37 protein-coding genes and 1 tRNA gene are annotated in these 46,252 nt (G+C 46.2%); 21 read left to right on the top strand and 17 right to left on the bottom strand.

The genetic code is table 11. The annotated features are described in order from the left end of the window. Positions 1-403: 403 nt before the first annotated feature. Together QUA44_RS24400 and QUA44_RS24395 are read right to left on the bottom strand one after the other, a co-directional pair. The gene (locus tag QUA44_RS24400; protein WP_333253364.1) at positions 404-1,534 is read right to left on the bottom strand and encodes a cupin-like domain-containing protein; all 1,131 of its coding nucleotides are present in this window, start codon (positions 1,532-1,534) and stop codon (positions 404-406) included. 229 nt (positions 1,535-1,763) lie between these two features. Beyond that, the gene (locus tag QUA44_RS24395; RefSeq protein ID WP_333253366.1) at positions 1,764-2,621 is read right to left on the bottom strand and encodes a sugar kinase; all 858 of its coding nucleotides are present in this window, start codon (positions 2,619-2,621) and stop codon (positions 1,764-1,766) included. Positions 2,622-2,669: 48 nt separating this feature from the next. Here QUA44_RS24395 and rsmI point away from each other — a divergent pair, with 48 nt between their 5' ends. Together rsmI and QUA44_RS24385 are read left to right on the top strand one after the other, a co-directional pair. Continuing rightward, complete coding sequence (gene rsmI / locus QUA44_RS24390) at positions 2,670-3,551, top strand: 16S rRNA (cytidine(1402)-2'-O)-methyltransferase (RefSeq protein ID WP_333253368.1); 882 nt, start codon at positions 2,670-2,672, stop codon at positions 3,549-3,551. A gap of 84 nt (positions 3,552-3,635) precedes the next feature. Continuing rightward, a complete protein-coding gene (locus tag QUA44_RS24385; RefSeq protein ID WP_333253370.1) occupies positions 3,636-4,853 on the top strand; it encodes a glycosyltransferase in 1,218 nt (405 codons plus the stop codon). 161 nt (positions 4,854-5,014) lie between these two features. Here QUA44_RS24385 and QUA44_RS24380 read toward each other — a convergent pair whose 3' ends face one another. Further along, positions 5,015-6,121 carry a DNA cytosine methyltransferase gene (locus QUA44_RS24380; protein ID WP_333253372.1) on the bottom strand — a complete coding sequence of 369 codons (1,107 nt, stop codon included), beginning with the start codon at positions 6,119-6,121 and terminating at the stop codon, positions 5,015-5,017. A gap of 19 nt (positions 6,122-6,140) precedes the next feature. Further along, on the bottom strand, positions 6,141-6,956 hold the full coding sequence (locus QUA44_RS24375) for an NgoPII family restriction endonuclease (protein ID WP_333253374.1): 816 nt from the start codon (positions 6,954-6,956) through the stop codon (positions 6,141-6,143). Positions 6,957-7,014: 58 nt separating this feature from the next. Between QUA44_RS24375 and QUA44_RS24370 the strand changes: the two genes are divergently transcribed. Next, the gene (locus tag QUA44_RS24370; RefSeq protein WP_333253376.1) at positions 7,015-8,280 is read left to right on the top strand and encodes a folylpolyglutamate synthase/dihydrofolate synthase family protein; all 1,266 of its coding nucleotides are present in this window, start codon (positions 7,015-7,017) and stop codon (positions 8,278-8,280) included. 5 nt (positions 8,281-8,285) lie between these two features. Here QUA44_RS24370 and QUA44_RS24365 read toward each other — a convergent pair whose 3' ends face one another. Both QUA44_RS24365 and QUA44_RS24360 read right to left on the bottom strand, forming a co-directional pair. Continuing rightward, positions 8,286-8,861, bottom strand: a complete 576-nt coding sequence (locus QUA44_RS24365; RefSeq protein WP_333253378.1) for a Uma2 family endonuclease — start codon at positions 8,859-8,861, stop codon at positions 8,286-8,288. A gap of 394 nt (positions 8,862-9,255) precedes the next feature. Further along, a complete protein-coding gene (locus tag QUA44_RS24360) occupies positions 9,256-10,539 on the bottom strand; it encodes a sugar ABC transporter substrate-binding protein (RefSeq protein WP_333253433.1) in 1,284 nt (427 codons plus the stop codon). A gap of 440 nt (positions 10,540-10,979) precedes the next feature. Between QUA44_RS24360 and pilM the strand changes: the two genes are divergently transcribed. The 8 genes from pilM to QUA44_RS24320 all read left to right on the top strand — a co-directional run bounded on the left by pilM (position 10,980) and on the right by QUA44_RS24320 (position 21,806). After that, positions 10,980-12,074, top strand: a complete 1,095-nt coding sequence (gene pilM / locus QUA44_RS24355; RefSeq protein WP_333253435.1) for a type IV pilus assembly protein PilM — start codon at positions 10,980-10,982, stop codon at positions 12,072-12,074. Positions 12,075-12,501: 427 nt separating this feature from the next. Then, the gene (locus tag QUA44_RS24350; protein ID WP_333253380.1) at positions 12,502-13,407 is read left to right on the top strand and encodes a PilN domain-containing protein; all 906 of its coding nucleotides are present in this window, start codon (positions 12,502-12,504) and stop codon (positions 13,405-13,407) included. Continuing rightward, positions 13,404-14,204, top strand: coding sequence for a pilus assembly protein PilO (locus QUA44_RS24345; RefSeq protein WP_333253382.1), 801 nt, complete (start codon positions 13,404-13,406; stop codon positions 14,202-14,204). Before QUA44_RS24350 ends, QUA44_RS24345 begins: the two co-directional genes overlap by 4 nt. 374 nt (positions 14,205-14,578) lie before the next feature. Continuing rightward, positions 14,579-16,966, top strand: a complete 2,388-nt coding sequence (locus QUA44_RS24340; RefSeq protein WP_333253384.1) for an AMIN domain-containing protein — start codon at positions 14,579-14,581, stop codon at positions 16,964-16,966. Between the two features lie 738 nt (positions 16,967-17,704). Continuing rightward, on the top strand, positions 17,705-18,013 hold the full coding sequence (locus QUA44_RS24335) for an HU family DNA-binding protein (protein ID WP_333253437.1): 309 nt from the start codon (positions 17,705-17,707) through the stop codon (positions 18,011-18,013). Positions 18,014-18,028: 15 nt separating this feature from the next. After that, positions 18,029-19,312, top strand: a complete 1,284-nt coding sequence (locus tag QUA44_RS24330) for an aminotransferase class I/II-fold pyridoxal phosphate-dependent enzyme (protein ID WP_333253386.1) — start codon at positions 18,029-18,031, stop codon at positions 19,310-19,312. 408 nt (positions 19,313-19,720) lie between these two features. After that, the gene (locus tag QUA44_RS24325; protein WP_333253388.1) at positions 19,721-21,199 is read left to right on the top strand and encodes an NAD(P)/FAD-dependent oxidoreductase; all 1,479 of its coding nucleotides are present in this window, start codon (positions 19,721-19,723) and stop codon (positions 21,197-21,199) included. A gap of 184 nt (positions 21,200-21,383) precedes the next feature. Beyond that, entirely contained in the window at positions 21,384-21,806 is a 423-nt protein-coding gene (locus QUA44_RS24320) for a hypothetical protein (RefSeq protein WP_333253390.1), read from the top strand. Here QUA44_RS24320 and QUA44_RS24315 read toward each other — a convergent pair. The 5 genes from QUA44_RS24315 to QUA44_RS24295 form a co-directional block, all read right to left on the bottom strand. Continuing rightward, positions 21,779-23,080 carry an FAD/NAD(P)-binding protein gene (locus QUA44_RS24315; protein ID WP_445243736.1) on the bottom strand — a complete coding sequence of 434 codons (1,302 nt, stop codon included), beginning with the start codon at positions 23,078-23,080 and terminating at the stop codon, positions 21,779-21,781. The genes QUA44_RS24320 and QUA44_RS24315 overlap by 28 nt on opposite strands. Positions 23,081-23,237: 157 nt before the next feature. Next, a tRNA-Ser gene (locus QUA44_RS24310) sits at positions 23,238-23,322 on the bottom strand. A gap of 61 nt (positions 23,323-23,383) precedes the next feature. Then, positions 23,384-25,990: a ComEC/Rec2 family competence protein gene (locus QUA44_RS24305; protein WP_333253394.1), complete on the bottom strand. Its 2,607-nt coding sequence runs from the start codon at positions 25,988-25,990 to the stop codon at positions 23,384-23,386. 3 nt (positions 25,991-25,993) lie between these two features. Next, positions 25,994-26,119 carry a hypothetical protein gene (locus tag QUA44_RS24300; protein ID WP_333253396.1) on the bottom strand — a complete coding sequence of 42 codons (126 nt, stop codon included), beginning with the start codon at positions 26,117-26,119 and terminating at the stop codon, positions 25,994-25,996. 231 nt (positions 26,120-26,350) lie between these two features. Next, positions 26,351-26,833 (bottom strand): DUF4079 domain-containing protein, encoded by a 483-nt coding sequence (locus QUA44_RS24295; RefSeq protein WP_333253398.1) that lies wholly within the window; start codon positions 26,831-26,833, stop codon positions 26,351-26,353. 252 nt (positions 26,834-27,085) lie between these two features. Between QUA44_RS24295 and QUA44_RS24290 the strand changes: the two genes are divergently transcribed. Then, the gene (locus QUA44_RS24290) at positions 27,086-28,132 is read left to right on the top strand and encodes an endonuclease/exonuclease/phosphatase family protein (RefSeq protein ID WP_333253400.1); all 1,047 of its coding nucleotides are present in this window, start codon (positions 27,086-27,088) and stop codon (positions 28,130-28,132) included. A gap of 830 nt (positions 28,133-28,962) precedes the next feature. On the opposite strand, the gene QUA44_RS24285 is transcribed toward QUA44_RS24290, so the two are convergent. Continuing rightward, on the bottom strand, positions 28,963-29,301 hold the full coding sequence (locus QUA44_RS24285) for a DUF1815 family protein (protein WP_015176985.1): 339 nt from the start codon (positions 29,299-29,301) through the stop codon (positions 28,963-28,965). A gap of 317 nt (positions 29,302-29,618) precedes the next feature. Beyond that, on the bottom strand, positions 29,619-30,350 hold the full coding sequence (gene radC, locus QUA44_RS24280; RefSeq protein ID WP_333253405.1) for a RadC family protein: 732 nt from the start codon (positions 30,348-30,350) through the stop codon (positions 29,619-29,621). A gap of 239 nt (positions 30,351-30,589) precedes the next feature. Between radC and QUA44_RS24275 the strand changes: the two genes are divergently transcribed. The 7 genes from QUA44_RS24275 to QUA44_RS24245 all read left to right on the top strand — a co-directional run bounded on the left by QUA44_RS24275 (position 30,590) and on the right by QUA44_RS24245 (position 40,028). Beyond that, a complete protein-coding gene (locus QUA44_RS24275; protein WP_333253407.1) occupies positions 30,590-33,523 on the top strand; it encodes a TonB-dependent siderophore receptor in 2,934 nt (977 codons plus the stop codon). A 14-nt stretch (positions 33,524-33,537) separates the two neighbouring features. Beyond that, complete coding sequence (locus QUA44_RS24270; RefSeq protein ID WP_333253409.1) at positions 33,538-34,506, top strand: iron-siderophore ABC transporter substrate-binding protein; 969 nt, start codon at positions 33,538-33,540, stop codon at positions 34,504-34,506. A gap of 4 nt (positions 34,507-34,510) precedes the next feature. After that, complete coding sequence (locus tag QUA44_RS24265; protein ID WP_333253411.1) at positions 34,511-34,912, top strand: DUF1636 family protein; 402 nt, start codon at positions 34,511-34,513, stop codon at positions 34,910-34,912. Positions 34,913-34,939: 27 nt separating this feature from the next. Further along, positions 34,940-36,721, top strand: coding sequence for an ABC transporter ATP-binding protein (locus tag QUA44_RS24260; RefSeq protein WP_333253413.1), 1,782 nt, complete (start codon positions 34,940-34,942; stop codon positions 36,719-36,721). Between the two features lie 228 nt (positions 36,722-36,949). After that, entirely contained in the window at positions 36,950-37,981 is a 1,032-nt protein-coding gene (locus QUA44_RS24255; RefSeq protein ID WP_333253414.1) for an iron ABC transporter permease, read from the top strand. Further along, positions 37,978-39,018, top strand: a complete 1,041-nt coding sequence (locus tag QUA44_RS24250; RefSeq protein WP_333253416.1) for an iron ABC transporter permease — start codon at positions 37,978-37,980, stop codon at positions 39,016-39,018. Before QUA44_RS24255 ends, QUA44_RS24250 begins: the two co-directional genes overlap by 4 nt. A 179-nt stretch (positions 39,019-39,197) precedes the next feature. After that, positions 39,198-40,028, top strand: coding sequence for an ABC transporter ATP-binding protein (locus QUA44_RS24245; protein WP_333309977.1), 831 nt, complete (start codon positions 39,198-39,200; stop codon positions 40,026-40,028). A 265-nt stretch (positions 40,029-40,293) separates the two neighbouring features. Here the strand turns inward: QUA44_RS24245 and QUA44_RS24240 are convergent, their stop codons facing one another. Continuing rightward, positions 40,294-40,536: a hypothetical protein gene (locus QUA44_RS24240; protein ID WP_333253419.1), complete on the bottom strand. Its 243-nt coding sequence runs from the start codon at positions 40,534-40,536 to the stop codon at positions 40,294-40,296. Between the two features lie 241 nt (positions 40,537-40,777). On the opposite strand from QUA44_RS24240, the gene QUA44_RS24235 reads away from it, so the two are divergent. Next, a complete protein-coding gene (locus QUA44_RS24235) occupies positions 40,778-41,794 on the top strand; it encodes a succinate dehydrogenase/fumarate reductase iron-sulfur subunit (RefSeq protein WP_333253421.1) in 1,017 nt (338 codons plus the stop codon). A 94-nt stretch (positions 41,795-41,888) separates the two neighbouring features. Next, positions 41,889-42,077 (top strand): chlorophyll a/b-binding protein, encoded by a 189-nt coding sequence (locus QUA44_RS24230; RefSeq protein WP_333253423.1) that lies wholly within the window; start codon positions 41,889-41,891, stop codon positions 42,075-42,077. A gap of 456 nt (positions 42,078-42,533) precedes the next feature. Here the strand turns inward: QUA44_RS24230 and QUA44_RS24225 are convergent, their stop codons facing one another. From QUA44_RS24225 to QUA44_RS24215, 3 genes are all read right to left on the bottom strand, one after another. Further along, positions 42,534-43,151, bottom strand: a complete 618-nt coding sequence (locus tag QUA44_RS24225; RefSeq protein WP_333253425.1) for a pre-peptidase C-terminal domain-containing protein — start codon at positions 43,149-43,151, stop codon at positions 42,534-42,536. A 230-nt stretch (positions 43,152-43,381) separates the two neighbouring features. Next, positions 43,382-44,830 carry a trypsin-like peptidase domain-containing protein gene (locus tag QUA44_RS24220; protein WP_333253427.1) on the bottom strand — a complete coding sequence of 483 codons (1,449 nt, stop codon included), beginning with the start codon at positions 44,828-44,830 and terminating at the stop codon, positions 43,382-43,384. 108 nt (positions 44,831-44,938) lie between these two features. Further along, a complete protein-coding gene (locus QUA44_RS24215; RefSeq protein WP_333253429.1) occupies positions 44,939-46,063 on the bottom strand; it encodes a redoxin domain-containing protein in 1,125 nt (374 codons plus the stop codon). Positions 46,064-46,252: the final 189 nt, after the last annotated feature.

Raw genomic sequence — 46,252 nt, 5'->3', positions numbered from 1 at the left:
TGTTAGCTGAAGTTGGTCAGATTGAAGATTACAAAAATGCTCGTCAACTGGCAGAGAGATGCAGGTTTGACTCCCTGTGAGCGTAGTTCAGGAACTTCTGTGCGTGGCAAAACTCGGAGAGTCTTGTACAGGAAATGTCCGACTGCCAAAGGCATTGTATATGCCTGCCGTGGTGGCGATGCGTCATAACCCCTTACTCAAAGCTATGAGTGAACGATTATTGAGTCGTGGCTGGCGTCAAAATGCAGCTAATTGGTGCGCTTATGAGAAAACTGGTGCATTTGGCTTTTGGGATTTTAAAGTCCCAAAAGCCTTTCGATCCAACTTATTTGCTCGCTACCCCTTGACATATCAAGACAGTATCTACAGATTTTGGGATATTTTTGGTGAACAGAACCCAATCCTACGACCAATTAATATGAGGATATTTCCATTCATAATAATTGGGAAACACAAAATTTGTAAACGAAACCGAAATACTAACCTCTAATGATTTTACATGATGCCACCAACCGACAGGAATAAAGATAGCTTCTCCCGGTTCCAAAATCAATTCAATAATTTTCGCATCTCTGTAAAGCGGGTACTTGTCATAATCTGGATTTTCGCCGTCAACCTTGCTGAAAACTCCGACGTGATTATAAAGCAGAGGTGTTTGTTGCGGAGAAATCAATTTAATTAGTTTGCGGCCCGACACTTGCGCTAAAATTAAATTAACTGGATCATGGTGCAGCGGTGTAATCGTGCCTTTCGGGCCGAACCAAAAGAAAACTCTGCCTTTTGTATCCGTGGGATTGAGGTATTCTGGAAATATTTCAATGTCGTTAAATAGCGGTTTAAATTCCTCTCTTTCCAAAGTCTGGTTGTTAGCAACCATGTAGTAGTCATTGCTAGGCCCGCCCTTGACCACCATCTCTACATATTTGCGGAACAAAACAATTTTTTTGTGATTTTCTATCTTAATTTCGTAATTCGGGTCGGAATTCCGGTTGGCTTGAATTTGTACCTCTGCATCGCCGTATTTTTGCTGTAAATACTCCGGCGTCCACAACTGCAACGCTTTCCAGTTGTGCATGATATTGGTAATAATTACTGGAGTATTTTTGGCGTAGTAATTTTCGAGAAAATACTCTCTGGAAAGGCTGCTTTTGCGTTCGATTGTGCCAAACTTGGAAGACAATGCAGCTAATTGATTGTTAATCCTGAGATGCGATTCTAATTTCTGCAATAACTGGACGTACTGACTGCCTGCTTGGAAGTAGGGATGAGATGATATTTCCATAACTTCTGCGGTGGCTGTTTCCGCATCTATGCCCGTACTTATTAGGGCTTGAATGATTTCGGCGTCGGGTTGATTTAATAATTTGTTAGCCGCCACCCACTGTTTCATATTGTCGGGGACTTCTGGTTTGCTTGGCGCTGCGAGTAGATTGGGCAAGTTTTGTGTCAGCCATTCTAGATTAACGTGTTGTTGCTCGCTTAGAGTAATCCGCAAAGGGGGAAGGGTGATAGTTAGGGGTTGGGTGTCAGACATGATTCGGGTATGTTGTTTTGGGACTGTTTGGTTTGGTTTGAGGTGGTTTGACTAATATAGCAATTTTGTTAACGAACCGCGAAGGCGCTAAGGGCGCGAAGGAAGAGAAGAGGGAAGTTCACAAATTTTGTCGAGGTTGCTGTCAGGATTTTAACTTAACAAGTGTTGCCAGTTCAAGTTTTATAGCTTTGAGCGGTTTTAACCGGATACTTTGGTTAATTTTCTCAAATCAACTCTTATTCATCCAGGCGCGGGTTCCGAAATTTTGGCAGGAATGGGACGCGATTTTAGCTGCTGCGGTAAGAGTATCGGTAAAGTTATTTTCCAAAATGTAGTGACAGAAAGCCCCGTGAAAGATGTCGCCAGCGCCTAAAGTGTCTGTGACTTGAATTTGAGGTAGTTCTATAGTACCGTAACTGCCATTGCTGAGGTATAAAATGGATTTTTCGCCGCGAGTGATGGCAATATGGGAAATTCCGGCTGCTGACAGGTATGCAAAGACTTGTTCTGAATTGTAGCAGTTGGGCGGATGAAAGTTATCCGAACATACAGCCCATTCAATAAAAGGTAATATTTCCTCTAATCCGGGTTTCCAACTGCCACCGTCTAGGACAAGGGGAATGTTTTTTGACTTGGCAAGTTGAGCAATTTCTTTGCTGGCTGCGATTTGATGTCCGTCAAGCAGTACAATACTAACTGATGTTAAAATATCCTCGTTAATTGTTTGACTGTCAACTTGTGATTTAGTAGCATTGATGGAAATTACCGATCGATCGCCCGTTGCTTCAGTTACAATAATCGAAGAGACTGGCGGAGAGTGCGATCGCCCTGGTTGCAAATCGATTATCCTAATATCATACTCCGCTAAGTCTGCACGAATCAATTGGGCGATCGCGTGAGTGCCCAAAACGCCACCAAATACCGCCGCATTCCCCAAATAGCTAAAAGTGACCGCAGCATTTGCCGCCGGCCCGCCCGCAGCAATGGTAGAATCATAAGCAACAACTTTTTGATTTTCACCCGGAGGCTTCCGGGCCAAATAAACCAAATCTAAAGTTGCCAATCCCAAAAATAATCCCGTTTTCATATCTGCGTTAATCCGCGTTCATCTGCGGTTAAAAATCCCAATCTAAAAATGCAAGCAAATCCCACCACAGGAACACTTTACATCGTAGGAACCCCGATAGGCAACCTCGAAGACATGACCTTTCGCGCCATCCGCATCTTGCAAACAGTAGACTTCATCGCCGCCGAAGACACCCGCCATACAGGCAAACTTTTGCACCATTTTCAAATCAAAACCCCCCAAATCAGCTATCACGAACACAACCAACACCAGCGACTTCCCGAACTCATCGACAAACTGCATTTAGGCAAAGATATCGCCCTCGTCACCGATGCCGGAATGCCGGGAATTTCCGACCCCGGTTCCGAGTTAGTCAAAGCTTGTGCCGATGCTAATATTAACATTATTCCGATTCCCGGCCCGACCGCCTGCATTGTTGGCATAACTGCATCAGGATTACCCACAGAGAGATTTGTATTTGAAGGTTTCTTACCTGTGAAAGGTCAAGAACGCCAACAGAGTTTAGAAGCTTTGCAAATAGAATCCCGCACTATAATATTATACGAATCTCCCCACCGATTGCGACAAACTTTACAAGATTTAGCAAATAGTTTGGGAAGCGACAGACAGATTGTGCTGGCGAGAGAATTAACTAAAATGCACGAAGAGTTTTGGCGTGGTAGTATCGAAAGTGCGATAGAACTTTACACCAATCGCGAACCCCAGGGAGAATTTACCCTCGTAATAGCCGGTATCCAAACAGCCGCACCAATATTTTCCGAAGACGCCATCAAAGCAGAATTGCAAACATTAATTGCAGAAGGCATAACTCGTTCCCAAGCCAGCCGCCAGCTAGCGCAACAAACATCCCTCCCCCGCCGCCAAATCTACCAACTCGCCCTCACAATTGGCGACAATGAATCACTAGAACAACCCTTAGATGAATTGTGAATATCTCTCTTCTCTTCTCCTCTGCGCCCTCTGCGGCCTCTGCGGTTAAATAAAAAAAGTTAAATAATCACACTAATAAATTCTATGGTACGCGGAAACTACGATCGACAAAAACCATATTTACGCAACCCCAACATCAACAAACCAATCGCCGAAATTTATGCAGACTTAGACGCCTTTAGCTGGGAGATATTTGAAGACCAACCCCACCGCTTCGATACCGTCAGTTTCTACGTCTTGCTTCCCCCACTGTTTTACGAAGGGCGTTTCATCAAAGGAATTTACTTCAGCGAAGCAGTCGAACTCATCAACAAACTATTTCCCCAACTTTCCTCAGTATTTTTCTCCTTCACCTATTCCCCCGGAACGTCCTATTCCTGGGCACCCATAGCTGACGCCTACTCGAGTTTATACAAAAACCCGCAGCGAGATAAGTGGTTTCGCGAAACTTATGTCGATCGCGCTCACAAACCAATCATACCACTGCAAGACACCGACTTCATCAACGAATACTTAATTTCCCCGCGCAACGTCCCCGCAAAAGACATCGACTTGCTAGCCGTCGCCCGAATTTCCGAAGAAAAAAATTTGCCCATTATAGCCAAAGCCTTAAAAGTTTACCGCCAAAAATATCCGCAAAAACCGATAAAATTAACAGTAGTCACCGGCCACGAATTTGATGCTAGCAACCTGAAAACTCTCGACGAGTACGCATTAAAAGAATGGCGACAAGTGGAGGCAATTTTAGGCAATCCCTCCGACTACATTAACTTAGTGCCAAGAGTAGACTACTACAGCGAAATCCCCACATATTATTCGCGAGCCCAAGCATTCGTCCTCGGTTCCCTTCTCGAAGGAAAAAACCGAGGAATTACCGAAGCCATGAGTTGCAACGTACCAGTAATTTGTTTTGAAGAATTCAACCAATACGCCAGAGGAAACTCGCCAGTTTTCCCCGAAGGTGCGGGTCTTTACGCCAAATTTGACCCAGAATCTCTCGCAGATACTATATATACAGTATTGGAAAATCAAACACAATTCAAACCGCGATATCAGTATTTAAAGCATTGCGGGCGCAAGAACTTTTTCAATACTTGTATAGACAGTTTTCCTTACTATCAGCACAACATTCCCGACTACAAGCCCGGAGATGCGATTAACAATTTGTGGTTGGATTTAGCAGTTCAGCAAAATTATCAAGTTAGTTTGAATAGCTTTTTGTACGGAGGTTCTCCCTTGTCTCACATTCGCGGGACAAATGCGATTCAGCAGAACCTCGGCGAGTTAACAAAATTCAAATAACATATCAAAATAGCCTGAGTCAACGCACCCTAATATTTTGCTTTTTCCACCAATTTAGTTTTTACGTCAGACGTGAATTTCCCTTCAGATCCTAGTAAATTTAACTGGAGTGGACATTCAGTTTCATTGGAATGCTTGCCCAAACTATAATTCTGATATTTTTAATTATTTATTGGGGCAAAGTCTTTTTTATTTGTCTTAGGCGTGATTTCCAATTCAGAACCGAATAAACTTAACTGAGTCGAAGAATCAGCTTGATTTTTTATTCTCCTAAAACCCGGTTTTTCATCTTCTTTAAGATTTTGATGTATCTTGCTTGCTAGTACCCGAGCTAACTTAACAGGTACTGCATTGCCGACCATTTTGTATCCGTCAGCAATATACTTGTACTTAAAAATAAACTCATCCGGGAAAGTCTGAACTCTCGCGCACTCTCGCACAGAAAGCCGACGGTAAGGCAGAGGCGAAGTGGGGTCAAAAATGCGTTTGTCTTTGCCAACCAAAATCATTTTACTAGCTTGAGGATGGAGAGGTGCGTGTCTGCCGCTTGCCTGAATAGTAAAAGAAGGTTCTGACCAACTTCTAACTCGATTGCGTGACATATAAATGCTCGAAAATCCCAAATCCGCACATTCGTGATTCGCGACAGAATCGTGATAATTATCTAATTTAGCCTTAACTGGCATGGGGGCGATCGCCTGCAAATTAGAAATCGCATCTTCCAGCGTCAAAACATCGGTTCCAGGTTCGGGAAACTCAAAACCCACACCCAGATTCTGCCGATAGCCAACAACAATCACCCTTTGCCTATCTTGCGGCACACCAAAATTTTTGGCATTCAGCAACTTGAACGAAACCCGATACCCAATTTCCTCAAACTGCGATAATATATAAGTGAAAGCATCCTTGTTTCTGGGGGCTAAGATGCCTCTAACATTCTCAGCCAAGAAAAACAAAGGCTGCTTGTCCCGCACAATTCTGATATACTCCCAGAATAGTTGACCCCGACTGTCGTCAATTCCCCGTTTCGCGCCCGCCGCACTCCAACTTTGACAAGGAGGCCCGCCAATAATTCCAATACAGTCGGGAATTTCATCAGAATTGATTTTTCTGATATCTCTTTTATCTAAAATAGTGTCAGGATGGTTGAACTCGTAGGTATCCCAAATAGTGCGATCGCACTCATTCGCCCAAACAATATTAAATCCCGCTTGTCGAAAACCCAAATCCAACCCACCACATCCTGCAAACAGAGATATGATATTCATAATGCCTTTGCCTTTAGTGTTAGATTTTGTAAGTAATAATTTTAGCAGGTATGAGGTTGCCAGGATTATCGGGACATTTAATCGACTGAGTATTAATATTAAATCCGGGAACTGAGATGGATTCGATCTTTGTTCTGCTGTCAAGTGGAAAAGACAAATATTTACTTTCCTTCATTATGGCGATTATCTGAAAATTTTTCTTAGGGTCATATCCTGTATCTACATAATCAAAAACAGTGGAAGGATTATTTATGAGCCACATTGGTCTAATTCTTAAGGATGTTATACTTAACGGGTCTACTTTATTTACTCTACCTAACTCTTCGGTTTCACTAAATTCGATATCGGCAATTGCATTAATTCCACTGGCTATCTGATCTTTAATCCCTTCATAATATTCTTGGCTAGCAGCATAGCAATCACCATAAATAAGCCATAGGGTTTTCAGATGTTCTTTACTTATGACTCCAATTGCATAAATAATATCCTTTTCTGTCCATGTTTCACACTCACGACAAACTAATGTAATTTGTGGATTGTCAGAAAATAATTTTGATTTGGGATACGAACTATTTAATTGAATCGAACCCTTGGGACTTTGTATTTTATAGACTTCTATGGCATCGCCATTTCTGATCATTAAATTTGGAGGATTACTCTGAGTGGTACGAATCCAAGAAAATACTTCATCGTACTTTTCAGGTTTGCTGGGTTCCGGTTCATTTATAGCATTGGCAAAAGCATCCTTGACAAAAGACTCGAATGCTTTAGAACTGAGTAAGTCAGGTATAGGGTGATTAATAATTGTAGCGATCGCTTCCAGTATATTCGTCATTGGCTATAAAAAATAGAGAGCCCAATTCAACCAGAGCTAATCATAGCAGAGATCCTCGATGAATGCAAACTCCATCCTCAAATCTTATCAACATTTCGGCGTCCATCTCGGCCTAGAAAGAATTCACCAACTTCTCGAAAAACTAGACAACCCCCACCAACAAGTACCCATTATCCACATTGCCGGCACAAATGGCAAAGGTTCCGTTTGCGCTTATCTCTCTTCCGTACTAACAGAAGCAGGCTATCGAGTTGGACGCTACACATCCCCGCACCTAATCGATTGGACAGAAAGAATTTGCATTAACCAAAAACCGATTTCCCCAACAGAATTGCAACAGTGTCTCAAACGAGTTGTCGCCGCTACTCAAAACAACACCGAAACTCCCACTCAATTTGAAATAATCACCGCAGCAGCTTGGCTGTATTTCGCCGAACAAAAAGCAGATATTGCAGTCATAGAAACTGGATTAGGAGGTAGATTAGACGCGACTAACGTTTGCGAAACACCTCTCGCTAGCGTCATTACTTCTATCAGTCTCGAACACTGGCAAATACTCGGCCCCACCGTCGCAGATATTGCTGGGGAAAAAGCGGGAATTCTCAAATCAAAGTGTCCGGCCGTGCTCGGAGAATTGCCAGAATCAGCTAGAATAGTAGTAGAAAAACGCATTCAAGAATTAGACTGTCCGGCAACTTGGGTAAAACCAGCAATAGATTTAGGACAAGGATTCGCAGAATATCAGTTAAATCAAAATGCGGATAAAATCAAATATCAATTGCCGCTGCTGGGAAAAATTCAACTAATGAATTCAGCAATTGCGATCGCAACTTTGCAAACTCTCCAAAACCAAGGATGGCAAATATCCCCAACCGCCATCGAAAACGGTATCGCCAAAACCCAATGGCCCGGAAGACTCCAGCAGACAACTTGGAAAAACCGCAAAATATTAATTGACGGCGCGCACAACCCAGCCGCCGCGATCGCCCTGCGTGAATATGTCGATCGCCTGAACAATCACCCGTCACCGATTAACTGGGTAATCGGCATTCTTGCGACTAAAGACTGCGATGATATTTTGAAAGCATTACTCAAAAAGGGCGATCGACTTTACCTAGTTCCCGTACCCGATCAAAACTCATCATCCCCCGCAGAATTAGCCGCCCTAGCTCAAATTATCTGTCCCGAATTAACTCTCTGTCAAGCCTTCTCCGACTTAACAACAGCTTTAGATGCTGCTGTTACAGGTGACAACCTAACAATCCTTTGCGGTTCGCTTTATCTCGTCGGCTATTTTCTGCAACAACAACAATCCCAAGCTTAAACGCATCAGAATTGTGTTTCTTCCTCCGTAAAGATAGGAGGCCACAATTCTGAAACGGGCAATTCCCAACCGGGAAAAAGTTCTGCTACTGTTAAGATATCGCCATTTCCTAAAACAGTCGGTTCACCTGTAGAGCGATAAATAGTCACTGTTTCTTCATCAGGATCGATCAGAATTCCGACGGTCGCACCCAGTTCTATAAACTTCAAAACCTTGGCTTCTATAGGCTTAATGCGATCGCTCTGAGATTTAATCTCAACCACCAAATCCGGGACAAGTTCTCCAAAATAACGCGGACTTTGGCGCAAGCGGGCGGCGCGCACAAAAGAAACATCCGGCGCTTTGACATTCGTATCCGGCATAATGAAACCGCCTGCGGAGTCAAAGACTCTCCCCAAGCGACGGGGATTTATCCAAGCGAAAAGAAAGGCGATGAGACGGCTACTGATTTCACTGGATACGATGTCTGATGGTCCCATAACTGAAATTATCCCGTCTTCTAGTTCAATTTGGTAATCTAAACCCGCTTCGGAAAAGAGGGTTTGAACTTGGTTTAAATCTTTGAGTGTCATCGCTGGCATAAGAATTTTCTCCTATTCCGATCTGAGCTTTGATTTTAACACGAGTCAAATTTCTGAATATTTGAGGAATTCCGGCTATCTTCCTACAAATCATCAATCAAGCTGCATTGAGAAAGGCGATCGCACGGGATAAATAAACCCGGTTCCTGGGATGAGCGATCGTTCTTATCAACAAACATTTCCCTCTAAAATAGTCGAAATTGACTTATCCAGAGTTCTCCTCCGACTCCGCCTTGTGAAGAGGCGCTAATTTCATCATTCGATAATAACTTAAAAGCTTATATATTTGCCTATATATGGCGACACAGATTCCCATTATTTAATAATACGTCAAGTGGCAGAAAAAAGCAAGGGGCGAGCTCAAAAAAAATCCCGCCCCAGCTTCAATTCAAAACTACCTTTGATCCCAAGCCTTAGCCGCATCACTCACAGCTTGTTCCACCGATTTTTCCTCCAACATTGCCGCCTGCAAATTGTCATAAATCGCCTTTTGCAACTTCTTAACATCCTTGAGAGGCGGAATCAATAGCTCGGCGGAACTCAACCCAGAAGCACTAACAACCCGAGCTCGATCGGCTGCAGGAGCATCAGTCGGAACGTTCTTAAAATAAGAGTCTTGCAAAGCCTCAACCGTAGAAGGCAAAACATTAGCAGCCTTAGCAAAAGCCAACTGATTTTGAGAATTAGTCACGTACAAAGCAAACTTGACAGCATCATCCGGGCGCTTGCTGTCGCGAGGCACAACCAAATTCATCACCGCCACAGTCTTCTTGCCGGTTTCCCCTGTAATTTGAGGCGCAGCAGCCGAAACAGCACCAATATTCGGAGCATTCTCGGCGATCGCCTTTAAAAACTGCGGCCCCGAAGCTAACAAAGTAGTTTCCCCAGCTTGATAAAGCTCGATCGCCCTACGATGTCCCTGCACCAAAACATCCTGCGGCAAAAGTCCGCCCTTGTACAAATCCACCCAATACTGAAAAACAGCCTTGCCCTTATCAGTATTAAAAGCCGCCTTGCCTTGAGCATCAACCAAAGGCACACCCATCTGCACGAAAGATTGCAAAACTTCCGCCGAATCTTCCGGCACAAAAGTCACAAAAAAAGCAAACTTACCAGTCTTTTCCTTCACCTGCTTGGCAACAGTTGCCAACTCGGCATAAGTAGCCGGAGGCTTAGCAATTCCAGCCTTCTTCAACAACTCCGTATTGTAAATTGTCACCCCAGTCGTGAGATACCAAGGAATGCCAAAACTCTTGCCGTCGAGTACGCCAGCTTTCCAGATATTTGGCAGATAGGTCGATCGAACTTGCTCAGAAATTCGAGAATCCAAATCCAGCCAAGCATTGCGCCCCGCCAACAGCGAAGCAAAATCGGGATTTAGGTTCACCACATCCGGCGCAGTTTTCGCCGAAACCGCCCCCAAAATCTTGCTTTCCATAGCCGACCAAGGAACGTCCACCCAACGCACCTTCACCCCCGGATTTTCCGCTTCAAAACCGGCGATCGTCTTGTTGAAATACTCAGTAAACTGAGGTTGAAGCTGCATAGTCCAGAACTCGATTTCCTGCGTATTATTTGCCTGGGAATTAACAGCAGGCTTGCCGCAACTCACCACCGCAGCCAGCAGCAGCCCCACCAGTCCAAAAACAGCAAACAGTTGCCAAGATTTACGTTTCATAGAATAAAATTTGAGAGTTATGGGAACCGTCAGACAAAAAAGCGTGAAGTGAAGCGAAGCTATCCCCTTCCCCGCAGGGGTTCCCGAAGGGTAGGGTAGGGAATCGCCCGAATCAAGCGCGATCAAGTCAGTAACAGAGTTTTGTATCTGGGCACCGCGATCGAGAGAGTCGGTTTTTGTGTAAAATCGGCAGTTTTTCGGTCGATCGAGCTGGAATTTATTGACATTCGCAGCAGAATAGCTATTGTCAAGTAAATTGGATAGCATAAAATCGGAACTAGCGATCGCGCAACACAGACTGAGCTGTGCAGCTACGGCGGGATACCGAGATTACAGCACTCTTGCGGCAGTTGGAAACCAACCCTCCAACACGCCTGGGCGCTGAATCAGGCTGGCCAACTACAAAAGAAAAAAATAGCAATTATCGGCGACCCAATCACATGGTTAACTTTTTCAAAGGTCTACTTTCCCAACGCCAGCCAGGAATCGGGATCGAAATAGCCCCAGACCGCATCAACATCATTCAGCTCGAAAAGAAAGCTCAGGCATTAAAATTAGGCATCCTAGCCTCAATAGAAGTTCCAGAAGACTATATACAAGAAGGACAAATAGTCGATCCGCCGGGAATGGCAGAACTCATACGCGCCGTCCTCGCAGAAAACAAAATCAAAGCCAAGCGAGTAGCCACAGCCATTCCCGGCCGCGAAGCCGTCATCCGCCTCATCCCTGTTCCCGCCGAGCTCAACGAAGAAGAACTGCGGGATTACATGAACGCAGAAGCAGGACTGTACTTGCCGTTTCCCAGAGAAGACGCCGACGTAGACTATCAAAAAATAGGCCTTTTTGTAGATGACGACGGCGTAGAAAAAGTGCAAGTCGTGTTAGTAGCAACCCGCAGAGAAGTTACCGACACATACATCGAAACCTTCAAAGAAGCCGGACTGATTATAGACGTACTAGAAGTAACCAGTTTTGCCTTAATCCGCACCCTCAAAGAACAACTGCAACAATTTTCCTCCCAAGAAGCAGCAGTTCTCACCGCCATAGAATTTGACAGTACCGAGTTAGCTATAGTAGTGGACGGCATACCTCAGTTCAACCGTACCATCCCGATCGGCACCTACCAAATCCAGACCGCCCTCAACCAAGCCATGAACCTGCCGCCAACCAGAGACACCAGCGAACTGCAAGGCATGACCCTGCCAGTCACAGATACAATGGGCGCATCGGGAGACGCCAATCCCGGCACAAATGCAATGATTAAAGTATTGGGAGAACTAGCAGACGAACTGCGCCGCTCAGTAGACTTTTACCTCAACCAGAGCGAAGAACTCGAAGTAGCGCAACTGCTGCTAGCAGGCCCGGGAGCTGCGATCGGCAAACTAGACGAATTTTTTATGCAAAGATTAAGCTTGCCCGCATCTCAAGTCGATCCCATCGAAACCCTAGGACTCGAAATCAGCGAAGAAATTACCCCAGAACAGCGAGCAGGTTTAGGAGTCGCCCTAGGTTTAGGACTAAGGGAGGTTATGTGAACTAACAGTTTTAGATGAGAGAAAAACCGATTTGAGAATTTTAGGTAAAAACCCCTGCCAAAAGAAGAAGGCAGAAAGCAGAAGGTAAAATATTGGAGGTAGAAGGTAGAAGGTAAAAGGTAGAATATATCTGAGGTAGAAGCAGCCCCTTCCTTCAGTAGAAGGCAAAAAGTTGTTTCTTTCTTCCCTAAATAAATCCTTCACTTGTACCAACAATCTTGGGTTCTGTCTAAAATCTCAAATTTCAAATTTAAATCTATAGCAACAGCCAAGACTGTTAGGACATTCTTAATTGCTCAAACATAAGCGGTAGAGCACTTTTTCCTTCTACCTTCTACCTTGTACCTTGTACCTTGTACCTTCTGCTTTATGCCTTCTGCCTTGTGCCTTCTGCCTTCTTCCTTCTGCTATAAAAACGAGTGAAGCCATGTACAGCCTAGATATTAATTTTCTCAACGACCGTCCGGACTACAAACCCGTCGCAGCAGCCAAAAGCTCAGCTAGAAAAAGTTCTGGCGGAGCCAAAGACCAACTGCCCCTAATTGGGGCGGCGCTGTTTGCCTTCGGCATCAACGCCGCAGTCATGGGCACCTGGTGGTGGGCGACTAATGAAAATAACAAGTTGACCGAACAACAAACCACCATCGACCAAGAACTGGCAACGTTAAACACTCAAGCTAACGAAATCAAAGCCATCAACGCCGAAACCGACCAAGTTACCGCCGAATACAAAGCATTAGCCGGAGTATTCGAGCAAATTAAACCTTGGTCGGCGATGCTGCAAGACCTCAGTGCCCGTACTCCAGCGGGAGTGCAAATTGGCAAAATCGAGCAAATCGACCCGAGTCCCTCCCCCGTTGCAGCAGCACCCCCACCCCCCGTAGCCACCCCCGCAGCCAGCCCGTCCCCAGGGGCGAGTCCGTCTCCAGCCAGCCCCGCCCCGGCAGCAGCTCCCCCCCCTGTCGTCCCGCAGCAGGCAGCAAAAATACAAATTTCAGGGATAGCCAGTACCTTTGCTCAAGTTAACGACTTTATGTTGCTAGTCCAGCGCTCCCCTTTCTTCCTTAACACCGATACCAAACTGATAGCGGCCACATTAAAAAACAACCCTGCACAATTACAAGTGCGTAACCAAAACGCAGCACCACCAGAACTTCCCAAACTGCGACCGGTGGTGGAATATAAAATTGAAACGACGCTCAGCCCGACGGGAGCCTCCGAGTTGCTCCCCGAACTCCGCAGCAAGCAGGCAGACGGGCTAGCAATACGGATAGAAACACTTCAAGAAAAAGGAGTGCTAGAAACACAAAAACCAGAGGTGAAAAAACAATGACATTCGCAAATGAGTATAGTCCTAGCGGACAAGCAGAAGAGACAGGGACTCAGGAAATATTCGGCATTAAGCTGACACCCCAAGTCCAAGCAATCGGCATCGCGGTTGTCGGCCTCGTCATTGCCGGCGGCCTCGGCTACCAGTTCGTACAGCCAGAATTCCAAACACGCAGCGAGAGTCAGCAAAAAATTGCCGAAAAAGAGCAAACGAAACTGCAATTGAAATCTCTAATTCAAAAAAAGGCAGAAGCAGAAGCCAAGCAAGAAGAAGCAAAACAGCGCCGGGCCCAAGTGACGGCAATGTTTGCCAGTGACGCCAGCGCCAACACGATTTTGCTTGACATGACCCAACTGGTTAATAGAATCAACGCCGGGGTGCAAGGAGATGACCTCAAGGCTAAAATTACCAAATTTGAGCCGGATATGCCCCCAGCAGCAGCAACCGCCGCGCCAGGAGCTCCAGACCCTGATATTCTGGCCGATACCTCCTTCGGGCCGTCCCTAGCTGGCAAGCTCAGACGCAAAAAATTTAAGGTAGAGTTTGAAGGCACTTTCGCTCAAACCCGCAATTTTATGCGTAACTTGGAGTTGATGCAGTCGCTGTTGGTAGTGAGGAATTTGAAATCTGAATTGCTAGCATCAAATCAGCCAATTGAAGTTGACTTTTTGAAAGGGAAAATAGTTCCTGTGGAGCAGCCGCCAACTAAAATTAAAACTGCTTTTGACTTGCACGCCCTGCTGCCGTTAAAGCAAGAAGAAAAACCGCCAACTCCAGCTCCGAGTCCTGGTGCTAAGTAGCGGTAGTTTGGCGGATATTAGCTATTGTTCCCAACTCGCTATTTCACAAGAAAGGAGAAGGCAGAAAGTTGAATTTGGAAGATTGAAGGTAGAAGTAAAAAAAATATGAATGCCACACAAACATTTTTTATATGGCAATCAAAAATTTGCTCTAAAACCTAATTTCTTCTAATACCAGTTTCCCCAAAAATGGAACTGTAGGATAGCTTCTAACCCTTATGTCATCAGTTATTCCCAATTCTTTAATCGAAAATCGAAAAGGGGATAACTTCTCCCTTCCAAAAGGCTCGAACCCTTGAATCTTTCAGTCAGTTTAGCAGCTAGCGACAAAAGACTGCGAACAACAAATAACAAAGTGTAGTAGAGGAGAGAACGTGAAACAGCATCTACGGTTAAGTGGAGGACTCTTGGGCAGCATGGCCGGAGTTCTCGTAGCGCAAGCCCCCGTCTGGGCGGCGCCGACTCAAGTCACAGGAGTGCAAGTAAGTCAAGCCAATAATGGGGTAAATATTGTCCTAGCTACTGAAAAGGGCGATCGCCCGCAAGTTTTCGCCATCAATAACGGCAATACTTATCAAGCCACAATTATCAACACCCAGCTCCGCTTGCCACAAGGCAACAGCTTCCGTCAAGATAACCCCGCTCCGGGAATTTCTTCAGTAGAAATCAGCCAGGTAGAAGCTAACAGCATCCGCGTTGTGGTAGCCGGCACCAACGGAGTTCCCAACGGACAAATTGTGCCGGGACAAGGCCAAAGCATCGTTCTCAGCGTTGCCGGAGTTGGCGGCACAGCACAGTCTGCCCAAACTGTACCCCCGCCGCCTCCGGGACTGCCACTGAGCCAAACAGCTCCCCGGCCGGCTCCCCAAGTCCGCACCTCGCAAGCCCCAGGCGTGATGCTGCCAAATCCAGAAGTTACTGTTACCAGGAACGATCGCCCGCCCCTCCCCAGCGAAATACAATCCCAAAGCAATCAAGCTGCGCCTTTCCAACCGCGGGCAGTTGCTCCGCCCTTGGGAGATATCGCAGTGTCTAACATCGCCCCCGGCGCGGGAAATATTGAACTGAGTTCGGGAGAACGCATCCCCCGCTTGGTGCTGCGGGATGCCCCAGTCCGGGACGTTTTGGCTCTGCTGGCCCGCGCTGCTGGCTTGAACATTGCTTTTACAGGCGGCGGGGCCCCTGCTCAACCGGGCCAGCCCGCAGTGCCTGGTCAGCCAGGAGCTTCCGGCTCGGATGAAGGGCCAAAGATTTCCTTGGACATCGAAAACGAGTCGGTGCAAGATGTCTTTAATTACGTGCTGCGGCTCAGCGGATTACAAGCTAACCGCCAGGGGCGGACGATTTTTGTAGGGACTAGCTTGCCGATCGACTCGCGCAATATTATCATTCGGACTTTGCGGCTCAATCAAGTTCGCTCTACGGATGCGGCTAACTTTTTGAGCGCTCAAGGGGCGGAAACTCAACTGCCGATTACTCGGGTGACGATTCAAAGCGTGGGCCAGGGAAATGCGGCGCGGGATGTGGAAATTAGGGAACCCGACATTAAGGCGATCGGCGCTAAGGACGGCAACGGGCCGCTGTTGCTGAGGGGACTGTCGGTGCTGGCGGATTCTCGGCTAAATTCCATCACTTTGGTGGGAGATCCGCGCAAAGTGGATATTGCCGTAGCTTTCTTGACTCAGCTAGATTTGCGCCGCCGTCAAGTCGCTGTCAACGTCAAGGTGATCGATATCAACTTGTTGGGAAATAACGAAACTAATAGCAGTTTCTCTTTCGGAATTAATAACAATTTCTTTGTCAATGACGATGGGGTGGCAAGTCTCAATTTTGGCGGCATCAATCCGCCCAGTGAGGGTGCAGCCCGAGACGGGATCCTCGCTCGACCGATCACCGACAACCCCCTAGGAACCCCGGACGTTTTCTACGATGCGAACGGCCGGCGTATCGTGCCACTTACAGGTCAAGGTCTCCTAGGTCCCGGCAAAGGTGCGTTCCTCCAGCCGATCGCCCCAGTTACTAATAACCCCACGCGAGTTGGAATTGAGACTTACGAGCCTGGATCGGCAACCGCTTCGGGAAGTGCAGACTTCGCCTTGTTCCCGCTGTTCCAATATCCCAGGAGGTTCCTGTCGGCGTTGCGGGCAACTATTGAGAGCAACAATGGCAAAATCCTGACCGATCCGACTCTAGTGGTTCAAGAAGGGGAAACGGCGAATGTGAATATTACTGATGAGGTGATTACTAACATCACACAGCAAACGCAGAGCACCGGAAATACAAGTACCACAACAACGACGGCCGTCAAAGACAGGGCGGGTTTGCAGTTAGGGGTGGCGATTGACCGGATTGACGATAATGGCTTTGTGTCTCTGCGGGTGAACCCGATTATCAGGACACCCGGCAGGACTCAAGACCTTTCGACTGGCGGGAACGTTAATACTATCGCTCTGCTGGGCGAGCGATCGTTGCAATCCGGGCTAATTCGCCTGCGGGACGGTCAGACTTTGATTGTTTCGGGGATTATCCGAGACGAAGAACGGACTACAGCGAACAAGATTCCGATTTTGGGAGATTTGCCGATTATCGGTTCGCTGTTCAGGAGAACCAATAAGACCAACCAGCGGGCGGAGTTGATTGTATTGCTGACTCCGCAGATTTTGGATGATAGCGATCGATCGAACTTTGGCTACCAAAACAACATCAGTCCCGACGCCCGCCAACTGTTGCAGCGCAGTCAGCCCGTCCAGCCGAGACAGTAGGAACGAAGGAAAAATGCCTTGCTGTCAACTTTCCACGCTCTTTCCCCTGAGTCCCAAAGTCCGACAGTCCGACAGTCCGACAGTCCGACAGTCCGACAGGGGTTGAAACCCCTGCCTCACAGCTTTAGTCCTCTAAAAGAGGACTAAAGAACTCATTAGTCCTCTGCAAAAAGACTATAAATCACTCTTTCAGTCGTCTTCAGACGACTTCAGCTATGAGACAGGGACTTCAGTCCCTGGCGGGTTTCGGGAGAAGGAAACAGCCCTGCCCCACGGGGTAAAGAAAGAGGGGAAAGAAACAAGGAAGAAGGAAAAAACTTTTCCTTTAGCCCTTGACAAATTACATTTTATTCCTTCTATTTCTCCTTTTTTATGCTTTCAAATCCACCGAGGCGAGAAATCTTCTCTCCAAGGTGGTATTTTTTTACTTAAATTTTGGGATTAATTACAAAAATTAGCAAGTTCCATATAAATTAAAGGTTCCACCGATCCATAACGGTCGGCAAGACTTTAGAATAATGCAGTGAAAATTAGATGCTGTGGGGTTTTCAGCAGTTAGAAACAAAAATTCCTTTTCTGACCAATTACCCTAGGGTAATTGGTATTCAGCAGGAGTTGTGATTCGGGGAAGCGGACGGGAGCAATCGGGAACCACCCAAACCTCCCAAGGCACACCTCAATCCAGTTGATAACTCACAGCTAATAGTTGAACTAACTCTGTTTAACGTAATTTTGCAAATCCAGAAGGAGTTGGCAATGAACAAAGGTGAATTGGTTGATGCAGTCGCGGAAAAGGCTACCGTGACGAAAAAACAGGCAGATGCTGTTTTGAGTGCGGCCCTTGAAGCAATCATGGAAGCTGTCTCCAATGGCGACAAAGTGACGCTGGTCGGTTTTGGCTCGTTTGAGTCGCGGGAACGCAAGGCCCGCGAGGGTCGCAATCCCAAAACTGGCGACAAGATGGAAATCCCAGCAACCCGAGTTCCTGCATTTTCCGCAGGGAAGTTGTTTAAGGACAGAGTTGCACCGCCGAAAAACGCAGAATAGCTGGCGAACTGAGTCTTGATTAGACCTGTACACGGTGGGAATTTAGCTTGGGCAGCCGCACTGGCAGGCTGCCCTGCCTCTGCTATTCTCGATTTTTCTGCCAGTATCAGTCCTTTGGGCCCTCCTGAGTCTGCCCTGGCTGCGATTCAATCACACTTGAGCAGTCTGACGGCTTACCCTGATCCGGATTATGGAGAGCTCAGGACTGCTTTAGGTGAGGCTTTGAATGTTGACCGGGATTGGATTTTGCCGGGGAATGGTTCGGCGGAATTGTTGACTTGGGCGGCTTGGGATTTGTCGAAGCTGGAGGCGACTTATTTGGTGACTCCGGCTTTTGGCGATTACTCGCGGGCTCTTTCGGCTTTCGGGGCGAAGGTGATCAAATGTCCTTTGGATCTTCAATCTTGCACCATTTTCAAAAACGGGCAAGATGCCCATTCCACAAGAGATGAATTTTCTTGTGGAACAGGCATCTTGCCTGTCCCTAAACAAGTAATTGAGCATGGTGCAACATCTCAGTTGGATCTGAAATCGTTGGGCGCTGGGGCAGGAAACGAGTTAGTAACGGATGATTTGTCGGTTTCTAACCGTTCCCTTGTCTCCCCTTCTTTCCGTCTCCCGGTGCCTCTTGCTCTCGATGCCCCCTCTCGACGAGGTTTGCTCCTGAACAACCCGCACAATCCTACGGGTTTGCTGTTTGCTAGGGAGGCGATTTTGCCTTATCTGAAGCAGTTCGGTATGGTGGTGGTGGATGAGGCCTTTATGGACTTTCTACCGCCTTCTGAGCAGGAAACTTTGATCGATGCTGTTGAGGAGTTTCCGAATTTGGTGATTTTACGATCGCTCACTAAATTCTATTCTCTGCCGGGACTGCGGTTGGGCTGCGCGATCGCCCATCCCGATATTCTGCGCCGCTGGCAGCAGCAGCGCGATCCTTGGCCTGTGAATGCTTTGGCTGCTGCTGCTGCTGCTGCTGTGGTTCGAGATGCTGCTTTTGAGCTGCAAACCTGGGATTGGCTGCCTCTTGCTCGCTTTGAGCTATTTGAGGGTTTGGCTAATTTACCGGGTTTGCAACCTTTTGCAGGGGCGGCTAATTTCTTGTTGGTTGAGTCGTCTATGTCGGTTTCTTCGATTCAAAAAAGTCTGTTGGAACGACACCGGATTTTGATTCGGGATTGTTTGAGTTTTCCTGAGTTGGGCGATCGGTTTTTTCGGGTGGCTGTGCGCTCCAGGGCGGACAATCTGCGGCTGATTGCTGGACTTACGGATGTGATTAGTCAGTTGACTGTTGTCAGTTGACTGTTGTCAGTTGACTGTTGGCAGTTGGCAGTTGACTGTTGTCAGTTGACTGTTGTCAGTTGACTGTTGTCAGTTGACTGTTGTCAGTTGACTGTTGACTGTTGACTGTTGACAACAAATAACAAATAATACCATTTACGATTGCATCGGAATAATATATTTGGATGATATAGCGTGCGAGCGAGACGCTCGCACACTCATAATTCCGATGCGGCCGGATTTGATATAACAAATAACAAATAACAAATAACAAATAACAACTGCCAACTAACAAATAACAACTGCCAACTGACAACTGCCAACTAACAACTGCCAACTAACAAATAACAACTGCCAACTAACAACTGCCAACTAACAACTAACAACTGCCAACTAACAACTGCCAACTGCCAACTGACTTCTTTATTTATGCTTGACTATGATTTAGTGATTATTGGTGGAACTCCGGCCGGACGTTATGCTGCTTTGACTGCAACTAATTTCCCGGCTCGCGTTGCTTTGGTGGAACCGTTAAGTAATTCGCAAGATTTACCGACTGGGGGGAAAGAGTCGATCGACCTTGGTTTGAGATACAGCCAAACTTTGAGGGAGGCTGCTCGTTTTGCCCACCAGATTAGCCGCCCACAGTTCGGACTTCGCCGAGATCTGGCTAATTCGGAAATGCCGATCTCATTGCAATTTAACGGGGTTAATCAGTGGGCTGACGGTGTTGTTTCTAATTTGTCAGAAATTGACGATCTCAGCGTTTTGGGCGCTCGCGGGGTGGATGTTATTTTTGGCAGTGGCGAGTTTGTGGCGAAACCGGATTTGGCTTTTGTTGTCGGCGGGCGAAAATTGCGATCGCTCTGTTATTTGCTAGCTTGTCCAACTCGGCCGGCGATTCCCAATATTGAAGGACTTTCGTCTGCTGGCTTTTTTACTTCGGAAACTGTCGGGGAATTAGCAAAACTTCCACAGTTGCCTAAAAGTTTGGCTGTAATCGGCGCCGATCCCAGCGGTGTCGAAGTGGCTCAGACTTTTGCTCGGCTGGGGGTTGCTGTTACTTTGGTGGTGAAAAGTTCGCACATTTTGCCTAAAGAAGACCGGGAGGCTGCTGGTTTGGTGCAAGCTGGAATGGAAGCTGAAGGAGTGCGGATTCTGACTGCTACTGAGGTAACTCAAGCTAGGGTGATTGAGGGTAAAAAGTGGATTCAAGCTGGGCCAAGGGCGATCGAAGCTGAGGAAATTTTTCTTGCCGCCGGTAGAGGACACAATTTTTCATCGTTAAATCTCGAAGCGGCTAAGGTTAAATTCAGCGATCGCGGGGTGATTTTAAATGAAAAGCTGCAAACAACAAATCATCGCATTTATGCGATTGGCGATGTTGCTGGGGGTTATCCGTTCCTTCACATCGCTAATTACGAAGCTGCGGTTGCTGTGAAAAATGCTTTGTTTTTGCCGCTGTTTCAAATAGATTATCGCGGGATTCCTTGGGCGATTTTTTCTGATCCGCAGTTGGCGAGGGTTGGCTTGACTGAAGCGCAAGCAAGGCGCCGTTTTGGAGACGATCTCATTGTTTGTCGGGAATATTTCAAGAATGTTGAAAGAGCTCAAATGTCAGGGGATACAACTGGTTTTTGTAAGATTGTCGGGCGTCGCAACGGTGAGTTGTTGGGAGCGAGTATTGTAGGGCCGCAAGCTGCTGAGTTGATTCACGCGATCGCTTTGGCTATGCGTCACGGGATGAAGGTTGAGGCGATCGCCCAACTTCCTTATATTTGGTCGAGTTTTTCGGCAATTAACGGTCAAACTGCTGCTGTTTGGGAGTCGCAGCGCTTGGGGAGCAATACTTTTATGCAGAATTTCTGGGAGAATTTGTTTCACTGGCGCAGGTATTGGAAAAGATAGTTTTGGGCATAGGGCATAGGGCATCAGGCATCAGGCATTGGGCATTGGCCAAACAGGGCATCGGGCATTGGGAAGTATATTTCTATTCAAAGCTATTGATTTAGTGGTTAACTATGAATATGATAATCAATGTCAAAACTTGAAACAAAGTCTAGATACGCTCATAATATCCTAGGTTTGATTCATGGATTGCAAAACAGCTACTTTGGTTTACGAAACCGGAAATCCCCTGGAAAAGATTCGCGAGATTTTTCCTGAAGCTTGGCAATTTTTGACACATCAGTCTTTGGCTTTTGTTGCCGGGAAAGATGATGAGTTTGATGCGGAAATTAAAAAGTCGATCCTCTCCGAGGGCTGCGCTAACGGCAAAACGCCTTTTGGGTTCAGAATTACTCACCGCGATGATACTGAACAGTTGACAAAAGATATTTCTGAACTGTTGGGCGATATTACTTCTCGGTTGCTTTTAGAACAGCATTTTTCTCAAGTTGTGGGTCGTCCTCTCTATTTCAGCACGATTTGCTGTTCTAGCCACCTGACAGCCGATCGCGAATTGACTCTAGATGAAGTTCTGCCGATTCAGCGGGCTGCGGTTAAGTTGCAATAGTCGTCAGTCATTCTAATTATTGCTGGCGAGAGTGCAATGCTGGATTTGACGATCGCCGGTACAATGCGATCGCAGGCCATTCTCGCCCCTGAAAGGTTTCTGGCGACAGGGCCCACTTGCAGCGCTGCTAAACCACCGGTCAAAAATAATTCGCATCCGGGCCAGCGCAGGTGTTTGTCTAAAACTGGCAAACCTTTAACTATTTCAATGGGATGCGTTTCTAGCATTTCTTGGAACAAAGGTTCGGCTGCAATTTCTAGTTTAGTGCCAGTTGCTAGCCAAATTCGATCGGCAAATAACGTCTCTCCACCGCTACAATCAACAGTCCATCTGTTATTTTCCCACCGAACACCAACAACTTCGCACTGTTCGTGAAATGTCAGTTGTTCGCTGTGGGAAAGCCGGCGCAACTGTGTCATAATTTCAGGTGTCATCGAGCCGCCGTTGCGAGCTTGTTGAATAATTTCCCAACGCTTCTGACAATCCGGTTCGGCCTCGAATCCTTTCAGGTATTTTGGCCCCAACCAACCTGGTTCGGCATCAAATAGTTTTTCTTGGAAATAGCGCCTCGTCATTAACAAAACTTTTGCTCCTCTGGCAATTGCTCCTACTGCTAAATGTCCGCTGGTTAGTCCGCCGCCGACAATTAATATTTGTTCTCCTTGTAAGTGCAAACTTGGCAAATCTACTTGATGGGAGTGGCGAATTCTTTCGGCGGGATGCTGTGTTTGAATTTGATTTGCCCACGCTGGTAAATGCGGTTTTCCACTTCCGGCGGCGACAATTACTCGGCGGGCGATCGCACTTTTTCCGTCTTCAAACCACAGGCGGAAACGGCCGGATTTGGGCTGAATGCGGGTAACTTTTGCTTTGATAACTCGATCGCGCAATTCCCACTTTTTAACTGTATCAGCACAAAATTCCTCAAATAACCGACTTCCGGGTAAGTCGTAGGGGGGGAACAATTCCGAGGAGCGATTTTCGGCAAACCTCCGCAATTCGTAAGGGTTGGGATCTGGGTGGTGCACTGCGGGCGATCGCAAATGCTCAATTTCTAATGCTGCAAATTGCCTCCGCCACTGGGTCAGCCATTCGCCGCTCGGATCGAATGCTAAAAGTTTATCCCGGAGGCTGTTGCGTTTTTTCAATATGTGTGATAGCAGCGTCAGGGCGTGGGGCCCAGCGCCGATTAAAGCTAAATCAATTTGGGGCGGCGTGGTTTCTGAGTTCGCTTGCATGAGAACTGCTGATTTGCGAATGATAACAATTCTCATTATAGGTTGATCGTCAACTTTTTCGCTTTGTAGCCCCGCAGCACTTAAAAAAAGTCGGGGCTCTGGGTGTTCTATTTTTTAAGTTGTTGTACCAGCTAAAAAACCCGGTTTCTTTAAGAAACCGGGTTTTAAAATCCCCTAAAAATAGATTTTTAAACGGAGAGGGTGGGATTTGAACCCACGTTAGGTCGCCCTAAAGTAGTTTTCGAGACTACCGCATTCAACCGCTCTGCCACCTCTCCAATTGAGGCTTAGATGGGAGCTAAAAGTATTTTACCGCACAGTGCGCCACATTGTAAATCTTTAAAGAAAAGAAGTTTGATTTTCTTCTGATTCCAGAGTGGTCTTAAATCCGTCTGCTGGAGTCCACTGAAGGGCTCCGTCGCGCCCTGTCCAGAATATTTGGGTTTTGCTTTGGCGCAGTTGGGCTGCGGTTTCTGGGTCGATTTCGTTAGCAAATGCGATCGCCACTTGTGGCCCAACCGCGCCCAATAACTCAGCCGTCAGGGCTTTTCCTGACCACCACAGCACTTGAGCCGGCTTCAAGGTTCCCGTTGCTGCCAATTGTTTTTGCGCTTCCGGTGTCATTTCACCGACGAGCAACCAAGTTCGATCGCCCACCAGCAATTCTACCACCGGAATCTCCGCATCCACGAACTGCAACCGCGTCGAACCCAGATCAATTTTGCTGTTAGTTTCTAAAGGAATGTAAACGCCTTGGCGAGATTGCACAGCCGTGATAAATTCCTGATTGTTGCCACGGTGAATTTGTTTCGGAGCATTATTATCATAAAATGTTTTAATTGGCAAGCGTTCTAGTAATTTTCCCCAACCACTGCTCAAACCTAAATGACCGTGAGTGGCGATCGCAAAATTCACAGAATTAACTCCTTGCTGCTGCAAAAAAGGCAACACTGTAAACCTTACGGTATTTTCATCACCGCTATTAATTAGCGCCACTTTTCCCCGATCTTGAATTACTAAAACTGGATCGCCAGATGTCGCCAGCAAAGTAACTTGAAATAAAGATGTTTGAACGTGCCAAGCTGGCAAAACTATGATACTTATTCCCGCCACAAGCGCCAGCGGTAAAATCCAAACCGAAGAGATACGCAACGCAAAAACTCGGCTTTTCCCTTTCTTCCCTCTCCCCTTTCCCTGATTTTTCTTCCTTCCTACTTCCTGCTTCCCTGTTTTTTCTCCCTTCCTTCTTCCATCCGTTACATCCGTTACAAAATCCGTTGCCGAACTTCCCCCGACCCAAACCCAGCAAATTAAACTGTAAAGCGCGATTAGCTGAAACACCGATACTTGACCCACAGCTACCGAATTACCGGGTAATTGCGAGAAATATTGGGCGATCGCAATTAGCCCTTTCGCCGGATAGTCCAGCAGTTGCACTAAAACACTTCCAGCAGGCGGAAAAATCAATCCAACTAAAGCGCTAACCATCCCCCCAATACTCAAAATCCACAGCAAAGGAGCCGCAATAATATTAACTAAAATGCTGTAAGGTGATACCACACTAAAAACATAAAGTAACAGGGGCAGCACCCAAACAGAAGCGGCGATCGGAACCACCACAATTGAAGCGATAGCCGGTGGCATCCAGTCCAACTTTGCCATCAGCGGCGGCGCTGTCACAACTAACCCCAAAGTCGCCAAAAAACTCAGTTGAAAACCTAAATCCCAAATCCACAAAGGGTTAACTAGCAGTAAAATAGTAGCAGCGATTAACAGCAATCCCAACGGCTTAACTTCGCGGCTCAACACCAAAGCAAATAGTGTGCCAAATCCCATCAGTGCGGCGCGGCAGATTGAAGCTTCAAAGCCTGTCAATCCGACGAGCAAAAATAAAGCGCCGACGCCAAAACCAAATTGTAACTGTTTGGAAAAGCGCTTAGTTAAAGCTATAACTAAAGCCAAAACCATCGAAACTTGAGTGCCCGAAGCTGCGATCGCGTGGGCCAATCCCGCTTGCACAAAATAGTCGCGGATGTTGTAAGGTAAATCAACTGCTTGTTTGCCGAGGGCGATCGCACCGATCAGCGGGCCTTCGGGAACATTTAACTGTGATAGCTGCGATCGCACGATCCGCTGCCGCATCGCTTGAATTTTCGATGGCTGCATCCCGCTTGACTCCCAGAAAGCAGTCGTTTGGCTGTTAACTCGATTGACATCCGCGATCGCCTTTTCTCTCTTCCAGTCAATTTGACGACCTTTTAGCCCTACAAAAGCTCCTTCTCTGGCTAAATATGTTTTAAAATCAAAAGCCCCTGGATTCGACGGTGGCTGCGGTTTGTACAAGGAACCCACAACTGCGATCGTATTGTCGGCGTACAAACCAGTTGCTTGCAGCAGCGGCACTGTAACGTAGAGTTTGCCGGATACTGGGCGGTTTACAACTGCTCCTCCCTCGCCGCCGTTGATTTCGCTAACTAAATCTGTTTCTAGCCAAAATTGCGATCGACCCGATCGAGTCAATCGAGGCGTACTGACAATTCTACCGCGAACTGTCACCGCCACTTCTTGAGTGTTCCCAACCGCCGGAATCAGTTTGCTGATGTCATCTATTGCCGGTTGGGGCGATCGAACTGCCAAATAAATGCTAGCTAGAAATGCCAGCAAACCCGCAACTGCCCACACCCATTTCGCTCTCGGCAGCATCTGCAACAAACTCAATTCTTCCCCAGTCTCTAAGGGTTCATTAAGAGCATTTTCTTTTTGTCTGCTGCGTCTAGTCTTGGTAACTTTGACCGAATTTCTAGCAAATTTTCGCAACAATTTCGGCAGGGCGATCGCCACAGCTATTCCCAAAGCAAGTATCCCGTATCTACCCCAAGAAACCGCTGTAGAAATCAATCCCAGAATGTAGGCAAGACAGAAAATGACACCCGTTGCTTGATTCATTAATTAGTAATTCATATCAATTCCGGTTGAACCGGAATGACTGTTGACTGTTGACTGTTGACTGTTGACTGTTGGCTGTTGACTGTTGGCTGTTGACTGTTGACTGTTGACTGTTGACTGTTTGGGCATTTGAACAATACCGATGCAACCGGAAACGATATCAGAGGGGGAATATTTCAGGGAAACCTATGCGGGACTTATGCACTCATCACCAAAGAAACCGGGTTTTTCAACCGGGATAAATGGTTAAACGCCCTGTATTTCGATAAAAAACCTGGTTTCTGGCTACCGATGCGTAAGTTATGGCAAAATTTCTTTCCTTACATTCTTTCCCTTCCCGTTCCCCTTCCTCTTCCTCATCTAAATAGACAGCCCCAATTTTAAACCGAAAGCCGCGTGCAGCACCATAAGTGCAAGAGCCGTCGTGCCTAAATAAGCGTGAACCGCGCGCAGTGCTAGCTTATTGCCCCCAAAACCCGTCAGCGAAATCAAGCTGCCAACAGCCAGTAAAACCAGCACTGTCGAACCCGTCCAAAAATGCGGGCTTTCCATGACTGGCTGGTGCTGCATCACCAGCGACAGCAAGCCGCCTGTATAGCCCAAAGCTAGAAACAGAAACATCCACGGTGCAAGCTTGCGGTGATCCGATCGACTTTTGAGTGCGACATCTTTATCGGCAGCCAAACGTCCCTGCCATCCCGTATACCCGACAAAACTGCCCATCGCTACAATCACGATCCCCATCATTACAGGATGTCCCCAATGGGTAATTGGTTCGGGAATTCCCAGACTGCGAAATTGACTGGCGATGGGTTCTAGTAGTTCACTGAGATTATTTATCATTTGCTTGAGATTCCTAACTTCGCGATCGCTAATTTTGATTTAACCAACAACTTACTCTAAATAGCAATATACCGATCGCGATTTTCAATCACTGTTTCCAGCCAGAAGTCTGTATAAAATAAAAGAGCCGCACATAGAAGAAGTGTATTCCCTAGCCTCAGCAGGGGAGTGGCCATTTCAGTTAATTTGAGCTGACAATATCCTGTTTTTTGTCCCGACAACAGTAATGAGGATGCTATTGCAGACCGCGTTATGATTAAGCCTTACCGATTTTTGCAGCGAATTACTCAACTGCTCGCCTACGCCTACTCAGCACTGATTGTCGGCTATCTGATTCTGAGATTGATCTTTTGGGACAGGCTGTGGCCGATTGCCTTGATGGGGGATTTTGTTCCTTGGATTTTCTTGCCAATCTTCCTACTGCCAATTCTAGGGTTTTTTCTCATCAAGAAACGCTGGTTCGCGATTGTTTCCTCTGTGGCTGGTATATGGCTGCTGGGTTGGCTACACGTCACCTACTTTTCTCCCCAGCCGACGAACATCAGTGACTCCCAGCCAACGCTCAAGGTTTTTTCTCTCAACCTCGGCTGGCATCACCACTCCCCACAAGCTTTGGTTAACCTAATTCAGGAAGAAAAACCAGACCTCATTTGTTTGCAAGAAATTAAGGAGGATTACGCCACAGAAGTATTCTCTAAGTTGACCGTATTATACCCGCACCACCTGGGGCGCGGATACCATGTGATTCTCAGCAGATATCCCATTCGCTCTTTCCAAAAGTTACGGCTAGCCGGTGGGAACGAACCACAGGAACGAGCTATTATCCAAATGAACCAGCAAGATGTTGTTCTTTATAATATTTCAACAACCCCACCGTGGTTTCGCCAGCATAAAATTTTGCCTTTCCTCAAAATCCCAGTTTACGAGTACGGCGACCGACCGGCACAAATTCAAGATTTAGTGCGACGACTCCAGAAAGAAACGCTGCCGACTATTGCGGCGGGGGACTTTAATCTGACTGACCAGTCTCAAGACTACTATTATTTGAAAGCAGTTATGCAAGATGCTTTCCGAACAGCAGGAGTGGGTTTTGGCTTTACTTTTCCTCACGGATGGGATTTGAGTTTACTGGTTAAACAGTTAAACTGGAAATTAACTTTTCCCCTGGTAAGGCTTGACTATGTTTGGTATTCTCACCACTGGGGGGCAAAATCAGCCAAGGTTTTACCGCCAATCGGTTCAGAGCATCTGCCGGTATCGGCCCAACTGGGGATGCAACCGGAATTTGGACGAGTGTAGGGGGTTGGGAACACTTTGGTGGGGCCGACCACAAGGGCATTGGTATCAATTTAAGCTCCGGGCCGTGATGCTGTTGGCGAATCCGTGAAGGGTGACACCTCACATTTGCTCCCGTCGCACCCCCTCTTAGATCGTGTCCCGATAATTGCCCGCAATTAATTTTTCTATCCTTCTTCGTCTTTCTTCTTCCTTTTTGGCGTACTTGGCGTTTTGGAGGTTCATTATTAAACCCTCCAAAGAAACCAAATATTGATTCGCCAACAGTTTCATGGAATTCGCGACTATACAAACAGGGAATGTTAGACAAAGGAAGATGTTTTCAACCAAGCACAGACTAATGGCTCGAATTAAGCCTTACCGACTTTCAGTTGACTGCTGAATCGCCCCTATGCCATAGCCCTGTGTCTGCCTTTCCCCCAATCTTCACAGCCTCATCCTCACTCTGGATGTTAAATTTTACCTGCCTGCTCAAAGTTAATTTCAATTCCTTGACTTTTGAATGGCCAAGTGAGAAATTAACATCGCAGCCGACGAGCATTCGCACTTCTACAATTTTGCTGATCGCTCTCAAGGGAGAATCTACTTCGGGAAAAAAACTAGAGGTTCCAAGTTTGAGACTTCTGGCATAAAGTATGCCGTCTGCCCAGGCTCACTTCGATCGACTGATCGCTAAACAGTTTCAAGGCACCCTGATAGCACCCTTGTCTGTTGAGCAGCCATAGCTGTGCACATAAATGAACCCTCTCAACTAACTCGCTGGGGATTCGGTTTTAGCAGACAAGCACTGACTTTCTTGCGTCGCCTTCCTCGGAACCGTGCAATCGCTACACTCACTGCGCCGTCGCTAAAGTAGCTTCCGAAGGTTGGATTTGATACTTTACGAGATTTGCCAGTTCTTGTAACTGATTAATCGCTTCGGCACCTTCTAGTTTCATCAGTTCGCGGTCGTCCCGCATCTCAGTCCAAGTGATACCGTAATCTGACACTAAAAATCGAATCAGATGGTTGTCCGTCAAACTGACCATAAATGAGGCACTGTTCATCTGACCCCCGCAAGTGTAGCAGGATGCCAGATAACCCCGATGCTCTAGCACGATCGCTAAAGCTTGGAGGTTCATTACCAAATCTTGAACGAATTTACGGTGTTGTTCTGCAAGTCTCAGAAACACAGTTCTCCTCCTATCACCACACCGTTTATTTTACACCCAATTTAATAATCTCTTAAGCATTGGGCTTTTAGGTGCTGGTTCAGTATATGTTTAGTATGGTCTAAAAAAATCGGATTACCGACCTCTTCAGCCTACCTATACTAGATTAACCGAGTTGCGATCGAAACTAAGTATCAGCAGCGACATTCAATCAAAACAAGCTGCCCTCACGGAGTCCAGCCCCAAAATCCCCCTGCTAAGACGGCTGCTTCAGCCCTCAGACAGACCAAAGATACAAATAACTAATCAGACCTATGCAATTAGTTAAGTAGACAAGTTCAATCGCCCTGCGGATACTCATCCCAAAGCGTCGTAGTCTGCCGCAAGCTCCGAAAATCGCCATTCCCCAAAATCAAGTGATCAAGCAGCGGAATCGACAAAAACTGCGCTCCCGCCAGCAACTGTCGCGTCAAAGCAATATCCTCCGGGCTTGGATCTACAATTCCCGAGGGGTGATTGTGCGAGATAATCGCCCGCGTCGCCCCCTGGCGGATCACCTCGCGAAAAATATCCCGTGGGTGAGCCAAAGTTTCCGTTGCTGTGCCGATCGTAATTATCTGAGTTCCCAGCAGCCGATTTTTCACATCCAGCAGCACCACAGCAAAGCGCTCCTGAGACTGCCACATCAAATCCTGACTCAGCGCATCCGCCGCCGCTTGCGGAGAGTCAACCACCGCCATATCCGGCGGGCGCGACTGAAACACCCGCTTGCCCAACTCCACCGCAGCCAAAATCCCAGTCGCCTTAGCAGGCCCGATCCCGTGAATCTGCGTCAACTCCTGAACGCTAATATTCCGCAGCACTGCCAGAGGGTCGCGCTGGTGCTGGCTCAACTGATTTAAAATATATTGTCCCAACCCCACAGCCGAAAGTTTACCTTTTCCCTGACCGGTACCCAGCAGAATCGCAATCAATTCCGCAGTCGCCAAACTTTTCGGGCCGCCCGCCATCAGCCGCTCCCGCGGCCGTTCACTCGTTGGCAAATCGACAATTCTCAAGCTGTAAGTCATAGATGCACCAGCATTGCAAGCTCAACAATTACACCAGTTTAGCCGATCGATTTCCATCTTCAAATCAGTACAATCACCGAAAAAAGCCTTGATCATTAACCGAGGCTGTTGGCGCGTGCAAATCTAACCTAGCGTTTCGCAAGCGATCAACTCTCGATCTCGATCGAGCTTAAACGGATCGCCATTCGCGATAAAATTATTGATAATTAATCTCATTAATTTTTAGATATCATCCAGTCATGACCATCACCCTGACGATGAAAGAGGATTGGGAACTGTGGGCAGAAGCTAACCACAACAGCCTCCAACCACCACAACCAGAACCATTTGAAATCCTCTGTGAAATGCCCAAGCAACTCGGTAAAGGCTATATACGGGATATTGAGGTGCATCCTCATCTTTGGCTGGCGATTTTGGACTGTGAATATCACGATGATGTCCTACATAAAATCCCTGAATGGCATCACCCACTGCAATTTTGCGTTCTCCTTTCCGGCAAAGTCATAGACGAATACGGGGGGCAGTTAGGGGAAGGATATACGTGTATTTCTGGTAGCGGTATTCAACGCAAAATGCTTACAAAATCCCCCAAATCTCGACACGTGGGCGTTGACATTCATATGCCTCCTGACTTGCTGGCAACTTTTTTCCCCGATGAAACAGGAGAAATTCCCCAGCAGTTGCGTCTGTTGGCAAAGGGTAATGATTGGCAAACTTTGCTGTACCCGGAAACTACGGCGGCTATTCAGGGAGTAGCACAGCAAATTGTCAACTGTCCTTTCCAGGGCATGACAAAGCGGATGTATTTACAGGGTAAGGTGTTGGAACTAATGGCGTTGCAGTTAGCTCCCATCTTATCTGCTCAACACGGACTGCAATCATCGCCGCGATTGAAGACAGACACCATCGCCCGGATTCATCTGGCTAGGGAAATTTTAGTGGCACGTTTGGAGAATCCGCCGTCATTGCTGGAGTTGGCGCAAAGTGTCGGGGTGAGCGATCGCACTCTGCAACGTGGATTTAAAGAACTGTTTGGCAAAACAGCATTTAGCTACCTGACAGAGAAACGTATAACTTCTGCGACAATTGCGACGCAGCCACCGGAAACACCTCCAACTGAAGAAAAGCCAAGGAGTGAAACACCGGAGGAGACACCATCAGCGCAGCAGGATGACCCGATTGAGTTGGTGGTGACGGGCGATCGAGATGCCTATCGTGTTCCGAATACTACGACTGGGACAAAAACTGATACACCTTTGAGAGACATTCCCCAATCGATTCAGGTAGTGCCACGTCAGGTGCTGGAAGACCAAAATGTTACCCGTCTAGATGAAGCTATCAGAAATGTCCCCGGAGTGATTAACACCTTTCCTCCTAACTTCGCCAATGGTTCTTTTTTGACGATTCGAGGTTTTGAAACCAGGGACGATCAAGGAAATGTACTCAGAAATGGTTTGCAAGATTCTATTGGCGCACGTCAAATAGACTTTTCCCACATTCAACAAGTCGAAGTTCTGAAAGGTCCAGCTTCAGTGCTGTTCGGACGAGGCGTTCCCGGAGGCACTGTCAACCTGATTACAAAACAGCCTCTACGCGACCCCTTCTATGAGGTCAGTGCCACGATCGGGAACTATGACTACTACCGTGGCACAGTCGATCTATCAGGACCGCTAAACGACTCTAAGACCGTTTTATATCGACTGAACGCAGCTTATCAGAACATTGGCAGCTTTACCGACTTTAGAGAATCAGAAAGAGTGTTTGTTGCGCCTGTCTTGAGTTTTGCGATCGGCGATCGAACAAAATTGACGGTGGAAGGAGAGTATTCCTCTTCAGAAAACGGAGATGATCTAGGTTTACCCGCTGTTGGTACGGTACTACCAAATCCCAATGGCAGAATACCACTAAACCGCACTATTACTGAACCGTTTGCTAAACCATTTGATGTACAGCTTTATCGAATTGGCTATACGCTTGAGCATCAATTCAGTGATAGTTTGTCGCTGCGAAACGCATTTCGAGTCTCGTCTTTCACTGCTGCACAAGAACAAATATTTGGTATTAGCCTTGAGCCTGATAATCGAACCTTAAATCGTGGCTTTAATGCCAGGACGTTTGATCAAACTAGCTATAACTTTGCAGCAGACCTGATTGGTAAATTTTCAACAGGTTCAATTCAGCATCAGGTAGTATTCGGAGTTGATCTGGGTAGATTTGATAACTCATTCACAAATACTGGAAGGTCGATCGCGCCACTCGATGTATTTAATCCAGTGTATGGTCAGCCATTTGGTAATGTTACCTCTAGCTCTGCTACTGGCTTTGTGACAGATGCGTTGGGTATTTACATTCAAGATCAAGTCACGCTAACTGAGAATTTGAAGTTACTATTAGGTGGGAGATTTGACACTTTTAAGCGGACAGACAATGATTTTTTGACAAACACGGAAACAAGCACATCAGGAGATGCGTTTAGCCCGCGTGTCGGCATTGTCTATCAACCTATTCAACCTATTTCGCTTTATGCCAGCTATAGTCGATCGTTTACCCCTGTGACTGACATTGCTGCTGATGGCAGTACGTTTCAGCCTGAACGAGGAACCCAGTATGAAGTTGGAATTAAGGCAGACTTAAACAACAGACTGTCTACAACCCTTGCACTCTTTGATTTAACTCGATCCAACGTCTTGACAACTGACCCGAATGACCCAAGCTTCTCCATTCAAACAGGTGAACAACGCAGTCGAGGCATTGAACTGAATGTTGCAGGCGAAATCTTACCGGGATGGAACATTTTTGCAGGGTATGCCTATACGGATGCCAGAATTACCAAAGACAATGCGTTACCTATCGGTAATCGCCTACTCGCACCTGAAAATAGTTTCAACCTATGGACAACTTACGAAATTCAACAAGGTTCTTTAAAAGGTTTCGGTGCGGGTGTAGGCTTCTTCTTGGTAGGGGAACGTCAAGGAGATATAGAGAATAGTTTTACCCTTCCAAGTTACCTGCGGACGGACGCCAGCATCTTTTACAAACGAGAACAATTTCGGGCAGCACTCAACATCAGGAATCTATTCAATGTGGATTATTTTGAATCTGCCTTTGATAGCTTTTTTGTTTTTCCTGGTGAGCCATTCACTGTGCAGGGTACAATTTCTTGGCAGTTTTGAGTAATCAGATATCCATGAAACTTTCTCTACACCGCCTGGTTTTTCTATTGTTATTGGGAGTTTTGACATTTACACTTGTTTCAGCTTGTAGCAGAAATATTGACAACAATGCTACAAGCTTGAAGCAACCATTGGAAAATTGCCGACTCGTGCAACATGTGATGGGTAAAACGTGCATCCCTCGCAATCCTCAACGAATTGTGACTCTATGGATGAGCACTTTTAGTAGTGCTTTGGCATTGGGTATTAAACCCATTGCATATATATGGATTCCAGGTGAGCCTTTTCCAAAGTATCTTCGGGACAAAGTGGATGGAGTTGAATTTGTTGGAAGCCTCAATGAACCAAACTTGGAAAAGATTTTGCTACTGAAACCTGATTTAATTTTATCGAATACTCGGTTGCAAAATATCTACAAACCGCTAACTGAAATTGCACCTACTGTTGTCTTAGATTACCCTGCTCCACCTCCTCCTTGGCAAAAACACTTAGAAGACATTGCAAAGTTGTTAGATAAGGAACAGGAGAGTAAACAGTTAATAGGCGAATATTGGCAGCGGATTGACAAACTCAAACAAGCTTTGGGCGATCGCCGAAAACAAATTAAAGTATCAGTTGTAAGCATAGATCCGTCCTATGGAATGTTTATCTACGGGAATAAACATCCTACTAGTGGAGTTCTCAACGATATTAAATTACAACGCCCACCAGGACAAAGTGGAGATTTCTTCGTGAAGAGTAACATTTCTCAGGAACGTTTGTTTGATATAGATGGTGATGTTATTTTTATTTCGGCTCTGGGAGGGGAGGCTGCCAAAAAGAGTTTAGAGAAGCTGCAAGAAAAACCTTTGTGGCGACAACTCAAGGCTGTTCAGAACAATCAGGTTTATTTTGTAGACTCTGCACACTGGTATGCTTTTGATGTTCTGGCGATGAATGCCGTCATTGATGACCTCTACAAATACCTCGTCAACACACCCTAAACCTATGCCCAAACATACCCTCTTCATCTGCAAATCCTGCCACAGTTCTTCTGAAAAACGACCAGATAATCCACCTTTTGACGGCAATATTTTACTTGACAAATTGAACACTTTATGCACCGAACAATTCCCAGATAATGAAATTGAAATTCAACCAGTCGGATGTTTATGGGCGTGCAATCATGGCTGTGTTGTATCCGTCGCCAGTCCAGACAAACCCACCTATCTCTTCGTCAATCTCACCCCCGGAGAAAGTGCCGCTGCATTACTAGATTTTATGCAACTGTATATCAAAAGCCCTAAAGGAACTGTAGTTTGGAAACAGCTTCCTGAACTGTTAGAATCTGCTATTTTCGCCCAAATACCCCCTGTATTAATTAATGAAAATCCAGGTAATTCTCATTAATTATTTTCTCTAAATTCAGCATTTACCATGACCTCTTTGCCATTAACCAAACAGCATCCCCTCCTACGTTTATTACACTACGCCAAAAACTACCGCCCTCAAGTGTGGACTGCTGTAACCTTTACCATCCTCAATAAAATCTTCGACCTCGCACCATCCTATTTAATAGGTGTCGCCGTAGATGTCGTAGTGGAAAAAGAAAGTTCTATCATTGCAAAAATAGGGATTACTAATATCATTGGACAATTGGCAATCTTATCATTATTAACTTTACTAATTTGGACTTTAGAATCACTATCTGAATTTATTTACGATCGCCTGTGGCGCAACCTCGCCCAAACTATGCAGCATGAGTTACGCCTTGATGCCTACAGCCATTTACAAGAACTAGAACTGAGCTACTTTGAAGAAAGCTCTACAGGCACACTTTTGTCAATATTAAACGACGACATCAATCAATTAGAAAGGTTTCTTGATTCTGGTGCAGCTAGTATTCTGCAATTTATCACCACTATTTTAGCTGTAGGCGGTTCATTTATTCTCATTGCCCCCAATGTAGCTTGGTTGGCAATACTACCTACACCCTTCATATTCTGGGGTTCATTAGCATTCCAAAAACGACTCGCACCCCGTTATGCAGATGTCCGCGACAAAGCCGGATTTATCAATAGTCGTTTAGCTAATAATCTCTCAGGGATTGCCACAATTAAAAGCTTTACTGCTGAAACCTACGAAAGAGGTCGTGTCCTTACTGACAGTGAAGCCTATCGCCGCAGTAACGCCCGTGCGATCGCTCTTTCTGCTGCTTTTTATCCAGCTATTCGATTAGTGGTTGTCATCGGTTTCATCGCCACACTGTTTTTTGGTGGGGTTGCAGTGGCGAATAATCAGTTAACTGTGGGAACTTACGGTTTCATGGTGTTTATTGTCCAGCAGTTACTGTGGCCTTTTGCCAGTTTGAGCGAAATTATGGACGAGTATCAAAGGGCTATGGCTTCTATTAAACGAGTTATGGGATTGTTGGATACTCCCATTGCTATTCCCACAGGGAAGCATCCTTTACCGTTAAAAACAGTACGCGGTGAAGCGCATCTTGACAATATCACCTTTGCTTACAACGATCGCACCAACGTACTCAAAGATGTATCACTGCATATTTTACCGGGTGCAAATATTGGCATTGTTGGTGCAACGGGTTCTGGTAAAAGTACCCTAGTTAAGCTACTGTTACGCTTTTACGAAGTCCAAGGCGGACAAATCCTAATTGATGGTATCGATATTCGGGAGTTACAACTTGGGGAATTACGACGCTGTATCGGTTGGGTGAGTCAGGATGTGTTTCTGTTTCACGGTACGGTGGCAGAAAATATTGCTTATGGTAGCTTTGATGCTAGTCACAACGAAATTATCCATGCTGCCAAATTAGCCCAGGCTCATGAATTTATCCTGCAACTACCCCAAGGATACGATACTATCGTTGGCGAACGCGGTCAAAAACTTTCGGGTGGACAAAGACAACGAATTGCGATCGCCCGTGCTATTCTCAAAGATCCACCGATTTTGATTTTGGATGAGGCGACATCTGCGGTGGATAATGAGACGGAAGCGGCGATTCAGAAGTCGCTGGCGATGATTACTCAAAATCGGACTACAATTGCGATCGCCCATCGTCTTTCCACAATTCGCCACAGTCATTGTATTTATGTGATGGATGATGGTCAAATTGTCGAGCAGGGTAAGCATGAGGACTTACTAGCACTTGATGGAATTTATGCCAGTTTGTGGCGCGTACAATCTGGGGTGCATTAAAACAATGTTCATTTGATGCAGCTAGCGCGTGTTTTCAAACTATTCTGTAGGTTGGGTTAAGCGTAGCGCTACCCAACAAATATACGAAAAATGTTGGGCGGAGTGGAACGGAGGGTTCGTTCCTCAACCCAACCTACAATTTAAGGCTACAACAACACCCAGTAATTGGATATGTCCCCGTTCAATTTGATGGCTAATAAACAGTTAATTGTTGAGAGAGCGCATAAAATGACAAAAGGGTTCACAAAATCGTATAGAGAATGGAAAAAGCCTCAAATATCACCCTTACCTGGTCTGGTTTTGGGACTGGTTATCTTGTTGATTTGCTTGGTATACAGTGTCACGTTAGGTGCAGCAGAAATACCTCTAGAAAAGATTTTGACATCCTTTGTTGCCTTTGATGGTTCCTACGATCACTTAGTTATTCAGACAGTGAGATTACCTCGATCGCTCATTGCTATACTCGTAGGTTCAGCCTTGGCAGTATCAGGAGCGTTAATGCAAGGTTTGACACGCAACCCCTTAGCAGATCCAGGTATTTTAGGTATTCAGTCGGGGGCTGCATTGGGTGTAGTTGCCACAATTTTTGTTTTTGGTAGTTCGTCCTTAAATGTTTTAACCATTGTGGCCTTTTTGGGTGCAGGAGTCACAGCAATGTTAGTCTACTTCCTTGGTTCTCTAGGAAAAGGAGGGCCTACACCATTGAATCTCACAGTAGCAGGCGCGGCGCTCACGGCTCTGATTTCTTCCCTGACTACTGCTATCCTGATCGTCAGTCAACGAACATTAGAAGAAATTAGATTTTGGTTAGCAGGTTCACTGGCTGGGCGCGATATCAATATGTTCTTGCAAGCACTGCCCTTCGTCGCCCTTGGATTAGTCGTTGCTTTTGCCCTTGGCAGACAAATTACTACCATGAGTCTCGGTGAAGATGTAGCAAAAGGCTTAGGTCAACAAACAGCTTGGGTGAAAATCATCACGGCAATTAGCGTTGTTTTACTGGCGGGAAGTGCCGTATCTATTGCCGGGCCGATCGGCTTTATCGGCTTAGTTGTTCCCCATATCGTGAGATTTTTCATCTTTGCTGATTACCGTTGGATTTTGCCTTATTCCGCAGTGGTAGGTGCAACTTTACTTTTGGTTGCAGATATTACCGCCCGTGTATTACTTAAACCCCAGGAATTACCTGTGGGAATAATGACAGCACTGGTTGGTGCGCCCTTTTTTGTCTACTTGGCTAAGTCAAAGGTGAAAAAATGAAGTTGGATTGGCTAGTCATTCGTTCCGAAGCGATATCTTTTCGCATAGACAGACGCGTACCACTGATGCTGGTATGTTTGGCAGTAGTAATTGTAGTGGCGATGGTGATGAATCTAGGGCGGGGTGAATATCCCATCTCACCTTGGGATATCGTCAAAACTGTCTTAGGTTTAGATACAGGCAACCCAGACCATGCTTTCGTGATTCACAACCTACGGCTACCCCGCACCCTTGTCGCTTTTATGGTAGGAGTGGCGTTTGCTATTTCTGGCACTATCTTTCAAGGTCTCACACGCAATCCCTTAGCTGACCCTGGTATTATTGGCATCAATGCTGGGGCGAGTTTAGCAGCAGTGACAGTAATTGTCCTATTTCCATCAGCACCGATTTATACATTGCCTGTTTCAGCCTTTGCAGGTGCTTTGCTAATGGCGATTTTAATTTACTCGCTGGCTTGGAATAACGGTAGCTCGCCGATTTTACTAATTTTAATGGGTATTGGCTTGTCTGCGATCGCCAGTGCATTCACCAGTTTAATGATTACCTTTGGGGAAATTTATGACGTTAGTAATGCTTTGGTTTGGTTAGCTGGCAGTGTCTACGGACGCACTTGGGAGCAAGTCTTTTCCTTCTTACCTTGGTTGATTGTTTTCGTACCGATGGCGTTGACATTGGCAAGACATTTAAACGTTCTTAACTTAGGAGATGATGTCGCCAAAGGTTTAGGTACTCGCGTGGAATGGCAACGTGGTTTACTGGTGCTAGTGGGTGTAGCTTTAGCAGGTGCAGGGGTCGCTACTGCGGGAATGATTGGTTTTGTCGGTTTAATTGCACCTCATTTAGGCAGACAGTTGGTAGGTACAAATCATGAAGGGTTAATTCCCACTTCTGGATTGTTAGGGGGTGTGATTGTTGTGGTCGCAGACTTGCTAGGAAGAACGCTGTTTGCACCTATCGAACTTCCTTGTGGCGTGGTAACTGCTGCTATCGGCGCTCCTTATTTTCTTTTTTTGTTAATTCGGAACCGCAAAAAATAAGGGACAAGGGACTTCCAAATAAAAAAATACTCAATTATTTCTTGTGGGGTGGGCATCTTGCCCGCCTTGGGCTATGGGCGGGCAAGATGCCCACCCCACAATATTGGATAATTTATTTGTTGGAAGTCCCCAAATCAAAAATTCTCGCTCCTATCCTTCTGTGTTCTTCAAAATTCAAAATGGTATCAACTATGAAAGGACTATCAACCAGAGGTTTATCTTTAGCTTATGATGGTGTGCCAATTATCCGAGACTTAAACTTGGCCATTCCTACCGGACAAATTAGTGCTTTAGTTGGTGCTAATGGTTGCGGTAAATCAACTTTGTTAAGAGGTCTGGCCAGACTTCTCAAACCATATCACGGTACAGTATATCTTGACAGCACCTCAATTTTTAAGCTTTCCACCAAGGAAGTAGCGCAGCAGTTGGGTATTTTGCCTCAAGGGCCAGTAGCACCGGAAGGGTTAACAGTCAGAGATTTGGTAGCACAAGGACGTTACCCTTATCAAAATTGGTTGCAGCAGTGGTCAGCCAAAGATGAAACAATTGTGCAACAGGCACTCTTAATTACAGATTTACTGGAGTTGGCAGATAGAGCATTAGATACTTTGTCTGGTGGACAACGACAGCGAGCTTGGATTGCAATGGCACTAGCACAGGATACAGATATTTTACTTTTGGATGAGCCGACTACTTTTTTGGATTTGGCGCACCAGATAGAAGTTTTAGATTTGTTGTATGAGTTGAACCAAAGTCAGGGAAGGACAATTGTGATGGTATTGCATGACTTGAATCAGGCGTGCCGTTATGCTGATTATCTAGTTGCTGTCAAAGATGGTCAGATTTTTGCGGCTGGGGAACCGAAAATGGTAATGACTGAGGAGATGATACTCTCAGTTTTTGAGTTAGAGTGTCGTATTATTCCTGACCCAATTTTGGGTACGCCAATGTGTGTGCCGATAGGACGTAAGGGGAAGTTAATTTCCTCGGAAACAAACGCGTGCGAGTAGCAATGGAACAAAAATGTAGGCTAACGACTGATAAGTCTGATTCAGCCACTCCACGATCTCCCGATAACTTTTGAATCAGACTCGATCGTTCTATCTGGCTAGCAGTGCGATCGGTTTTTATATCAAATCCGCTCTTTAACCGCAGTAAATGAGTAGAACCAAGTATTTTCCTTAAAAAACTAGGTTTATCGCCCCAACCGGGCGTAAGTTTTGGTAAAATTGCTCCTAACTGCGCCAGAAAATTGAAGTAAACACGCAGCTACGTTCAGCGCAAAGGTGCGCTTACCCTAAATTCCGGCCATTCTGTCGAGGCCAGCAGCCCCGAGGAAACAGGTTGCGGCGGCTTAGGTGCTGTTACCCCAAGCAAAACGAACGAAACTGCCATCAACCCGCCGTACAAGGCAGCCGATCGCCTGCGAGTACCCAGTCCCACCCATTGAGGATTTACCAGACCCAGACAAAAGGCCGGCATCGAAAACATGAAAGTTAATACAAACAAGCTGGACATAACAGCACCTCCGACTCGCGAACTGCAGCGATCTATTACTTTTATATCCAATTAACATCTCAAAAAATCAGCTTAAAAAAGTTATAATTTAGAACTTATGACTTTGGACTTATTGCCTCTTATCAAGCAATAATAAATAATGGTTAAATCTCTTACTTTAGGTAGTTGTTTAAAAAATAAGAGCTTTTTAAACAAGCCGAAAATTTAGCTTAAAATAGACACTAAATTCCTCACTCAAAATATGAAAGTCCGCTTTAACGTAGTCCGCCAAAATCAAAACGAGGTTCCCCGCGTTCACGCTTACACCCTAGACGTGGAAGAGAGCAATACTATCCTCGACTGTCTCAACAGCATCAAGTGGGAACAGGACGGGACTTTAGCTTTTCGCAAAAATTGCCGCAATACCATTTGCGGCAGTTGTTCTATGCGAATTAACGGGCGATCGGCATTAGCTTGCAAAGAAAATGTGGGCAGCGAACTCGCAAGACTTGACAAAATAGCCCAGTCCAGCTCAGCAGAAAAGCCGATCGACTTTATCCCAGAAATTACTGTCGCCCCAATGGGAAATATGCCGGTAATTAAAGATTTGGTTGTTGACATGACGAGTTTTTGGGACAACCTAGAAGCAGTTGAACCCTATGTCAGCACCGCTTCGCGAGCAATTCCCGAACGCGAATTTCTGCAAACTCCAGAAGAGCGATCGAAACTCGACCAAACCGGCAACTGCATCCTCTGCGGCGCGTGCTATTCTGAGTGCAACGCCCGCGAAGTCAACCCGGAATTTGTCGGCCCCCACGCCCTCGCCAAAGCTTACCGCACGATCGCCGACTCCCGCGACAGCGAAACCGAAAATCGGCTCGAAAAATACAACGAAGGTACCGCAGGCGTCTGGGGATGCACCCGCTGTTACTACTGCAACTCGGTTTGTCCGATGGAAGTCGCGCCGATGGATCAAATTGGTAAGATTAAACAAGAGATTCTCGATCGCAAAGACGACCAAGCGAGTCGATCGATCCGCCACCGCAAAGTCTTAATAGATCTCGTCAAAGAAGGTGGCTGGATAGACGAGCGCAAATTTGGCATCGAAGTAGTAGGAAACTACTTCCGCGACGTTAAAGGTTTGCTGAGTCTGGGCCCGTTGGGTTTGAGAATGATCGCTCGGGGCAAGTTCCCGCTGTTTTTTGAGCCTTCAGAAGGTACCGAAACCGTGCGAAATCTGATCGAATCGGTTCAAAGTTTAGAAAACTCAGCAGATTAGCGATCGGCTGTCATTTTCCTGGTAAATTACAAGTTGTGCGATCGCAAAGCTTCCCAAAAGTCATCACTCAAAACACGAAACTAAAAACTTTTAAATGACTGCTAAAACCCCTCCCTCCCCAAAACCGACAACTCCCAATACTCTAAAACCAGAACCAGCCTTTGGCTGGAATGCCTACGCCGAACAAATTAATGGACGATTTGCCATGGTGGGATTCGTGGGACTTTTGCTGCTAGAATTCTTCACCCGCCAGGATTTTTTTACCTGGCTGGGTTTCCGTTAAATTAATCAAAATAAATTAAAAATGGAAGCTGAAAAAATATCTAGGGCTTGCTGAAAAAGCCCACAAATCGAATCTAGGTGCCAAACAGCTTGAAAAATGGGAGATTCGGAGATGGGTTCCCAAATTTACTCCACAATTTTCCACCGAAATCCAAGGATTTTGAGCCAAAAAACGTCATAACGAGAGCACTTTTTTGTGTTTAAAAATCTTGAAACCCTTGGCAGTCATAGCTTGTAGTTCTATTCAGCAAGCCCTATCTATATTTCAGCTTCCATTCTCTTTTTAAGAGTTATTGGAAATACAGATTATAAAATTATAAGCGCAAGACTATAACATTTATAGTTGCATACAAACAGATGAATTTACCAAAGTGGATAGTAGTTGCTTGTAGTGCGATCGCCCTTGAATTATAGGGACACGGCAATGCCGTGCCCTGACTCCGAAGTTTCGTTCAAACTAATTTCCAGTTGTTTCGCGGACGGTCAAACTGTACTTGCCTCTACCTTTTGGAGGCGGATCATAAGCATTGACAATGACGCGATAGCGACCGTTCGCAGACAAGGTAACAGTAAGTTCTGAATTGGAATTTTGCTGCGTCGCATCATCATTTTCTGCAAGTAGCTCGCCCTGAGAGTTGAAAATAGCGAGATAAGTATCAAACTCGGTACTTTCTACGGTAACAACCACTTTCTGACCCTGAATGCCTTCAAAGGTATACTCGTCGTACAAACTGCTGTCCGAAGGCAGTACAGAAGACTTAGCAGGGGTGAGTTCTCCGTTTTGCTCTAAAAGGACTTTAGATGAACCCGCATCAGGACTCGGCGAAGGTTCTACAGTTGGGCTCTGAGTTGGCGAACTCTGTGGTGATGGCGACGGGTTGGGGCTTGCTTGAGCTAAAACAGCCTTGTCAGCAGGCTTCGCATCAGTTAAATTTTGAGGAAATTCTGCTGAAATGAGGGTGGAACTGCTGTTAGCAACACCTGAATTTGAAAGTGACAGGGAGATAGCCGGCTTGCCAGAAAAAGTAGCTACCAGAGCAATTGGCGCGATCGCCCAAAATCTAACTTGACGCATGAATTACCTCGATTTGCAACGAAGAAGGAAGTTCGGCAACGGATTCTGTAACGGATTTAACGGATGGAAGAAGGAAGTTCGGCAACGGATAAGTGTAAAGGATTTAACGGATGGAAGAAGGAAGTTTGGCAAGGAGCACTGTACAAGATTTAATGGATGCACGGAAGCAGGAAGCAGAATAATTCGACTAATTACCTATTCCCGATTACCCATTACCTTTTTCCCCATTTTTACCGGACTGTTAGAGTGTAACGACCCCGGCCCGAAGCATCGTAAGCATTGACAATTACGCGATAGCGACCCGTAGCAGGCAAAGTAACGGTCAGAAACGAATTTTTAGTCGAATCGCTCTCATCGTCATTTTCTGCCACTAATCGGCCGTTAGGGCCAAAGATAGCCACATAGGGATCAAAATCTGTACTTTCGAGGGAAATGGCTACAGACTGACCAGATCGACCTTCAAAAGTATACTCGCGATACAGACTGTTGTCAGACGGCAATACTGGGCCGCCTGCGACTAAAGCGCCTTCTTCTTGCAAAATCGCCCGAGAAGGCGCGGTAGGAGCACTCGCTTTCAGTTCTAACGTATAAGCCCCTGACTGCTTAGCTTGGTAGGAATTGGCCACTAACGTGTAAGTCCCGTCTGCAGGCAGCCTGACTGTAATTCTGGCGTCTTTACTGCCGGCCCCGTCATCGTCTTGTGCGATTTCGCGCTGGTTGGGCCCGAGCAAAATTAAATAAGGGTCAATTTCTTGACTTTTCATTTCTATTGTGACTTGCTGGCCCGCTTTTCCATCAAAGGAGTAGAGTTCAAAAAAGCTGTTGTCAGTGGGTAGAACGCTAGACTTTTCGGTGAGGAGGCCGCTGACGGCGGGCCCGTTTAACGCAACTTTTTGAGGTGATTTGTTGCCAAAGGGCGATCGGGCTTGAGCCACGCGGGGAGCTCGCCCTTCTCGTACTGCTGTCAGGAAAGCCGGTACTTTGTCTGCGGAAATTGCAAAACCGATACCGATATTACCTCCACCCCGACCGCGAGTAAAAATAGAAGTATTGACGCCGATTAATTCTCCTGAACTGTTGAGCAGTGGGCCTCCTGAATTGCCGGGATTGATGGCGGCGTCGGTTTGAATTAAGCCCCGCTGCTGGTCGATGCGGCTGACGATTCCGACTGTAAAAGTACCTTGAAATTGACCGAATGGATTGCCGATCGCAAATGCTTGTTGCCCGACTTTTATCGAACCTGGACGGGCTAAAGGAATGGTGGGCAAATTGTTTTGACCGCGAATCTTCACCACGGCTAAGTCTAGACCGTCTTCGCCGAATCCGATGACATCGGCGACAAGTTTTCTGCCGTCTGACAAAATGATATTGACGGTACCGCCTGCCGAAACAACGTGGGCGTTAGTTAACACCATGCCGTCGGGGCTGATAATTGTGCCACTGCCGTTAGATTTATCTGTATCGACGGTAACAACCGCCGGACTAGCCTTTTCGTAGACTCGAATATTGGTTTGTTCTTCGACAGTTTGGGCGATCGCACCCTGGGAATGCACCGAGTTAAATTCCGTTAAATCTGTTGATTGTCGCACAGGGGATGTCGTAACAACTGCAGTAGCGCTGGTTGCAACCCCAACCGTTAAAATTCCCGATACTGCTAAACTTAGAAGTTTGAAATTCATGGCGATCGATTATTATTTAGCGATGGTAGCTAGGAATTAGGTTTTGTGGCTAACCGCTAACTACCTTCTGTAATTATTTTAGGACTTGCACAGCGGTAGTGACCTTCCTCATGCCGGTTCTGCAATTCGGGAATCTGAATCAGCAGCTAAATACTTAAAATTAGCTTGTCGTACCGCAGCATCCTCATTGCCGTAGAAAAAAGACAGCAAAGCAAAACGCTGGCCGCTAATCACGGGAGTCGCTTCGTGCAGCAAAGAACACGAAAAAATAATCGCCGTGCCAGAATCGCCTTTATAACCATGCGGCGCGTACTCTGGAAACCGTAAAAATCCCCCCGTGTACTCTCCCACATTCAAGTTTAGCGTCATCGCAAACCTGCGGTGCAGCGTAGCTTTGCTAGTGTTGTCGCGGTGCGGCCGAAAATAACCGCCGCTGTCAGCATCGTAACAACCTATCAAATACCGTTCAAACCTAGTGATTGTAAACTGAAAAGCTTTTTCTACTTCCGGCCGCACCCGGCGCAAAATAATCGCATTCAATCCCTGCTGTAACTTCGGGTCTTCAATAAAGAAATCTCGGCGCTTCTTGAAAGTGTCGTCGTGCAGACCAACAGTTTTCCCGTCCACTTGCCTCATAAAGCCCGACGGACTGCCACCGTAAGTTTTGTACATATCGATTAAACTGCGGCAAGATGCTTTATCCAAAACATTAGGAATTACCAACACCGGGGCGTGGCGAGTGGCTGCTCGGGCTTCCTCCATAGGGGGCAAAGTTTTGAGAAAATCTAATACTTGCTGGGCGTGTTGGTGCGGTTCACCCATCGGCAAAATATTAATTACTTGAAGGTTTTCGTTGAGAATAAAAGTTTGCGGTACATAGTGAACTCCGGCCACTCCATTTTGTTCGACATCTTGGGAAACACCGTACTGCTGACTGACTGTTTTATCCAAGTCCCAGAAAAAGATGAATGACGGAGCAATTGTTGTCGGTCTGTTTTGCTCTTTGTCTACTGGGTCAACGCTCACTCCGAACCGCGGTACTTGCAAGCTTTGGAATTCTTCTGAAAGCTCTTGAAAGCTTTTGAGGATAACTTGGATTTGTTCAAAAGCTGCGCTGGCAAAGAAAAACAGCACAACTCGCCGGCCGCCAACGGTCGAGAAATGAAATAAGGGGTTATTTGTAGAAGGGACGGAAAACCAGGGAGCCGGATCTCCTATTTCGAGTAATGGCATCTTGCTGATTTAAGATTTGGGATTTTATATTTAGATTATTATGCTGTTGATTAGTTCCACAGATTCGGTATGTCAAAATAATTTTGAAAAAATATTAGCTTTTATTTGTGTATAAGCTGATACGCAGCTAGATTGTATAATATAAATATAAGATAAGCGATCATGAGTTATAATGTATGCCAGCCAAAA

Origin of the sequence: Microcoleus sp. N9_A2, from assembly GCF_036701775.1 — a bacterium.
Lineage (GTDB): Bacteria > Cyanobacteriota > Cyanobacteriia > Cyanobacteriales > Microcoleaceae > Microcoleus.
The sequence above is the reverse complement of the archived record's forward strand: the minus strand, read 5'-3'. Positions and strand labels throughout refer to the sequence as shown.

Excerpts from the sequence above, each read along its gene's own strand:
- QUA44_RS24400 (WP_333253364.1), bottom strand. The coding sequence starts at position 1,534 with ATGTCTGACACCCAACCCCTAACTATCACCCTTCCCCCTTTGCGGATT.
- QUA44_RS24395 (WP_333253366.1), bottom strand. The coding sequence starts at position 2,621 with ATGAAAACGGGATTATTTTTGGGATTGGCAACTTTAGATTTGGTTTAT.
- rsmI (WP_333253368.1), top strand. The coding sequence starts at position 2,670 with ATGCAAGCAAATCCCACCACAGGAACACTTTACATCGTAGGAACCCCG.
- QUA44_RS24385 (WP_333253370.1), top strand. The coding sequence starts at position 3,636 with ATGGTACGCGGAAACTACGATCGACAAAAACCATATTTACGCAACCCC.
- QUA44_RS24380 (WP_333253372.1), bottom strand. The coding sequence starts at position 6,121 with ATGAATATCATATCTCTGTTTGCAGGATGTGGTGGGTTGGATTTGGGT.
- QUA44_RS24375 (WP_333253374.1), bottom strand. The coding sequence starts at position 6,956 with ATGACGAATATACTGGAAGCGATCGCTACAATTATTAATCACCCTATA.
- QUA44_RS24370 (WP_333253376.1), top strand. The coding sequence starts at position 7,015 with ATGAATGCAAACTCCATCCTCAAATCTTATCAACATTTCGGCGTCCAT.
- QUA44_RS24365 (WP_333253378.1), bottom strand. The coding sequence starts at position 8,861 with ATGCCAGCGATGACACTCAAAGATTTAAACCAAGTTCAAACCCTCTTT.
- QUA44_RS24360 (WP_333253433.1), bottom strand. The coding sequence starts at position 10,539 with ATGAAACGTAAATCTTGGCAACTGTTTGCTGTTTTTGGACTGGTGGGG.
- pilM (WP_333253435.1), top strand. The coding sequence starts at position 10,980 with ATGGTTAACTTTTTCAAAGGTCTACTTTCCCAACGCCAGCCAGGAATC.
- QUA44_RS24350 (WP_333253380.1), top strand. The coding sequence starts at position 12,502 with ATGTACAGCCTAGATATTAATTTTCTCAACGACCGTCCGGACTACAAA.
- QUA44_RS24345 (WP_333253382.1), top strand. The coding sequence starts at position 13,404 with ATGACATTCGCAAATGAGTATAGTCCTAGCGGACAAGCAGAAGAGACA.
- QUA44_RS24325 (WP_333253388.1), top strand. The coding sequence starts at position 19,721 with ATGCTTGACTATGATTTAGTGATTATTGGTGGAACTCCGGCCGGACGT.
- QUA44_RS24320 (WP_333253390.1), top strand. The coding sequence starts at position 21,384 with ATGGATTGCAAAACAGCTACTTTGGTTTACGAAACCGGAAATCCCCTG.
- QUA44_RS24315 (WP_445243736.1), bottom strand. The coding sequence starts at position 23,080 with ATGAGAATTGTTATCATTCGCAAATCAGCAGTTCTCATGCAAGCGAAC.
- QUA44_RS24305 (WP_333253394.1), bottom strand. The coding sequence starts at position 25,990 with ATGAATCAAGCAACGGGTGTCATTTTCTGTCTTGCCTACATTCTGGGA.
- QUA44_RS24300 (WP_333253396.1), bottom strand. The coding sequence starts at position 26,119 with ATGCCCAAACAGTCAACAGTCAACAGTCAACAGTCAACAGCCAACAGT.
- QUA44_RS24295 (WP_333253398.1), bottom strand. The coding sequence starts at position 26,833 with ATGATAAATAATCTCAGTGAACTACTAGAACCCATCGCCAGTCAATTT.
- QUA44_RS24290 (WP_333253400.1), top strand. The coding sequence starts at position 27,086 with ATGATTAAGCCTTACCGATTTTTGCAGCGAATTACTCAACTGCTCGCC.
- radC (WP_333253405.1), bottom strand. The coding sequence starts at position 30,350 with ATGACTTACAGCTTGAGAATTGTCGATTTGCCAACGAGTGAACGGCCG.
- QUA44_RS24275 (WP_333253407.1), top strand. The coding sequence starts at position 30,590 with ATGACCATCACCCTGACGATGAAAGAGGATTGGGAACTGTGGGCAGAA.
- QUA44_RS24270 (WP_333253409.1), top strand. The coding sequence starts at position 33,538 with ATGAAACTTTCTCTACACCGCCTGGTTTTTCTATTGTTATTGGGAGTT.
- QUA44_RS24265 (WP_333253411.1), top strand. The coding sequence starts at position 34,511 with ATGCCCAAACATACCCTCTTCATCTGCAAATCCTGCCACAGTTCTTCT.
- QUA44_RS24260 (WP_333253413.1), top strand. The coding sequence starts at position 34,940 with ATGACCTCTTTGCCATTAACCAAACAGCATCCCCTCCTACGTTTATTA.
- QUA44_RS24255 (WP_333253414.1), top strand. The coding sequence starts at position 36,950 with ATGACAAAAGGGTTCACAAAATCGTATAGAGAATGGAAAAAGCCTCAA.
- QUA44_RS24250 (WP_333253416.1), top strand. The coding sequence starts at position 37,978 with ATGAAGTTGGATTGGCTAGTCATTCGTTCCGAAGCGATATCTTTTCGC.
- QUA44_RS24245 (WP_333309977.1), top strand. The coding sequence starts at position 39,198 with ATGGTATCAACTATGAAAGGACTATCAACCAGAGGTTTATCTTTAGCT.
- QUA44_RS24240 (WP_333253419.1), bottom strand. The coding sequence starts at position 40,536 with ATGTCCAGCTTGTTTGTATTAACTTTCATGTTTTCGATGCCGGCCTTT.
- QUA44_RS24235 (WP_333253421.1), top strand. The coding sequence starts at position 40,778 with ATGAAAGTCCGCTTTAACGTAGTCCGCCAAAATCAAAACGAGGTTCCC.
- QUA44_RS24230 (WP_333253423.1), top strand. The coding sequence starts at position 41,889 with ATGACTGCTAAAACCCCTCCCTCCCCAAAACCGACAACTCCCAATACT.
- QUA44_RS24225 (WP_333253425.1), bottom strand. The coding sequence starts at position 43,151 with ATGCGTCAAGTTAGATTTTGGGCGATCGCGCCAATTGCTCTGGTAGCT.
- QUA44_RS24220 (WP_333253427.1), bottom strand. The coding sequence starts at position 44,830 with ATGAATTTCAAACTTCTAAGTTTAGCAGTATCGGGAATTTTAACGGTT.
- QUA44_RS24215 (WP_333253429.1), bottom strand. The coding sequence starts at position 46,063 with ATGCCATTACTCGAAATAGGAGATCCGGCTCCCTGGTTTTCCGTCCCT.